Raw genomic sequence first — 56,418 nt, 5'->3', positions numbered from 1 at the left:
GACGTACAGCGAGGCCGGGCCGGTGTCGAGCTCCTTCGCCACGCGGCGCATCGTCAGGGCGTCCAGGCCGTCGCGGTCCAGGATCTCCAGGCCGGTCCGCACGATGACGTCGCGGCTGAGGGGGGCCTTGGCGGGGCGCGCGCGGCGGCTGACGGGCGGGGTGGTCATGACGGAAGGGTAGCTCGGAGCGAACGGTGTTTGACACGAACGGCGTTCGTTTCCTAGCCTGTGACACACCGGAGCGAACGCTGTTCGTGACGAACGTGAATCGCTCACGCTCGCCGACGGCTCGCTCATCATCGTCTTCCTGGCGCGGCGGTACGGCGACGGAAGTCCTCGTCGGCCCGTACGGCTCACAGGGCTTGCTCGGCTCACATGGCCAGCCCGGCTTGCTCAGCCAGCCCGGCCAGCTCGGCTTGCTCGGCCAGCCCGGCCAGCCCGGCCAGCTCGGCTTGCTCGGCTTGCTCGGCCGCTACGACTACCCGGGCCCCCTCGGCCCCCAGCCCCGGCCCAAGCCCGCGCCCACCGACACCCCGAAGGACTCGATCCCCCATGATCCTCATCACCGGCGCCCGCGGCGCGGTAGCCACCCGCCTCACCGCCCTCCTCCACGCCGACGGCCTCCCCCTCCGCCTGGCCTCCGCGCACCCCGACGACCTCATCCCACCCCCCGGCGTGCCCACCACGCGCCTGGCTCTCACCGACCCGGCCGACTTCCCCACGGCCCTGGCGGACATCAAGACCGTCTTCCTCTACGCCTCCCCCGACCGCATCACCGACTTCGTCGACCACGCCCAGCGGGCCGGGGTCGAGCACATCGTGCTGCTGTCCTCATCGAGCGTGCTGGGCCCGGCCCCCGAGGACGACCCGCTGGCAGCGTCCCATCTCACGGTGGAGAAGGCCCTGTTGGCCTCGCCGATCACGACGACGATCCTGCGCCCGGGTTCGTTCGCGTCGAACGCCGGAGCCTGGGCGTGGCCCATCAAGGCCGGCCGCCCGGTGAGCCTGCCGTTCCCGGACGCGCACAACGACCCGATCCACGAGCGGGACGTGGCGGAGGCGGCCCGCGCCGTACTCTCCCAACCCCGCCACCACGGCGGCCGGTTCACGCTCTCCGGCCCCGAGTCGCTCTCGTTCAGCGAGCAGATCGACCGACTCGCCGCGGTCACGGGCAGCCCGGCCACGATCAAGCAGGTCACCCGCGACGAGTGGAAGCGGGAAATGGCGGACTACATCCCCGCCGGGTACGCCGACGCCCTCCTGAACTGGTGGGAGTCCAACGACGGCAAGCCGGTCGCCCTGACCTCCACGGTCGAGAAACTGACGGGCAGCCCGGCGCGCCCGTTCACGACATGGGCCGCCGATCACGTCGCAGACTTTACGATCGACTGAATAGAGCGTTCTAGTCGGTTGTGGGACACGGTGGTTGGGGGGGCGGTTCGGACTACCGTAGGGAGGCATGGCGGGCAACCACATCTCCGGCGGCGAGCAGCGCGACGTCATCCAGGCGCAGTCGATCGGGTCCGTCACGTTCGGCGCGGAACGGGCGGGGACGCCGCAGCAGCGGTACCTGCAGGACCCGGACCGCTGGCCGCTCGCCCGGGAGTGGGACGCCCTGGCCGCCGGAGCACATCGGGCACGCCCCGGCGAGGACGGCAGCAAACTCCCGCCGTACGTCACGCGGGACGTCGACACCGAGCTGCGGGAGCGGATCCAGGAGGCGGCCGAGGACGGGGGCCTCGTCCTGGTGGTGGGCGACTCCACCGCTGGAAAGACCCGCGCCGCCTTCGAGGCCGTACGCGAACTGCTCCCCGAGCACCGGGTGTTGGCGCCCCCGGCGGGCGCTCCGCTCCGACCTGCCCCGGACGCCGTCGAGGCCTGCGCGCACCGGCGGTGCGTGGTGTGGCTGGACGACCTGGAGCAGTACCTCGGGCCCGACGGCCTGGAGCCCGAGCTGCTCGCGGAGTTCGTTCGCCTGCGCGTCCCCGTCGTCGCGACGATGCGACTGAAGCCGTACGAGACGTTCAGCACGAGCACCGACGACGGCACCGGCGAGCAGCGCTGGGCGGGCCTGAGTTCGCGGGTCCTGCGCACGGCGGAGGTGGTGGACCTGGACCGCCTGTGGAGTGCGGGCGAGCTGTCCCGCGCCGGGGCCTGCGAGGACGTCCGCATCGCGGACGCCGTCGCCCACCACGGGACGTACGGCATCGCCGAATACATCGCCGCCGGACCGGTGCTGCTGCGGGAATGGCGCCGCGCCCGGCGGACGGGCGGCGGCCACGCGCGCGGCGCGGCACTCGTGACGGCGGCCGTCGACCTGTCCCGGGCGGGGCTGCGCGGCCCGTACGCCCGGGGACTGCTTGTGGAGGTCCACGAGCGGTGCCTGACGGACGCGGGTGGCTCCGTGCTGCGGCCGGAAAGCCTCGACGACGCGTTCGCGTGGGCCGCCCGCGTGCGGCTCGGTGTGACGAGTCCCCTGGTGCCGGTGACCGAGGGCTGGTGGTCGGCGTTCGACTACCTCGTCGACGGCGCGGAGTCGGCCGTACCGGACTGGATCCGAGAGACGGCCCTCGCCCACGCGGCCGACGACGACGACCGCTACGCCATCGCGACCAGCGCATACCGGGCCGACGCGCTCCGTGTCGCCGAAGCCGCCGTGCGCCCCCTGGCGGACGGCGGCAATCTGACGGCCACGTTCAACCTCGCCCTGCTCTCGGCCAAGGCAGGACGTACCGAAGAAGCCGAGGCCCTGTACCGCCACGCACACGACAACGGCCAGCTCGACGCGACGAACAACCTCGCCCACCTCCTGGCCGACGGCGGCCGCACCGAAGAGGCCGAGGCGCTCTACCGCCATGCCCACGCCCACGGCCACCCCGACGGCACTTTCAACCTCGCCGTCTTCCTCGACGAACACGACCGCGCCGAAGAAGCCGAAGCCGTCTACCGCCACGCCCACACCCGTGGCCACCTCGCCGCCACGAACAACCTCGCCATCCTCCTGAAGCAGTCCGACCGCCCCGAGGAAGCCGAGACCCTCCTCCGGCACGCCCACACCCACGGCCACCTCGACGGCACCTTCAACCTCGCCGTCCTCCTCGACGAACTCGACCGCACCGAAGAAGCCGAATCCCTCTACCGCCACGCCCACGACAGGGGCCACCCCGAGGCCACGCACAACCTGGTGCTCCTGCTCGACGAATTCGGCCACACCCGGGAGGCGGAAGCCATCCGCCGCGAGGCCACACCCGACGACCTCCCGGGCTGACCCCTCACCCCACGGCCCACGGCCCCAGCCGCCCCCGGCTTCCCGGCTGGTTGAGCCACCGGCCCTGATCTCCTTGCGGAACGCGGTGGTTGGGCACGCACCCCCGACTACCGTAGGTAGGCATGACGGGCGACAACCACATCTCCGGCGGCAAGCAACGCGACGTCATCCAGGCGCAGTCGATCGGGTCCGTCACGTTCGGCGCGGAACGGGCGGGGACGCCGCACCAGCCGTACTTGCAGGACCCCGACCGCTGGCCGCTCGCCCGCGACTGGGACGCCCTGGCCGCCGGGGCGCATCGGGCGCGGCCCGGGGAGGACGGCAGCAAGTTGCCGCCGTACGTCGAGCGGGACGTAGACGAGGAGTTGCGGGAGCGGGTCCGGGAGGCGGCCGAGGAGGGCGGGCTCGTGCTGGTCGTGGGCGACTCCACGGCGGGGAAGACGCGGGCGGCGTTCGAGGCGGTACGGGAACTGCTGGGCGGGTACCGGGTGTTGGCGCCCCCGGTGGGCGCGAGGCTGCGGCCCGCGCCATCGGCCGTGGAGGGCCTGCGGTGTGTGGTGTGGCTGGACGACCTGGAGCAGTACCTCGGGCCGGAGGGCCTTGAGCCCGAGGTCCTTGCGGAGTTCGTACGGCTGCGGGTGCCGGTCGTGGCGACGATGCGGCTGAAGCCGTACGAGACGTTCAGCGCGGGCGACGACGACGGTGTCGGGGGCGTCGCGCAGAGCTGGGCGGGGCTCGGGGCGCGGGTGCTGCGGATGGCGGAGGTCGTGGACCTGGACCGCCTGTGGAGTGAGGGGGAGCTGTCGCGCGCCGGGGAATGTGACGACTCACGGATCGCGGATGCCGTAGCGCACCACGGTACGTACGGCATCGCCGAGTACATGGCCGCCGGGCCAGTGCTGTTGCGAGAGTGGCAGCGCGCTCGGCGGGCGTGCGGCCACGCGCGGGGGGCGGCACTCGTGACGGCGGCTGCCGATCTGGCGCGGGCGGGATTGCGGGGGCCGTACTCGCGGGGGCTGCTGGTGGAGGTGCACGAGCGGTGCCTGACGGACGCGGGCGGCTCGGTGCTGCGGCCGGAGGGGCTTGAGGAGGCGTTCGCGTGGGCTTCGCGGGTGCGGCTGGGGGTGACGAGTCCGCTGGTTCCGGTGACCGAGGGGTGGTGGTCGGCGTTCGACTACCTCGTGGACGGGGCGGAGTCGGCGGTGCCGGACTGGGTACGGGAGACGGCGCTGGCCCAGGCGGCCGACGATGACGACCGCGCCGCCATCGCGACCAGCGCATACAGGGCCGACGCCCTCCATGTCGCCGAAGCCGCCGTGCGCCCCCTGGCGGACGGCGGCAACCTGACAGCCACGTTCAACCTCGCCCTGCTCTCGGCCAAGGCAGGACGTACCGAGGAAGCCGAGACCCTCTACCGCCACGCCCACGACAGAGGCGACCTCAGCGCCACGAACAACCTCGCCAACCTCCTGGCCAACGTCGGCCGCCCCGAGGAAGCCGAGGCCCTCTACCGCCACGCCCACGACAACGGCTACCTCGACGCCACGTTCAACCTCGCCATCCCCCTAGAGCAGTCCGGCCGCCCTGAGGAAGCCGAGGCCCTCTACCGCCACGCCCACGACAACGGCCACCTCAGCGCCACGTTCAACCTCGCCCACCTCCTGACCGAGACCGGCCACACCGAAGAAGCCGAAACCCTCTACCGCCACGCCCACGACAACGGCCAGCTCAACGCCACGAACAACCTCGCCGCCCTCCTAGAGCAGGCAGGCCACACCGACGAGGCAGAGGCCCTCTACCGCCACGCCCACAACAGAGGCCACGCCAACGCCACGTACAACCTCGCCCACCTCCTGGACCAGACCGGCCACACCGAAGAAGCCGAAACCCTCTACCGCCACGCCCACAACAGAGGCCACCTCAACGCCACGTACAACCTCGCCCACCTCCTGGACCAGACCGGCCACACCGAAGAAGCCGAAACCCTCTACCGCCACGCCCACAACAGAGGCCACGCCGACGCCACGTACAACCTCGCCCACCTCCTGGACCAGACCGGCCGCGCCGAAGAAGCCCAAGCCCTCCGCCGCCAAGCAGCCGACAGCACCCCGGACTGACCCCTCACCCGACGGCCCCGACAGCCCCGGCCGCCCCCGCAGTCACCCCCGCCACCCGCTCCCGCCACGGCATCCCCCGCGCAACCCCCGCCCGCCCGGCAGCCGCAGCCCCACCCACCCGGCACCGCCCGCACTCCCGCTCCTCCCCCACCCGCCGAAACACGTGCTCATCCCCGGGCCCCTCACACGTCACCAGCGCCCCAACCCCGGCCCCAACTCCCGCTTCGGCCCCGACCACCGGCACCACCTCCGCCACAGCCGGAAGCTTCTGGACCAACCGATGCCGTACGAAGCCAGCGGCCGACCGCACGCCCTCCACCGGTAACCCGGCCGTCAGCGCCAGCCGCAGCTCCGCCGCCGACACACCCCGGCGCAACCACTCAGCCGCCGCGTCCGCGAGCCCTCTGGCCTCCCGCACCCCCAGCAGCAGCTCCCGGCTGACGTGCCGCAGCGACAGCAACACCCGCTCCGCCTCGGCGACTTCCGGCTCCGCTTCCGGTGGGAGGTGGGAAAGATCTTCCCCCACGTTCTTGTCCGGGTTAGAGCCACCGACCTCCCGACCCCTCGGCCGACCGACCGTCCGTCGCTGCGTACTCGGCGGCACCGATGGAACTGGGGGCACCAGCGGCACTGGGGGCTCCGGCGGCTCGGGGCAACCTCCCTCCCGAACCGCCCCCGCCCCCTCACGCGTGAGGGTGACGTTCGCCAGCAACTGGTCCGTGATCCAGCGCCCCCGCTCCCCCTGCCACCGCCACTCGTGCAAGAAGCCGCTGTCGGCGAGTAGTTGCTTGGCCCGCTGGTAGGCCCGCCCCGTGATCCCGAGGCGGGCCGCGTGCTCGCTCAGGGACTTGGTCGACGCGTCCGCGTCCGGGAGCCCCTGTACGTACAGGAGCAGGATCTTCGCGTCGCTGTTCAGGCACGGATGCCGTACGACGTCGTGCGAAGCCTTCGTGTAGCGCCGCGCAGGCGCGATAGCATGCCGAAGCATCCCGGTGGACCTCTATTCCACTCGGTGGGTGTAGGTCCTCGGGTGGTGTTGCTAGCACCTCCGAGGACCGCTCCATGCGCGCAACCGCACAGAGCGTGATTGCGCGGTCACCGTACCGTAGTCAAGACCCGCTCCACCATTTGTCGCAGCAACTCCCCCTCCACGAACGGCGCTTCCCAGGTCGGCAGCGAGCGCCAGTCGAGCGGGAAGGTGTTGCCGTCCAGGGCGGGTACGCCGATGAAGGCGACGCCCCGGCCGTCGCGGCCCAGGGCCCGGACCCCACCGCGCCAGACGTGCAGGGCGGCCGTGCCCGCGCGGAGGACGAAGTACATGTTCCGGGCGCCTGCCGCCTCGCGGATGATCGGGCCCGCGCTGAAGTCGGTGAACTGGATGAGTTCGTACGCGACTTGGTCGCCCAGCGCGCCGGGGATCCGGATCGCGTCGAAGTGGATGCCGGTGTGGCGCAGGGCGTGGCCGTGGATCGGAATCCAGGGGTGGATGAGGGCGGGGGGGATTTTCCAGGTTCATGGAGCACATGCTTACGGTCGCTCACATACTGTGACCAGGGCCTGGTGAAGGCTGTGCTGTGCTGTGCACCTGGGGAGGACGCTGTGCACTCCACCGAGCGGGGCTCGGAGTCATTCGGCGTGATGCTGAGGTTCTTCCGCGAGCGGGCCGGGCTGACGCAAGAGAGGCTTGGCAACCACGTCAAATACTCCAAGTCGCAAGTGGCGATGGTGGAGCGAGGAGAGCGCCCGCCCAAGGGGCAACTGGTCGTCATCGCGGACGACGTGTTGAGTGCACAAGGTGCACTTTTGCTTCTGGCGGAGAAGGAGTTCAAGAACAACGGCCTTCGGCCGTGGACCGAGGATTACCTGGCCGAGGAGCAGAAGGCCGTGTCGATCCTCTCGTACCAGAACCATGTGATCCCCGGACTGCTTCAGACCGAGGCGTACGCGCGTGCGGTCTACAACTGCAACTACTGTCCTGCGCTCGACGATGATGAGATCGAGGCTCGCGTAGCTGCGCGACTCGCGCGTCGGCAGCTCTTCCAGCGAAAGCCCCTACCGGTCCTCAGCTTCATCGTCGAACAGAGCGCCCTGACCCGGCCGCTCGGTGGTGAACCGGTCCTCAAGGAGCAGCTGCACCACATGCTCGATATCGGACGGCTCCGCCACGTTCAGATCCAGGTCATGCCTCACAACAGGGAGACCCACGCATCGCTCATGGGGCCGATGATCCTGCTGGAGACTGCTGAGCGCTCTCAGGTGGCGTACATCGAGGGTCACAAGGGTGGCTACTTCGTAAGCGAGCAACCTGACTTGGGCAACCTGATGGGCAAGTATGGCATTCTGCGGGCACAGGCACTGGCCCCCGAGAATTCGGCGAAGCTGATCGAAAAGGCGGCACGGGAGCTATGAGCGAGGGCCCCTCCTGGACCAAGTCCTCCTACAGCGGCGACGATGGCGAATGCCTGGAGATGGCCCCCAGCCCCACCCCAGACGGAACCGCCGAGGCCGTCCACATACGCGACTCCAAGAACCCAACCGGTCCGATCCTCCACCTCCACCCCGCCACCTGGACCGCCTTCCTCGCCGCACAGCCACCTCTGGGTAGCCGTACGTAGCCAATGGGCTGATGTTCGGGTCGGCCATCCCTCGAAACGGTCAGCTCCAACTGGGCGAAGGCCCCTGCGGCTGCCCGTACGACAACGGTCGGCCCATGTGCGCATCGAGCAGGACGCGGTCGCCTACGGGGTGGTCCAGATGTACCGTCACCCGCCTCTTCTTCGCCTGCTTGGTGCAGTCGCCGTCGTCCGGGTTCTTGACGGAAGCCGACAGCACTACGCTGCCGCGCGTTTCCAGCACATCCACCTGGGGCCCGTCGTCGCAGGCGCCATGAAGGGCGATCACAGTCACCGTGCGGCCGTCTGCTGCGATCTGGAGCAGTTGGTCGAGCGGGCTGCCAGGGAGGTCACGGGCTGGTTTGACCGGCGGCGTGGGAAGTTTCGACGGGATGGCGGCGGCCCTCTTGAGAGGGGCGGCATAGCCTTCCAGGGTGAAGAGCCAGGCAGGGACCTTCGCCGGCCCACGGCTGGTTGGCAGGGTCATTTGGCCCAGTTTCGCCCCGGTCACGGTGAGGTGTGGCCCGTCGACGCGGGCGCGAGCCAGAGCTTTGTACGCCTTGTCCGCCTCCGCCAAAGGACGTGTGAGCGAACGGCCGTTCGCCCAAGTCACCCGACCGCCCCTCGGCGCCGTGGCAGGCAACTCGCCTCGCAGAACGAAGGTCTCGTTTCGATAGGCCAGCTGATCGGCTCGGCCGCGCAGGCCGCCCTTCGGCAGTTGGACTGCCTCCCCCATGGGGTAGTAGCCGTGCCGCCACGCCCCGGCGGCTTTCGACCCGTCCCAGGCCGCGGCGACCTGCCGGGCACGGTCCCCGACGTGCGTCCCGCCGTCGGTCCCCTCCTTCTTCTCGCTGCCGCAACCGGAGAGGGTGCCCGCCACAGTGACGGACCAGACCACCAAGGCAAGCAGGCCAGTGGTGCGCGACGCCCTGATAAGCATTTCGACCTCCGGGAACAACGACGGTTCGACGACGGTGCCACCCCTCGGACGTAGTTGGCCCTGGATAGGTTCACCGGCTGCGACAGCAGTGGAGGAAAGGCCTCAGTAGACGTGGAGGCCGCGCTCGTTCAACACCAGTTGCACCTTCGTGGAGATGGTGCGGCGATCGTCCTGCCCGTCGGAGTCCCCACAGGGCTCGTCGACGTAGTTGCCACCGGAAACGATGCCCAAGGCGGTCTTGCCGTGCAGGAGAGGGCCTCCGCTGTCGCCACGCTTGGCGCAGTGGCTGGACTCGTACATGTTGTACATCGTGGTTCCGTCGTCGTAAGTGACGGTGACACTGGTCTTGGTTATGTGGCCGACCTTGTCCTGACTGGTGCGGCCGGTCCGGTCCGCGTCTTCGTTCTCAGCCGCGAACCGGGAGTTGTCGATCTGCTTGTAGACGCCACCCCAGTACCTGACGGTCCCATGTGTGGTGAGATTCGCGTTGTCCTTCTTGATGGTCGCCCAGTCGGCTCCGCGATTGGCATCGCCGCCCTTGGCCCTGTACGCGGTCTGCGTGCCGATGCGGGTGTTGTCGTGGTCGACGCGCCAAACGTTACCGGTACCAGGTACGCAGTGCCCAGCCGTGAGCGTGTACACCTTCCCCGATGAGTTCTTGGTATTGAACGCGGCACTGCAAATAGAGCCGTTGGAGGTGATCCCATTGGCGCCGCGGAGGGTGGTGGCGGTCTCCATCTTGCCGTTGAGCCTGTCGATGCGCACTGCACCGGGGTGCGCCTCCGCGACCTGTTCGATGCGGGCCCGGTCGGCGACAGAGACACCGTCGAAGATTTCGACAGACACCTGGTTGGTGCTCGCCTCGACACCCCAGGCCGTGTTGGGAATTCCCGCCAACTCATCGAGCTCGCCCTGGATGGAGGCGAGTTCGGCTGCACTACGGAGCACGAGCCTAGGAACGCCACCCGCATCCCGGATGGTTCGCGCGGCGGCCGAGTCGGTGACCGCGACAACGAGGTGCCCGTCCTTGTAGTACGTGCCTCCGGTCCGGTCGTCACCGAGCTGCGACGCCAACTCTGCCGCCCGTGTGGGGTCAGTGAGCGGCGCCGGATTCTCGTCGGCGACGGCCGAAGTGGTCGTACTCGCGGCGAGGGTACCGGTGAGGAGCGCCGCTGCGATGAAGGCGGACTTTCCGCCGGTGCGATGACGCTTGGTGACGCGGGAAGGGAACGGTCTGTCTAACTGCACATGCTCTCCTTCGAGTTCCTGGCTTTCGTGGTGCAGGACTCACGTGAGGGGTCTGTGCGTCCCCCGTGCGTGCAGGGAAGAGACTCGCGGCATGCGATAAACATGTGATTGATGCGCAGGTCATGAACTTGCCGTGAAGAATGCGCACGGTGTCGAAGTGCATGCCGGTGGGGATTTTCAGGGTTCATGGGGCAAATGCTTACGGGCGCTCACATACTGTGACCAGGGCCTGGTGAAGGCCGTGCGATGTTGTGCACCTGGGGAGGACGCTGTGCACTCCGGTGAACGAGGTTCGGGGAACCTCAAGATGTTCGGCGCGTTGCTGCGCTTCTTCCGCGAGCGGGCCGGGATGACGCAGGACGGCCTCGGGGCGTACGTGAAGTACTCCAAGTCCCAAGTGGCCATGGTGGAGCGGGGCGAGCGGCCGCCGAAAGGGCAGTTCGTGGAGATCGCGGACGACGTCCTGGGTGCACACGGTGCACTTTTGGCTGCGGGCGTGAGCCTGAGGGCCAGCCGTTTCCCCGCCTGGTTCGCGGAATACGCCGACGAGGAGGCGAAGGCCGTCGGCATCTACATGTACGCCAACCACGTGATCTCGGGGCTTCTCCAGACGGAGGACTACGCGCGTGCGATCTTCGGCACCCACTGCCCGCCGTTGGAGGACGACGAGATCGAAGCGCGTGTCGCGGCTCGGCTGGAGCGTCAGCAGGTTCTGTGGCGCAAGCCCGCACCGATCGTCGGTTTCGTGCTGGAGGAGATCACGCTCACCCGGCCACTCGGCGGCCGACAGGCCCTCAAAGGGCAGTTGGAGAATCTGTTGGGTGTCAGCCGCAGGCGCAATGTCGAGATCCAGGTGATGCCGCACAAACGGCAGGAACACGCCGGGCTGGACGGGCCGATGATTCTTCTGGAGACCGCCGAGCGCAACCAGCTCGCATACGTCGAGGGACCGAGTGGCGGGTACTTCGTCAGCGAACACCCTGAGCTCGGCAACTTGTTCGCACGCTATGGCATTCTGCGAGCTCAGGCTCTCAGCCCCGAAGAGTCCGCCAAATTCATCGAGCAGGTGGCAAAGGCCCTATGAGCACAGACCTGAACTGGTTCAAGAGCAGCTACAGCGGCAGCCAAGGGGGAGAGTGCTTGGAGGTGGCCCTCAGCTGGGCCAAGTCTTCCTACAGCAGCGAACAGGGCGGCGAGTGTGTGGAGGTGGCCAGAGCAACCGCCAAGATCCACATACGCGACTCCAAGAACCCAACCGGTCCGATCCTCCACCTCCACCCCGCCACCTGGACCGCCTTCCTCGCCGCACACTCACCTTTGGGTAGCCGCGCGTAGCCGATCGGCTGATGCTCGGCCGGAGCGGCGCTCATAGCGTCGAAGCATGACGTCCGACACCGCTGCCGCCGAGGCACCCCGACCAGTGGCCCCCCGCCCGACAGGGGTCCGCGCAACCGAGCGAGCCCTCGCCCCAGACCTGGCCCGGGGCCTGATGCTCCTGTTCATCGCGATGTCGAACACCGCGTTCCACCTGTGGAATTCGGAGTACGGGCCGTCGGGGTGGCAGCCGGTGAACGGGGGCTGGCTGGACCACACGGTGCAGTTCGCGATGATCGTGGGCCTGGACCTCCGGATCTATCCGCTGTTCGCGTTCCTGTTCGGCTACGGAATGATGCAGCTGTACCTGCGCCAGACGGCGAGCGGCACGTCCGGGCGGAAGGCGGCCGCGCTATTGCGCAAGCGGAGCCTGTGCATGGTGGTCATAGGGTTCGCGCACGCGGCGTTGCTGATGGCGGGCGACATCGTCGGGTACTACGGGCTGGTGAGCCTGGTCCTCGGCTGGCTGTTCCTGCGGCGCGGGGACCGGGCGCTGAAGTGGTGGATCTGGATATTCGCGACGGCGCTGGTCGTGCTGACGATGGAGTCTGTCGTGACGGCGGCGTTCCAGGGCGAGTTGGGCTCGCTGGGGGACGCGGGGGCCGACCCGGGCAGCGAGGCGTACGGGGCGGACGAGGAGAGCTGGTTCGCGGCGGCGGGCACGCGCATGACGACCAGCCTGTTCCTGATGGGAGTGGCCGCACCGCTCGTGCTGGTGACGGGCGGCGGCGTGATCTTCCTGCTGGGCTTCTGGGCGGCACGGCGCCGCATCCTGGAGGAGCCGGGCAAGCACCTGAGGCTGCTGCGGGGCACGGCGATAGTGGGGATCACGGTCGGCTGGCTGGGAGCGCTGCCCGCGGCACTCGCACACGTCGGCGCGCTGGACGTACCGGCGGACGCGGAGAGCGAGACGGGCGCGCTGATGGCGCTGCGGGACGTCACGGGCAACGCGGCGGGTCTCGGGTACGTGGCGCTGGTGGCCCTGTTCGTCCACTGGTGGACACGGCGGCAGCAGCGGCAGCGGGGGGAGAAGTCGGTCAGGGCGACCACAACGGCCACGGCTGCCACGGCTGCCACGGCTGGCGCGACTGGCGCGACTGGCGCGACTGGCGCGACTGGCGCGACTGGCGCGACTGGCGCGACCACCAAAGCCATCACAGCGATCTCAGCGGTCGGCAAGCGCTCCCTCTCCTGCTACCTCACCCACTCCCTCCTCTTCGCCCCGCTCCTCGCCGCCTGGGGCCTGGGCCTCGGCGAGCACCTGACCAGCGCGACCATGGTGCTCTTCGCCATCGGCGTGTGGCTGGTGACGGTCGCGGGAGCGTACGCCCTGGAGATACGAGGAAAGCGCGGCCCGGCCGAGACACTGCTGCGGCGCCTGATGTACGGGAAACGGATGTGAGCATTCCCGCCCGGCTGCGCTTATCATCTGGCTGGATTTGATCTTTTGGCGGCTATTCCGGGCATCCGGACCTCCGGTTCGCCCGGTCCGCCATGGGAAGTGGGGGGACCACATGCGCCGCAGAGCGCTCACCGCGGCCGCCGTCTGCGCGGCCGCCCTCGTCGGAACGACAGGACTGGCACCCGCCGCCCTGGCCGCACCGACGGCGGACACATCAAGCAAGCAGGCGGGCACCGCAGCCAAGCAGGGAGACACGGCAGACGCCAACGCCGACTTCAACGGCGACGGTTACCAGGACCTCGCCATCGGCGCCCACACCGCCACCGTGGGCGACATCAAGCGCGCGGGCGTCGTCACCGTGGCGTACGGCTCGGCGACGGGCCTGAAGTACGAGACGGCGGGCATTCTCAGCCAGGCCACGCCGGGCGTGCCGGGCGAGCCGGTCGCGGACGGCAAGTGGCGCGAGGTCAGCGCCGCGGGCGACCTGGACGGCGACGGGTACGACGACCTGGTCGTGCACTACCTCCAGAAGAACATGGTGCTGTGGGGGAGCAAGGACGGCATCACCGGCGAGGGCACCGAACTGCCGCCCGGCAACTACACCTCGGCCTCGCCGAAGCTGCTCGGCGGCGGCGCGGGCGTGGGTGACGTCAACGGCGACGGCGTCGACGACTTCGTGAGCCGCGCCGCCGACGGCCACTCCTACGGCGTCACGGCCCTGCTCGGCCCGCTGAACCGCACCACGGGCAAGCCGGCCGGGGTGTGGCACCGCGCCGTGGACAAGCTGGACAAGCTCGTCATCGGCACGGTGTACGTGGGCGACCTCACCGGCGACGGCATCGACGACGTCGTGGCCAGCGGTGGCGTCGTCCTCGGCAGCGGCAAGCCGGGCGGGTTCGTGCTGAAGGGCTCCGCCGACGGCTGGGTCAAGGGCAGCGAGTTCGGCGGCCCGTACCTGCACGAGGACTCCCTGCCCTCCGCGTTCGGCGACCTGAACAAGGACGGCTACCAGGACCTCGTCACGGGCTACCCCCGCCAGAACAAGGTGTACGTGACGTACGGCGGCAAGAACGGCGTCAGCACCACCACGGAGTCGCGCGCGTACACGCAGGCCAGCGCGGGCGTCCCCGGCGCCGAGGAGGCGGGCGACAAGTTCGGCTCGTCCGTCGCCGTCGGCGACACCGACAAGGACGGCTACGCGGACCTGGTCGTCGGCGCCTCGTACGAGACCGGCTCCGACGCCGCCGCCACCGGCTCGGGCGCGATCACCGTGCTGCGCGGCAGCGCCGAGGGCATCACCGGCACCGGCGCCACGTCGTTCACGCAGAACTCCCGTGGCATACCGAGCACTTCGGAGAAGGACGACCACTTCGGAGCCTCCGTCGCGCTGGTCGACTCGGGCACGGACGGCGCCAAGGAGCTGTACGTCGGCGGCAACGGCGAGGACGGCTTCAAGGGCCGCGTCTGGAAGCTGGCGACCGGCGCCTCCGGAGTCACCGGCGAAGGCGCCACCAGCTTCCACCTGGGCACGGTCGGCGGCCCCGCGACCGGCGGCAACTTCGGCTACCGGATGGCGGGCTGACCATGACCAGCAGAAGCAAGAGACCCGACAGAACCAGCAGACCCAGCAGACCCAACAGAACCAGCAGAACCAGCAGACCCAGCACAAACGGCGGTTCGGGCAGCTCCGCCCTCCTGGGCGGCGCGCTCATCTCCGCCCTCGCCCTCGGCGTCGCCGCGCCGAACTCCCAGGCGGCCACACCCACCGCGCCCACCACCGTCACCAAGGCACCCACGCCCGCGAACGTCCCGACCGGCCTCGGCCCCTGGACGGCGCCCAAGGAACTGCCCGGCGTCAGCGGGGTCGTCGACCTGAAGGCGACCTCGGGCGGTACGGTCGCCGGGCTCTTCACGCAGGACGGCAAGACCGTGCTCGCGGTGCGGCCCGCGGGCAGCACCACCTGGGGGCCGACCACGCCCGCGCCGGGCGCCACGCTCCAGCGCACCGACGACGGCGCGGTCTCGCTCCTGACGTGGGCGGACGCGGGCGACGGCGGCAGCCGCACCCTGAAGCTGTCCCGGCTCGCCCCGGACGGCAAGGCCTTCGGCGCCGCCGAGGACGTCACCACCGGCACGCTCGCGGGCGACTGGGCGCACAAGAGCACGCAGTTGACCACGTTCGCCGCCAACGCCAAGGGCCACCAGGCCCTCGCGTGGATGGACGCCGACCACCGCCTCACGGTCGTCGACCGCACCGGCCCCGACGCCGAGTGGTCCGCGCCGAAGACCCTCGACCAGCTCCCCGACCCCATCGTCCGCGACGACAACGTCTACACCTACGTCCTGTGGGACCTGCGCGTAGCCGTCGACCCCACGGGCACCGTCGGCGTGATCTGGGGTGGCAACAGCTACTACACCGGCGACGGCGTCGACCCGGACCCGTCGGCGTACCAGTGGCACTACAAGTACCTGGAGAAGCCCGCGGCCGACGGCTCCTCCTGGAGCGCGCCGCGCGACCTCCCGCAGCTCGGCGAGAAGCCGAAGCAGATCGCGCTCGCCGCCCACCCCCAGGGCGGCTTCCACCTGCTCGCGGGCGGCGGCTACGCCCGCAAGACGGCCGGGGCGGCCGAGTGGGGCGCGGTCGAGCGGGCGGGGGTGGGCGCGCGGACGTACGCGCCCGCCGAACTGCTCACGGCCCCGAACGGCGACGTCACGGCGGTCGGCTTCATCGGCGGAGGCACCCCGGGCATCGCCACCCGCCCCGCCGACAAGGGCAGTTGGGGCGCGACCCGCAAGCTCGCCGCGTACGTCGACCCCGAGTCACTGAGCGCGGCGGCCACGGCGGACGGCACCGTCGTCGTCACGTACACCCAGAAGCGCTTCGAACTCAGCCGCACCGTCCGCGAGGACTTCGTCGCGCAGACCGTCGAGGGCGGCGACCTGTCCAAGCCGCGCACCCTCAGCGCGCAGACGAAGGACAGCGTGAGCACCGGCCTCGTGGCCGCCGACGACAAGGGCCGCCCGGTGGCGGTGTGGACGCACGCGACCGCCGACGGCAAGCGCGCCACGTACACGGCGACCACGGGCACCCGCGCGAAGCCGCAGTGGCACGACTACGCCGACGACTCCCGAGGGGACGTCGTCGGCCTGTCGCTCAGCGACTCGATGAAGCTGTACACGGGCGACGCCACCAACCCCACGGAGACGTTCTACGCCTCCCCGTGGAGCGACAAGACGCGCGTCGTGGCGTTCGGCGACGCCGACGGGGACCGCTGCAACGACCTGATCGTGCGCCTTCCCGACGGCGAGGCCCGCCTCTACACCCCGGTGTGCGGCGGCCTGCCCACACCGGACTCGCCGCACCGGCGGCTCGCCCGGGACTGGAGCAAGTACGACACGCTCCTCGCCGGCGGCGACCAGACCGGCGACGGCCGCCCGGACCTGCTGGCCCGCGACAAGGCCACCGGGGACGTGTACCTGTACGCCCACGACGGCACCGCCGGTACCGGGGCCTTCAAGCCCCGCGTCAAGATCCGCTCCGCCTGGACCGGCTACACCCGGGTCATCGGCGCGGGCGACCTGAACGGCGACGGCCTCGGGGACGTGCTCGCCCTCGACAGGTCCGGCACCCTGTGGCGCTACGACGGCCTGCGCACCGGCAAGCTCAAGGACCGCGTCCGCGTGTTCAAGGACTGGGGCGCCACGTACAAGGACGTCATCGGCGCCGGTGACGTCAACGGCGACGGCAAGCACGACCTGCTCGCCCGCGACACCGGCGGCCGCCTGTGGCTCAACGCGGGCAAGGGCAACGGGACGTTCAGCAACCGGGTCGCGTCCGGCGAAGCGCCGTACTGGAAGCAGTGGGCTTCCCTGGGCTAGCCCAGGGCGACCCCCGGCGGTCGCCGCACCCCGCGGCGACCGCCTCAGCCGACCGCCGTCCTGACGAGCTCGCCGATGCGCGCCTCGTCGGCGGCGGTCAGCGTCGTCAGGGCGAACACCGTCGGCCACATGGTCCCGTCGTCGAGCCCCTTCGCCTCATCGCTGAAGCCGAGCGTGGCGTACCGCGACTTGAACTTCTGCGCGGCCTGGAAGAAACACAGGACCTTGCCGTTCCTGGCGTACGCGGGCATCCCGTACCAGAGCTTCGGCGTCAGTTCCGGCGCGCTCGCCTTCACGATCTCGTGGATCCGCGCAGCGAGCACCCGGTCCGACTCCGGCATCTCGGCGATCTTCGCGAGCACGTCGGCCTCCGGATCCGCCTTCGCCGAGCCGCGCCGCGAGGAGGCCTTCAACTCCTTGGCGCGCTCCTTCATGGCGCTCCGCTCCTCCTCGGTGAACCCCTCGTGCTTCTCGCCCTGCTCGACGGCGGCGCTCTCGGTGGTCTTCTTGGCGGTAGCCATGACAGTTCCTCTCAACAGGACTTACGGACGAAGGGCTTGGGGACGAAGGGCTCACGGGCGAAGGGCATACGGGCGAAGGGCTTGGGGACGTACGACGTCAGGCGAGCCAGTGGCCGTCGCGCATGAGGTCCCGGCCCTGGATCTCGTTCGCCTCGCGCCAGGCCTGGACGCGCCGGGGCCGGATGCGGAAGTACTGGTAGGGCTCGTCGAGCGTGCGCGGGTCGAAGCCGGTCTGCTCGGCGAACGTGTCGCCCGTGCCGGGGGCGAGGTCGGCGAGGTCGACCGGTTCGGCGGTGCCCTGGACGGCGACCACGTCACGGGTCGGCCCGAGGCCGAGGCGCAAGCTGCCGTCGGCCAGCAGATTGCGGCCGGTGATCGAGGCGCGCGGCGTGGAGATGAGGAAGGCGGTCCCGTCCCAGTGGTACGAGAGCGGGATGAGGTGGGCGCCCGCGGGGCCGGACGTGGCGACCCAGACGTCGATGTCGCCCTCAAGGCGCGCGCGGGTGTCCCGCAGCCTCTCCGCGAGCGGGCGCGGCCCGGCGGGCGTCAGGTCGGCCTGTTCCTTCGCGGCGGTGCGGGCCTCGGCCCAGGCGGGACTGCACATGCGACGGCCCCCTCAGCCCTGGACCTGCTGGATGCGGATGAGGTTGCCCGCGGGGTCGCGGAAGGCGCAGTCGCGGACGCCGTAGGGCTGGTCGGTGGGCTCCTGGACGACCTCGGCGTCGGCGGCCACGACCTTCTCGAAGGTGCCGTCGAGGTCGCGGGTGGCCAGCAGGATCCAGCCGTACGTGCCCTTGGCCATCATCTCGGCGATGACGCGGCGCTCGTCCTCGGTGACGCCGGGGTCGACGGCGGGCGGCGCGAGCAGGATGGACGTGCCGGGCTGGCCGACGGGGCCGACGGTGATCCAGCGCATGGTGCCCTCGCCGACGTCGGTGCGGACCTCGAAGCCGAGGGCGTCGCGGTAGAAGGCGACGGAGGCGTCCGGGTCGGTGTGCGGAAGGGCCGTGGTGTGAATGGTGATGTCCATGGCTGATATTTAACTGCGGCCCGATGACCGGCGCTTCTCGATTCCTGACCGGTCACCGGACCCTCCGCTACCGGTTACCGGCCCCTTCGCTCAGGCAGCACCCGTGAGCCGGTCGGCGAGTCCGCGCCCTGGAGGACGATCTGCGTGCGGTCGTCCCCCCGGAGGCGTTCCGCCGGGACACGGCGGGGTGGCTGGGCGGGGCGTGACCGAGCGTCGCACAGCCGTACGTGACCTCGACGCCGTGCGTATCGCTGTACTGCGCGGCCGCAGGCAATCGATCGGCGGCCGGGGCGGAGCGCCACAGTGACTGTTCTTGAAGACAGGACCGAGATGGCCGAGATCACCAACGAGCAAGTCCTGGACGCGATGTTCGAGGCGCTTGAGCGGGAGCCCTTCCTCGAGGGATACAAGATCGAGATCGTCGAGGGGGCCGTCTACATGCCGCCGCAGCGGGCCAACCACTGGGACATCATCGCAGGCATCTACGACCAGCTGAGGACCAAGTACCCGCGTCGGCGCCTACTGTCCGATGTGCGCATCGACTACCCCGGGGATCTCAACGCCTTCTGCAGTGATTTGGCATTGGTCGCCGAGGGCGCCAAGGGGACGAAGCAGGGCGGCTTCCTGTGCGAGGACGTCGAATTCGTCGCCGAGGTGATCACCCGAGGCACCGCACAGAACGACTACGGCACCAAGAAGGCCGCGTACGCCACAGCTGAAGTCGCCGCCTACCTCATCGTCGACCCTTACCAGGGCAAGGCCCACGTCTACACCCAGCCGAAGGGCGGGGACTACGTCACCGAGACCGTCGTCGCCTTCGGCGGGGACGTCGACCTCACCGCCACCCCCCTCGGCATCACCCTCAACACCACCGACTTCTCCCGCGACTGAACCATCCCCCTCCCCCCTTGACCCCTTGCCTAGAGCGCACTCCACCCCGTTGCCTTGACTCCCATGAAGTACACGCAGCTGGGACGCACCGGACTCAAGGTCAGCCGCCTCACTCTCGGCACGATGAACTTCGGGCCGCAGACGGGGGAGGCGGAGAGTCACGCCATCATGGATGCCGCGCTCGGCGCGGGCATCAACTTCTTCGACACCGCCAACACCTACGGCTGGCACGAGAACAAGGGCCGCACCGAGGAAATCATCGGCACCTGGTTCGCGCAGGGCGGCGACCGCCGCGACAAGGTCGTCCTCGCCACGAAGGTGTACGGGAACATGACGCCCGACGGCGTCGCCCCCTGGCCGAACCACGACAAGCTCTCGGCGGTCAACATCCGCCGCTCCGTGGAGGCCTCCCTCAAGCGCCTGCAGACCGACTACATCGACATCTACCAGTTCCACCACATCGACCGGAACACCCCGTTCGAGGAGATCTGGCAGGCCGTCGACGTCCTCGTCCAGCAGGGCAAGATCCTGTACGCGGGCTCCAGCAACTTCCCCGGCTACAAGATCGCCCAGGCGAACGAGCTGGCCGCCCGCCGCGGCAGCCTCGGCCTGGTCACCGAGCAGTGCCTCTACAACCTCGCCGAGCGCCGCGCCGAGATGGAGGTCCTGCCCGCCGCCCGGGACTACGGCCTCGGCGTCATCCCCTGGTCCCCGCTGCACGGCGGACTGCTCGGCGGCGTCCTGAAGAAGGAGGTCGAGGGCGGCCGCCGCGCCTCGGGCCGGGCCGCGTCCGCGCTCACCGACCCGGCGACGCGCGCGCAGGTCCAGGCGTACGAGGACCTGCTCGACAAGCACGGCCTCGAACCCGGCGAGGTCGCCCTGGCCTGGCTGCTCACCCGCCCGGGGGTCACCGGACCGATCGTGGGCCCGCGCACCGCGGACCAGCTCGACTCGGCCGTGCGCGCCGTCGAGCTGAAGCTGAGCAAGGACGTACTGCTGTCGCTCGACGAGATCTTCCCGGGCCCGGGCCCGTCCCCGGAGGCCTTCGCCTGGTGAGGGACCCCGGCACCCGCTGAGGAGACCCCGCGGCGGCCTCGGCCATGGCTCCCGCCATGGGCTGTGAGCCACTGGCCCGCTAGGAGCTACTGGCCGAGCGCCGCCGCGAGGGCCACCACGACGAACATCAGCACGAGCACACCGGCCATGATCCGGTTCCTGGTCTTGGGGTTCACGCCTTCGAGGTTAACCGGCCGCGTCCGCGCTCTTCGCGGCGCCTCCCAGTGGCCACCGTCCCACCGCCTCGTACCGGGGCCGCTCCCCCGGCACACCGCTCGTCGGCAGATTGCTGCGGACGAGCACCAGCTCGGCCACGGTCCAGGGCGTGCCCTCGAACGCGGCGAGCTCCTCGACGTACGGCCGGAAGTCCGCCTCGCCGCGCGAGCGCGCGAGCGTCAGGTGCGGACGGTAGGCGCGGTGCTCCGCCACCGTGAGGCCGGACTTCCGCGCGGCCGCGTCCGCCCGCCCGGCCAGGATCTTCAGCTCGGCCACCGCGCCGCCCGCCCCCGCCCACAGCGCCCGCCCGCCGAACTGGCCTCCGCCACCCAGCGCCAGCGGGAACGGCTCCGTGCGCCGCGCCGCGCGCTCAAGGCGCTCGCACAGACCCGGCACCGTCTCCGCGGGCACTTCCGCCATGAACGCCAGCGTGAAGTGCCAGTTCTCCCGCTCCATCCAGCGCACCGCGTCGGCGCCCGGCACCTTCCTCAACTCGGCCACGAACCCGGCCAGTTCCTCCGAAACCGGCTCCGGTGGCAGCACCGCTGCAAAAAGTCTCATGCGACTAGCCTGCCGGTATGGACGACTTGGAGCACACGAGTATCGGCAACCCCATCCGCATCCGCCCCGGCGGCCCCGCCGACATCCCCCTCTTCCTCGGCATCCTCGACAGCGCCGTCGAGCGCCTTGTCGCCCGGGGGCGCACGAAGCAGTGGGGCACCGAGCCGCTGTCGCGGAACCCGAAGGTCGTCGAGGCGATCGAGAAGTACGTGGCCACCGGCTCGCCGTGGATCGCCGAGGTCGGCGGGGAGCCCGCGGGGATGCTGATGCTCACCGACGGACCCGGCTCGTACATTCCCCCGGTCGACGAGCCCGAGCAGTACGTCCACTACCTGGCCACCGACCACCGCTTCGGCGGCCTGGGCGTGGGCCGCGCCCTCCTGGCCCACGCCGCGGCCGAGACCCGGAGGAGGGGCATCTCCCTGCTCCGGGTCGACTGCTACGCGGGCAACGAGGGCCGGCTGGTCGCGTACTACGAGAGCAACGGCTTCGTGAAGACGGAGGCCTTCACGGAGAAGGACGGCACGTGGCCGGGCCAGGTCCTGGAGATGCGCCTGTAAGCGCCCAGGTGGCGCCCCCTAAGGGGCGCGGGGAACTGCGCGACCAGCCCCCACCGGGCAGCAGCCCGAGGGGAACGCGCAGTCCCCCACAATCCGCTATGCCGCAGGCGCCAGCTCTCGCTCCCGGGCAACGAACTCCACGTGGGGGTGGCCCCGCCGCAGGTCCACCTTCAACCGGAGGTTGGCCGCGCGGGCCAGCATCAGGCCGACGCCGAGCGCGGCAACAGCCACGATCAGCCCGCCAAGCGCGAAGCTGACGCGCACGCCGTACGCGTCGGTGAGCCACCCGAACAACGGCCCGCCGAAGGGCGTACCGCCCACGAACACCATCATGAACAGGCTCATCACCCGCCCCCGCATCTCAGGGTCGGTGGCCATCTGCACGGATGAGTTGGCGGTGACGTTGACGGTGAGCCCGATGGCACCGAGCGGCAGCAACAGCGCGGCGAACACATAGGCGCTGGGCACAGCGGCGACGGCGATCAGCGAAACACCGAACAGCCCCGCGGCACCGGCCAGCATGCGCAACCGCGAGGACCGCCGCCGCGCGGCGAGCAGCGCCCCGATCAACGACCCCGCGCCCATCAACGTGGTGAACAGGGCGTACATGCCGGACCCGCCGTGGAAGACGTCGTCGGCGTACGCGCTGAGCCAGATCGGGAAGTTGAAGCCGAACGTCCCGATGAAGCCGATGAGCACGATGGGCCAGATCAGCTCGGGGTGCCGGGAGACGTAGTTCAGGCCCTCGCGGAGCTGCCCCTTACGGCCGCGCGGCGCGAGCGGGCTGCGGGTCAGCTCGGCGGTGCGGATGAGGAGGAGTCCGGTCAGGGGCGCGAGGAACGACAGGCCGTTGGCGAGGAACGCCCAGCCGGGGCCGACGGCGGCCGTGACGAGGCCCGCGACGGCCGGTCCGATGAGGCGCGCGGACTGGAAGTTCGCGGAGTTCAGCGAGACGGCGTTGCGGAGCTGGTCGGGGCCGACGAGCTCGGACACGAAGGACTGCCGGGTCGGGTTGTCGACGACGGTCACCATGCCGGTGAAGAACGCGGTGACGTACACGTGCCAGACCTGGACGTGACCGGAGAGGGTCATCGCGGCCAGGAAGAGGCCGCCCACGCCCATCGCGCCCTGGGTGACGAAGAGCAGGTTCCGCTTGGCGAACCGGTCGGCGATGACGCCGCCGTACAGGCCGAAGAGCAGCATCGGCAGGAACTGCATCGCGGTCGTGACGCCGACGGCGGCGGACGAGCCGGTGAGGCTGAGCACCAGCCAGTCCTGGGTGATGCGGGCCATCCAGGTGCCGGTGTTGGAGACGGCGGCTCCCGCAGCGAACAGCCGGTAGTTCCGGATGCGCAAGGAGCTGAACATGGACGTTTTGTGAGAGCGGACGGGCTGGTCGAGGGCGGTTGGTGCGGGGGCGGAGTCTGCTCCGGATCCCGTACTCAAAAGGATTCGCCTCCTTGGCGTCGGGTCAGAGGTGGGCCAGCTTCTCCAGGACCGGCGCGGCGGCGCGCAGCGCCTCCCACTCGTCCTCGTCGAGATCGGCCGCGAGGTTCGCGAGCCACGCGTTCCGCTTGCGGCGGCTCTCCTCGAGCATGGCCTCGGCCTGCTCCGTCTGGGTCACCACCTTCTGGCGGCGGTCGTCGGGATGCGGTTCGAGCCTGACCAGGCCCTTGGCTTCCAGGAGCGCGACGATGCGGGTCATCGACGGCGGCTGCACATGCTCCTTGCGGGCGAGTTCACCCGGTGTGGCGCTGCCACAGCGGGCGAGGGTGCCGAGCACCGACATCTCGGTGGGGCTCAGCGACTCGTCGACCCGCTGGTGCTTGAGTCGACGGGAGAGGCGCATCACGGCGGAGCGCAGCGAATTCACGGCGGCAGCGTTGTCACCATGGGAGAGGTCCGGCATGTTCTTTAGCGTAACTCATTACCCTAACTAAAGACCACTCGGTTACGCGCCGCGAAAGCCCGGGTTGCCCGTGATCTGGCACACAGAACCCTTTCGTCACCCAAATGAGTGAGCTGGATTCGGAAAGCCGGGCGTCCCCCACGAGGGGGCGGCAACGCTGTCCTCATGTCATCGACAGTGCTCAGCCTGCGGATAGACGGCGATCTGCTCGACCGGATCCGGCAGCACGCCGCGAAAAGAGGAATGAGCGTCCAGGACTATGTGGCCCGGACGCTCATCCGTGATGACTTCGACGAGCGATTCAAGTCGTCCGTCGAGGCGACGGAGAAGTTCTACGCCTAGGGGACGCACCGCCGGGGCCCCCGCCCCCGGCCCCGCCGCGCCCCGGTCTAGGTGAGCCCGAGGGCAGGCATCAGGTAGTAGAAGGCGAACACCGCGGACACCGCGTACATCGCGACCGGAACCTCGCGCCCCCGCCCGGCCGCGAGCCGCAGCACGGTGAAGGCGATGAAGCCCATGCCGATGCCGTTCGTGATCGAGTACGTGAACGGCATCATCAGCATCGTCACGAACGCCGGGATCGCGATGGTGTAGTCGGCCCAGTCGATCGCGCCGATCGAGCCGGACAGGATCAGGAAGCCGACCGCGAGCAGCGCGGGCGTGGCCGCCTGCGACGGCACCATCGTGGCGAGCGGCGTGAGGAACAGCGCGACGGCGAACAGACCGCCGGTGACGACGTTCGCGAACCCGGTCCGCGCGCCCTCGCCGACGCCCGCCGTGGACTCCACGAAGCAGGTGGTGGCCGAGGAGGACGAGGCGCCGCCCGCGGCGACCGCGATGCCGTCGACGAAGAGCACCTTGTTGATGCCGGGCATGTTGCCCTTGTCGTCGGTCAGGTGGGCCTCGTCGCCGATGCCCATGATCGTGCCCATCGCGTCGAAGAAGCACGAGAGCAGCACGGTGAAGACGAAGAGCACGCCGGTGAGGACGCCGACCTTCTCGAAGCCGCCGAACAGGCTGATCTCACCGACCAGGCCGAAGTCGGGGGTGGAGACCGGGTTGCCGGGCCACTCGGGCGTGGTCAGACCCCAGGACGGCACATCCGCGACCGCGTGGATGATCATGGCCAGAACCGTCATGACGACGATCGAGAGCAGGATCGCGCCCGGCACCTTGCGCACCAGCAGGGCGAGGGTGAGCAGCACGCCGAGGACGAAGACGAGGACCGGCCAGCCGTTGAGGTGACCGTCGCCGCCGAGCTGCAGCGGCACCGTGGTGTGCGCGGCGTCCGGGATGCGGGAGACGAAGCCCGCGTCGACGAGGCCGATCAGCATGATGAAGAGGCCGATGCCGATCGCGATGCCCTTGCGCAGGCCCAGCGGCACGGCGCTCATCACCCGCTCCCGCAGCCCGGTGGCCACGAGCAGCATCACCACGAAGCCCGCGAGGACGACCATGCCCATGGCGTCCGGCCAGGACATCCGCGGCGCGAGCTGCAGCGCGACCACGGTGTTCACGCCGAGACCGGCGGCCAGGGCGATCGGCACGTTGCCGATGACACCCATGAGCAGCGTGGTGAACGCGGCGGTCAGCACGGTGGCGGTGACCAGCTGCTTGTTGTCGAGCTGGTGGCCGTACATGTCCTTGGCGCTGCCGAGGATGATCGGGTTGAGCACGATGATGTACGCCATCGCGAAGAAGGTGGCGAAGCCGCCGCGCACCTCCCTGGCCAGGGTCGAGCCCCGCTCCGAGATCTTGAAGAAGCCGTCGAGCCCGCCCTGCGGGGACTTCGGGGGCTGTTCGGCGTCGACCGGAGCGCTGGCCGAGGGGGACATGCGGGACCTCATGACCTCTGTTGAACGGGATGGACCGGGCTTGCGCGACATTGTGTCTTCGTACGAAAGCAACTGGCCATTAAGAAGCCGTTTCAGTATGAATACATGAGCGAGAAATGGCCATCTCCGCGCGTAGAGCCAGGCGGCACAAGGGGAGCCGCAAGGGGCGTGAGCGTGCCGAGGGGGCCGGAATCGGCCCCGACTAAGCTAGGGGCCATGGCGAAGTGGACACCCAGGCACGAGGCACCGGAGCCCCTTGAGGGCCCTGTCGTCGCCACCATCACCGGCGGCACGATCCTCTGGTTCGCCCTCTTCCTCGTACAGCTCCCGTTCTACGGCTGGTTCGACGACCGCGACCTCACCTGGTGGGTGTGGACGTGCCTCGCCGGTGGCGGCCTCGGGCTGATCGGCATCTGGTACGTCCGCTCGCGCGACGCGGCGCTCAAGCGCGCCGCCGCCGAGACCACGGAGGACCCCGCCACGGCCACGGAGGCTTCGGGCGCCGCCTGAACGGAGGGTTCCGCCCCGGTGTAGTACGTCGGCAGTACGGCATGCGACCTGAGGACAAACACCGTCCTACCGAGGTCGGATCTTTCCGGTACTCAAGGGGTGAACCCCCCACTCCCCCCGTACCGTCGTCTGCATGACGCATATCGACGCGGGCGCCGAGCTGGACCCGGTCCACCCGGTGGCGCCGCCGACGGCACGGGCCACCGGCCTCACGGCGGCCGAGGTCGCCGAGCGGGTCGCCCGCGGCGAGATCAACGACGTACCCGTCCGCAGCAGCCGCTCCACCACCGAGATCGTCCGCGCCAACGTCTTCACCCGCTTCAACGCCATCATCGGCGTGCTCTGGGTGATCATGCTGTTCGTGGCACCGATCCAGGACAGCCTGTTCGGCTTCGTGATCGTCGCCAACACCGGCATCGGCATCATCCAGGAACTGCGCGCCAAGAAGACCCTCGACGGCCTCGCCGTCATCGGCGAGGCCAAGCCGACCGTGCGGCGCGACGGCGTGGCCGCGGAGATCTCCACCTCCGAGATCGTCCTCGGCGACCTGGTGGAACTCGGCCCCGGCGACAAGATCGTGGTCGACGGCGAGACGGTCGAGGTCGACGGCCTCGAAGTCGACGAGTCCCTGCTCACCGGCGAGGCCGACCCCGTCCTGAAGAAGCCCGGCGACAAGATGATGTCGGGCTCGTTCGTGGTCGCGGGCGGCGGCGCGTTCACGGCGACGAAGGTGGGCCGCGAGGCGTACGCGGCGCAGCTCGCCGAGGAGGCGAGCCGCTTCACGCTCGTCCACTCCGAGCTGCGCTCCGGCATCTCCACGATCCTCAAGTACGTGACGTGGCTGATGGTCCCGACCTCGATCGGCCTGATCATCTCCCAGCTCGTCGTGAAGGACGACAACTTCAAGGAGTCGATCGCGTACACGGTCGGCGGCATCGTCCCGATGATCCCCGAGGGCCTGGTCCTGCTGACCTCCGTGGCCTTCGCGATCGGCGTGATCCGCCTCGGCCGCAAGCAGTGCCTGGTGCAGGAACTGCCCGCCATCGAGGGCCTGGCGCGCGTGGACACCGTCTGCCTCGACAAGACGGGCACGCTCACCGAGGGCGGCATGGACGTCACCGAGCTGCGCCCGCTGAACGGCTCCGACGAACCGTACGTACGCAAGGTCCTGGGCGCCCTCGGCGAATCCGACCCGCGCCCCAACGCGTCCCTCCAGGCCATCATCGACGCCTACCCCGACAGCGACGAGTGGCGCTGCACCGAGTCGCTGCCGTTCTCCTCCGCCCGCAAGTACAGCGGCGCCAGCTTCAGCGAGGGCGACGGCGAGAACTCCACCTGGCTCCTCGGCGCCCCCGACGTGCTGCTCCCCACCGGCGACCCGACCCTCGACGAGATCGAACAGCTCAACCACCAGGGCCTGCGCGTCCTCCTCCTCGCCCGCGCCGCCGGCGACCTGGACGCCCCCGACATCGCGGCCGGCGCCCGCGCGACCGCCCTAGTCGTCCTCGAACAGCGCCTGCGCCCCGACGCCGCGGACACCCTGCGCTACTTCGAGGAGCAGAACGTCCAGGCGAAGGTCATCTCCGGCGACAACGCGGTCTCCGTCAGCGCCGTCGCGGGCAAACTGGGCCTGCCCGGCGCCGAGAACACCGTCGACGCCCGCCAACTCCCCACCGACCAGAATGAGATGGCCGAGGCCCTCGACGCCAACTCCGTCTTCGGCCGCGTCACCCCTCAGCAGAAGCGCGACATGGTCGGCGCCCTGCAGTCCAAGGGCCACACGGTCGCGATGACCGGCGACGGCGTCAACGACGTCCTGGCCCTCAAGGACGCGGACATCGGCGTCTCGATGGGCTCGGGCTCGGAGGCGACGCGGGCGGTGGCCCAGATCGTCCTCCTCAACAACAGCTTCGCGACCCTCCCGTCGGTGGTCGCGGAAGGCCGCCGCGTCATCGGCAACATCACCCGCGTGGCGACGCTGTTCCTGGTGAAGACGGTGTACTCCGTCGTCATCGCCCTGCTCGTCGTCTGCTCACAGGTGGAGTACCTCTTCCTCCCCCGCCACCTGACCCTGCTCTCCACCCTGACGATCGGCGTCCCGGCGTTCTTCCTGGCCCTGGCCCCCAACAAGGAGCGGGCGAGGCCGCACTTCGTCCGACGGGTCATGCGCTACGCCCTGCCGGGCGGCATCATCGCGGCGGTCGCCACCTTCGCCACATACCTCCTGGCCCGCCACCACTACACCGGCGAGGGCGCCCGCGAGGCCGAGACCAGCGCGGCCACCCTCGCGCTCTTCCTGGTCTCCCTCTGGGTCCTGGCGATCATCGCCCGCCCCTACACCTGGTGGCGCATCGCCCTCGTGGCCGCCATGGGCCTCGGCTTCCTGCTCGTCCTCGTCATCCCCTGGCTCCAGGACTTCTTCGCCCTGAAGCTGGTCGGCACGACGATGCCGTGGGCGGCGGTCGCGATCGCGGCGGTCGCGGCGGCGGCGATCGAATTCGCCTTCCGCTGGGTGGACCGCCGCTTCGCGGCCTAGCGGGACCTACCGCACGTCGACGAAGTCCCCGGCCGAAGCCACGGCCGGGGTCGTGGACGTCCCCGCGAAGACGTACCGGAACGTGCCGTCGGCCGAAGCCTTCACGGTGGACTTCAGGTTGCCCCTGCGGTCGGACTTCACCGTCTTGAGCGTGGTGTAGGCGCTCGCGCCCTTCTTCTTGAACTGCAGCCGCACGGACTGCTTCGTGTAGCCCGCGTACTTCTTCGTGTCCCAGTTCGCGCGGGTCAGGGCGCCGGAGACGGTGACGGCCTTGCCCTTCTTCACCGGCTCGGGGGACGCGTTGACCGTCAGCTTCGCGGCACGCTTGACGCTGACGCTCTTGTACGACTCCTTGATGACGCGGTCCTCGGCGCTCCCCTTGGCCAGCAGACCGGCCATCACCTTCCACTTGCCCGCGTTGCCGTTCGCGAGCTTGCGCGGGGATGCCTCCAGGAGGAGCTTGCACGTGCCGGTGGTCGCGTCGACCTTGGTGCACTTGGCGTCGTCCACCGGGGCCACGACGCCCGTCAGACGCCCCGGCTCGAACTCCGTGCCGCGCCACAGGATGGCGATGCCGTCCTTGATGCCCTTCGGGTCGGTGCCCGTGACGGTGATGGTGACCTTCTTCGTGGACGTGCCGACCACGATGTCCTTGCCGCCGTTGACGACGACCTTCGTGATCTTCGTGTCGCCCTGGACCGAGTCGGCGGCCTGCGCGGCCGGGACGGCGAGCGCGGAGAGGGCGAGGGCGCCGGAGACGGCGGCGATGGTGGCGGTGGCGCGGGTACGCATGGTGGTTCCTCGGGGGTGCGGAGCCCCGCGGCGCGCCTGAGTGGCGGCGCCGCGGGGCTCGGTGAGCTGAGGGCCGGTCCCGGCCCGGGGGTGTGGAGAGTCCCTGGCGGAGAGGTCCGTTACGGGCGGGTCAGCGGAGAGTCCGTTACGGAAGGGTCAGCGCAGAGTCCGTTACGGAAGGGTCAGCGGACGTCGACGGCGTCGCCGGCCGACGTCACCGCCGGGGTCGTCGGCGTACCCGCGAAGACGTAGCGGAAGGTGCCGTCGACGGAGGCCTTCACCGTGGTCTTCAGGTTGCCCTTGCTGTCCGACGTGACCGTCTTCAGCGTGGTGTAGGCGCTCGCGCCCTTCTTCTTGAACTGCAGCCGCACCGGCTGCTTCGTGTAGCCCGCGTACTTCTTCGTGTCCCAGTTCGCGCGGGTCAGGGCGCCGGAGACGGTGATCGTCCTGCCCTTCTTCACCGGCTCCGGGGAGGCGTTGACCGTCAGGCGGGACGCGCGCTTGAGGCGGATGTCCGACTTCAGGCCCGCGGGCTTGACCAGCTCGTTGTTGTTGTTGCGCACGGCGGCGTAGGCGTTCCAGCGGACCCCCGCGCCGTCGTTGACGAGCTGCGCCGGGTCCGCGGTGATGTTGACCGTGCAGGTGGAGGTGGTGTCGTCCACGCGCTCGCAGGTGGGGTTGTACTCCGCCTCGGTGGCCGGGGTGATGAGGGCGATCGGCGCTTCGAGGTCCTGGCCGAGCCAGAGGAAGCCGCTGGAGACCTTGATGCCGACCGGGTCGGTGGCCGTGATGGCGAGCGAGAACTTCTTCTTCGCGGTCGTGCCGATCACGACGTCCTTGCCGCCGTTGACGGTGACGTCCGTGACGGTGGCGTCGGCCGCGGCGGCGCGCGGCGCGGCCACGGCGCCACCGGCGTCCGCGGCGTCGGCGACGGCGGCGGACAGCTTGGGGGCGGCCGGCTCGTCACCCGCGTGGGCGGCGGGAACAGCAAGAGCGGACAGAGCCAGGGTGCCGGACAGGGCGGCCACGGTGGCACGGATACGCATGGTGTTTCCCCAGGTGGAGAAGGGAGCCTCGCGGTGCTGATGCCGTCACGCGAGACGCCGGTGATCTAGGAGTCTGTTGACTCGGCAGATGAGACCCACAACCTTGGCCAGAGGTTGTACGCGAGGTGAATCTGATGGGCGGTACGGTCCGAGGCCGAGGCCGCACCCCGACCCCGGACTTGTCCGCCCGACAGGACACCGTCCAGCCGAGCCGGCACGACACGGCACGACGCCGTCCAGCCGAGCCGACACGACCCGGCACGACACGGCACGACACGGCACGACCCGCCACCGCCACCGCCACCGCCACCGCCACCGCCACCGCCACCGCCACCGCCACCGACTAGTCGAACCAGCGATCCCGCGCCAGCTCCTCCGTCCGCGACGGATCCTCCAGCAGCGCCGCCACCTCGAACCGCCGCGGCCACTGCCGGGCCGCCCACGCGAGCCCCGCCGCCACGCCCTCCACGGTCGCCGCGTGCACGACCCCGTCGGGCGTGCGGCGCCACTCCAGGTCGACGCCGTCGGCCACCAGCTCCTCGTGCTCCCGGTACGTCTCCGGGGTCGCGGGCCCGAGCAGCACCCGCACGGGCTCCGGCACCGCGTGCTCGACCCCGCCCTCGGGATCGACGTCCGCCGCCACCAGCTCGCTCAGCCGCCGCACCTGGAACAGCTCGGCCAGGTCGGCCGCCCGGGACGGGGCGACGGGGAGCAGCGGCACGCCGACGGCGAAGGGCAGCAGGTCGGGCGCGTCGGCGACGACGGCGTCCGCGGCGTCGACGACGACGATCTCCCCCGCCTCCCCGTCCGGGCCCCCGCCCCTGACCGCCCGCACCTCGTCCGGCAGCGTCACCTGCTCCGGGTCGAGGTCCGCGAGCGCCCCGTACAGCGCGTGCAGTTGGGCCGGGGAAACGGTCCGCTCCGGATCCGCGAGCCGGTCGAGCAGCTCGGCCGCACCACCCGGCTCCGCCAGCAGCGAACCGACCGACGTACGCACGCCGAGGGCCCGCAGCACCTGCTCGTCCTCGAACCCGGAAGCGTCGGCGTCGTCGTACAGACCGTCGAGGAGCGGGTCACCGCCCGCGGCCCGCAGCCCCGCCGGGCGCCGCCCGCCGAGCACCGGGTGGCCGCGCAGCCACCAGGCGGTGTACGACCGCACGCTCTCCGTCGTACCGTCCGGAAGCAGCACCCGCACCGGCTGCGTCAACGCGTCGCGCAGCGGCGGCCGGGACAGCAGGGCGAGGGCCTGGGGCCAGGCCTCGTCGTCGACGAGGTCGAGGTCGCGCACGGCCACGATCTCCGTCGCGACCGGCGGCACCGGCGTCTCCGGCAGCCGGTCGATGATGTCCTCGCACCACACGTCGACGGCGTCGAGCAGCCCCGCATCCTCGGGCTCGGCGAAGTCCCCGTCACGGGGCTCCAGTTCGTCGGGGTCCAGGACGACATCGGTGGCCCGTACGAGCGCGAACGAGGCGAGCACCCCGCACGCGGCGAGCGGCTGCTCGCCCCAGCGCGCGGCCAGCTCCCCGTCCACCCCGGCGAGTTCGCCCTCCCGCATGACCGCCTCGAACGGGCTGCCGGGCAGCACCAGCTCCCCGGCGGGCGCCAGTTCGCCGTCCTCGTCGGGCAGGGCGAGCGCCCCGAGCCAGGGCTCGTCACCGGGCCCGAGATCGGCGTCCCGGACGAGCGTGAGCACCAGGTCGGCCAACTCCTCGGCGTCCAGGGCACCGTCCCCGTCGAGGCCGTCGCCGTACCAGCCGTCGTCGTCGAGCGACGCGGCGACGGCCGCCCGCACCTGCGGGGTCGTCAGGACCGCGCGGGGCGTGGCGGGCAGGGCGCCCAGCTTCTCCAGGAGCGGATGGACGGCGTCGGCGTGCGCGACCTTCAGACCGAGCCGGGCGAGCGCGGCGGAGCCGCCCTCGTCGGCGGTGGCGGTGCCCGGGGCGGGCAGCAGGACCTGGCGGGGGCCGATGGTGGTGCGGCCGTCCGCGAGGGGCACGGGCAGGCCCGAGAGCCGGTCGGGGTCGACCCCGGCGAGGGTGTCGTACAACCGCCGCCACCACGACGGCTCCCGCTCGAGACCGGCGAGCCGGTCGACCGCCTCGGTCAGCGGGACCCGGGCGACGCCGAGGGTACGGAGCTCACCGCGCCGCTCAAGACCGGCGGGCAGCAGGCTGGGCAGGACTTCGGCGAGGACGCGGACGGTGTCGGCCCCGGCGCCTTCCACGACCTCCGCGTCACGGGGCCGCAGGACCTCGGGGGTGTCGGAGGCCCCGCCGTCCAGCCACTCGTCACCGCCGGTGTCGCCGTCGGTCCGCGTGGGCGGAACAGCGGGCGGCAGGAAAGCAGTACGCGGCAGCCGGTCCAGCACGGCACCCCGCAGCGCCCCGTCCAGCTCGCTCTGGCCGAGCGGCCCCGGCACCAGACCGATGACGCCCTCGGTCACCGGCCGCCAGTCGGCGAGGAGTTCGGCGTACGCGTCCGCCGCGCGCTCCACGAGGAAGTCGGTGAGCGGCCCCGGCGCGGCGTGCCGACGGCTGGTGTCCAACGGGAAGGAGGCGATGAGCAGGGCGGGCACGCCGAGGGGCTCGTCGCTGGGGGTGGGCGCGTGCACGACGGCACTGGTACGGGGCCGCTCCGGGGCGCCGTCCGGGCCCACGGGCACGGCCCACGTCAGATGCCAGTACGGGCGCTGCCGCTCCTCGACGGGCCGGTCCGCGAGGAGTTCGGCGGCGAGGGTGCCGTGGTCGCTGACGGTACGCCAGCGGGTCGTGCCGTCGCGGCTGTCCGCGACGACGGTGTACGGGCCGTCGGCCGCGCGGCGCAGGGTGCGGGCCGGGGCGCCCGGCGTACTGACGGTGACCTCGTCGAGGCCCGGCAGGGCGAGCAGCAGCGCGTCGTCGATGCCGTCGAGGAGACGGGCCACCAGGTCCTCCGCGGCGGCGTCCCGGAGCGGCAGGATGACGACGGTGTCGTACCCGTCCGGGGCGGTGCCCTCCGCGGGCAGCGGGAGCCGGAGCAGGGGGACATGGCCCTCGCGGCGCCGGATCTCGTCCCCGAGGCCGGGGCTGAACCTGGCGGTCTCGGCGGCCAGTTCGCGGGCCTCCGCGAGGGAGAACCGGACGCCGCCGGTGCGGCCGACGACGGCGGGGGCGTCGGAGACGGCCAGCACGGCCGCGAAGCCCACACCGAAGCGGCCGGTCGTCCGGGGCGGGGTGCGGGGGTTGTCGGTAAGGCCGGTGGCTTGGCTGGCCTGGTCGGCCCCGGCGGTCCGGTCGGCCGCCGCGGCCCGGCGGTCCAGGCGGTTGTCACGGTCCTCGCGCTTCGCCGAGGCCCGCAGGGTGGACAGGGACTCGACACCCGTCGCGTCCAAGGGGGCGCCCGTGTTCGCCGCGGCGAGGACTCCGTCCTGGAGGGTGAGGGCCAGGCGGCCCGGTACGCCCGCCCGGGCGGCGGCGTCCGAGGCGTTCTGGGCGAGTTCCACGACCAGGCGGTCGCGGTAGCCGCCCAGGGCCACGTCCTCCTCGGCGTTCGCGTCCTCGCGGAACCGGGCCGGGCTCGCCGCCCAGGCCTCCAGGACAGAGCGGCGCAGGCGGGCGGTGCCGAACGGGTCGGTGCCCTCGCCGGCCGGCCGCACGGTCTTGCTCACGTGGTCGCTCTCCCTCTGCCTGCTGGCCTGCGGCTGCTGGCGGCTGTGGTCGTGATGGTGGGTCGGGGGGCGACGGTATCGCGTCCTGCCGGGGGGTGGATTTCGGGTGGCCGCGTCCACGGTTCCCGGGGCCGGGGTGGTCCCCGGCCTCGACCCCGGCTCCCGCCGCGCTGCGCGCGCCGTCGGCTGTCTCGGCCTCCGCCTGCGGCCCGGCGGCCGCCTTCCGCCGCGCTGCGCGCGCCGTGCGTCCCACCCGCCCACCCGTTCACCCCGAACATCGGGCTCGGGAGCTGCGCGTGCGGCCCGGTGGATGGTTGCACCACGCTGCGCGGCGGGTCTCCCACCCCGCCCACCCGTCTACTCGGAACCGGACGGTTGCGGCACGGGGCTCTCCCCGAGGCAACCGTCAGGTTCGGGGAAACGGGTGGGCGGGGTGGGGCAAGCACCGCGCACAGTGCGGCGGAACCCACCGCCGGGCCGCACGCGAAGCCCCAGGAAGCCGACTCTGGGGGTGAACGGTGGGCGGGTGGGACGCACCGCGCGCGGAGTGCGGTGGAAGCAGCCCGCCCGGCCGCACACCGAACTCCCGAGCCCGAGGTTCGGGCGGACGGGCGGACGGGCGGACGGGCAGACGGACGGACGGGCAGGCGGACGGGCAGCCGGGCGGACGGGCAGGACTGAAGCGGCGCGCGCCGCTCGGTGGGGAGCCGCCGCCGGACCGCGGCCGAATCTCCCGGACAGGGGCCGCCGGGCCGAGGCCGGGCCTCCCGGGCGAGAGCCGCCGCCCGGATCACAACCGAGCCTCCCGGACGAGGAGACCGCCGGACCACAACCAACGCCCGGACAAGGAGACCGCCGGACCACAACCAACGCCCGGACGAGGCCCCGGCCAGGCCGCACGCGAGGCTCCCGGACGGGGGCTGCCGGAGCGCCCGCGCGCCCAGGCGCACCCGGGTCCCAGGAACCGTAGGGGCTAGCTGTGGCCCAAGTCCTCGCCGGCGCCCACCGGCAGCACCGAACCGGAATCCGGCGCGGGCCGCAGCGGCAGCACGTCGACCCTGGTCTCGTCGAGGACGGGCGGGGCCGGACGAGGCGGCTTCGGCATGACGGCGGCTTCGGAGTGCCCCCCGCAGCCGTACGAGAGGGAGACGACCCGCCCGTCGGCGGGCCCGAACTCATTGGCGCACACCCCGAACGCCTGCCCGAGCGACCCCCCGATCGGCACGAGGAAGCCACAGCTGACGCAGGGCGCGGGCGCGGCCTGCGCCATGGCGGTCTTGGGGCCGTACGACTCCTCCCACCGGTCGGCCGCGGTGTGCAGGCCGTACCGGGAGAGGACGCGGGCGCGCCGCAGCCCCAGCTCGTCGGCGATCGACGCGAGCGACCCGCGGGCGGGTGTGACGGTGAGGTCGGCGGGCGACCCGGCGGTGACCTCGGCGTCCTCGGCCTCGACGCGCTCGGCCATGTCCTCGGAGAGGACGGAGTTGGGCGGCGGCTCGTCCTCGCCGGAGTAACCGGGCTCTAGCCGCAGATCCTCCGCGTCGGTGGGCAGGAGGTCGCCCGGCCCCATGTCGCCGGGGCGCAGCCGCTCGCTCCAGGGCACCCACTCGGGGGCGAGGAGGGCGTCGGGTCCCGGCAGCAGGACGGTCTCGTCGAGGGTGACGACCTTCGCGCGGGAGGCGCGGGCGACGGTCACCGCCCAGCGCCAGCCCCGGTAGCCCAGTTCCTTGCACTCGAAGAGGTGCGTGACGACGCGGTCGCCCTCGACGACGACCTCGACGTGCTCACCGACCACCCCGGGGGCGGCGGCCTCCTCGGCGGCGGCACGGGCCAGGCCGATCGCCTCGGCGCAGAGACGGTCGGGGGTACGCGGGGTGCGCTGGGTACGGCTTCGCGTTGTCGCTGCGCTCACAGGTATCGCTTCTCTCCTACGCCGTCTCACGAGTGCGCCACTCTTACGCGGCGGCACGGACGGAGCGGACCAGGGGGCCGCGTCGACGTCCGCGCCCGACGTCACCGGGCGCACCTACGCCATCCATTCTGCGGGATGGCCGGCAGGCGCGCGGCCGAGGACTGCTGCCGCAGGCGCGTTACGCACGCTACCTTCTCCTGGCCCCTGGGCCCACACCGGCGTACCGGGCGCCTGCTCGGGGGTGGTCCCCCGTGCCCCCGTTTTCCGGGCCTCCGGCCCTGGTCCTCAAGCGCCGGACGGGCTCTTTTCCCACCCGCCCGCCCTTACTGTGCCTACGGCCCCGGCCCCCGCACTCTCCAGCCGACCACAGCACCCTTTCAGCCCGCCCCGGAGCTCCCTTCAGCCCGCCCCGGAGCGCCCTTCGGCCCGCGTCGGCGAAGTCTTCAGCCCGTCCGGCGCTTGAGGACGAGGCCGCAGGCCGATCGGCGGCGCCCCGTCCCACCCGAACGGGACCCCCACCCCGGGGCCCGAGGCCCAGCGCACGAGTGGTTATCCCGCTACTCCACCCCCGGACGGGGCACTATGACTGGGTGACTGGCGTCAGGTCGTCGTCTCAGAGAGCGGGCGCACCGGGTGCGACAACCCGAGCGGCCCGAGCGCTCGGCCGCGCCCTGCACCTCCCCTTCACCGGCACGGCGAAGGGCATCCGCAAGGCCACCCACGCCCACGGAGCGGGCGAGTCGGGCCTGGGCAAACTGATCGAGCTGCACGCGGTGAACGGCGCGGGCGACGTGATGATCACGATCGCCCTCGCGTCGACGGTGTTCTTCTCGGTGCCGACGGACGAGGCGAGGGGCCGGGTCGCGCTGTACCTGGCGATCACGATGGCCCCCTTCACCCTCCTGGCCCCGGTCATCGGCCCCCTCCTGGACCGCCTCCCGCACGGCCGCCGCGCGGCGATGGCGGGCGCGATGCTGGCGCGGGCGCTGCTGGCCCTGACCCTGTCGGGCGCGGTGGTGACGGGCGGCCTGGAGCTGTATCCGGCGGCCCTGGGCGTCCTGGTCGCGTCGAAGGCGTACGGAGTCGTCCGCAGCGCCGTCGTCCCCCGCCTCCTGCCACCGGCCTTCTCCCTGGTGAAGGCGAACTCCCGGGTGACCCTCAGCGGCCTCCTGGCCACGGGTGTGGCGGCCCCGATCGGCGCGGGCCTGCAGGCGCTGGGCCCGCGCTGGCCGCTGTACGGCGCGTTCGTCCTGTTCGTCGCGGGCACGGTGCTCTCGTTCACGCTGCCCCACAAGGTGGACTCGGCGAAGGGCGAGCGCAAGGCGCTGCTGGTCGCCGACGAGGAGCATCTGCATCTGGCCCGGGACCGCGAGGACCCGTCCCGAAGACGGCGCCGCGGCCTGCGTACGGTCGGCCCGTCGGTGACGCACGGCCTGGTGGTGAACGCCGCCCAGCGCGGGCTCTCCGGCTTCCTCATCTTCTTCCTCGCGTTCCTGCTGCGCGAGCATCCCCTGGCCGGGCAGAGCGCGGCGGTGTCGCTGGGCATCGTGGGCGTATCGGCGGGCGCGGGCAACGCGCTCGGCACGGCGGTCGGGGCGTGGCTGAAGGCCCGGGCGCCGGAGCTGATCATCGTGACGGTGGTGGCGGTCGTCCTCGGCGTCGCGGTGTGCGCGGCGCTGTTCGTGAGTCCGGTGAGCATCGCGGCGCTCGCGGCGGTGGCGGGCTTCGCGCAGGCCCTGTCGAAGCTGTCGCTCGACGCGATGATCCAACGGGACGTACCGGAGGAGGTGCGGACGTCCGCGTTCGCGCGGTCCGAGACGTTGCTGCAGATGGCGTGGGTGGTGGGCGGCGGCATCGGCATCGCGCTGCCGCTCAACGGCACGCTGGGCCTGTGGGTCGCGGCGGCGATCGTCGCGGTGGGCTGGGTGCCGACGGTGAAGGGCCTGCTGGCGGCGGCACGCAGGGGCGGGGCCCGCCGTCCCCGGGTCGCCTGACCCCACGGCGACCCCGCCGTCCGGCCCACCCGTACCCCACCCCACCTGGCGGCACGCCGCACCCACCTCGCAGCGGTCACCCCGGCGCCCGATAGCCTTCCGCCATGACCTCCCTGGTACCCCGCTCGGCGCGTCGCCGCCGCACCGTCGCCGCTCTCGGCGCCGCCTCCGCCGGACTTCTCGTCCTGTCGGCCTGTGACAAGCCGACGCCGCTGGCCACCGTGACGGTCGGCAGCGACTCCGTGCACTCCGAGGCGTCCTGCTACAACGACGGCAAGGAACTGACGGAGTCCGAGGTGCAGGACTGCCTGAAGGACAAGACGGACATCAAGTCCATCACCGTCGACCCCGACGAGAAGGTCCGCTTCGGCGTCGACCCGGAGATCGCCGACAAGGGCTGGACGCTGCTGATGAACGGCCGTCCGCTGACCGAGGCCAGCAAGAAGACGTACGTCGTCATCCCGGGCAGCGTGTTCTTCAACCAGCAGTACGGCGGCAGCGGCAACTCGACCACGGTCAGCCTGCTCCAGGGCGGCAAGGCCGAGGGCGGCGCCAAGGCCACCGGCCTGTGGTCGTTCAAGTTCAAGAAGGACTCGGACGCCTGACCGGGACCGCACCACGGACCCGGCCCCCCGGTCCGCGCGTCCTGATCGCCACCGCGGTCCCCGCCGAGCGGGACGCGGTGGCGTCCGGCCTGTCCGAACCGTCTGCCCCCTCTGAACCCTCGGAACCCTCTGAACCGTTCGGCCCGCCCGTCGTCGACCTCCTCGTCGCCGGGGTCGGGCCCGCCGCCGCTGCCGCCGCCACCGGCCGTGCGCTCGCCCTCGCCGCCGCGGCCGACACCCCGTACGACCTGGTCGTCTCCGCCGGTATCGGCGGTGGCTTCCAGCCCGGCGCCCCCGTCGGCTCCCTCGTCCTCGCCGACGCCGTCACCGCCGCCGACCTCGGCGCCGAGACGCCCGACGGGTTCCTGCCCGTCACCGAACTCGGCTTCGGCCGGGTCACCCACGTACCCCCGCCCGCGCTCGTGAGCGCCCTGGCCGCCGCCACCGGCGCCGCCGTCGGAACCGTCCTGACCGTCTCCACCGTCACCGGCTCCGCCGCCCGCGCCGACGCGCTGCGCGACCGCCACCCCGGTGTCCTCGCCGAGGCGATGGAGGGCTTCGGGGTCGCCGAGGCCGCCGCCCTGTACGGGCTGCCCGTCCTTGAGGTCCGCGCCGTGTCCAATCCGGTCGGCCCGCGCGACCGTGGCGCCTGGCGGATCGGGGCCGCGTTGACCGCGCTGACCGGCGCGTTCGGGAAGTTCACGCCCGTACTCGGGAAGTTCACGCCCGTACTGGAGAGTTGGAACAGGCATGACTGACGCCCCGCCCCGGTCCCTGAAGATCGCGTACTCGCCCTGCCCGAACGACACCTTCGTCTTCGACGCGTGGGCGCACGGACGGGTGCCCGGCGCCCCCGAACTCGACGTCACCTTCGCCGACATCGACATCACCAACGGCATGGCCGAGCGGGGCTCCGCCGAGTTCGACGTCCTGAAGGTGTCGTACGCCGTACTGCCCTACGTCCTCGACGAGTACGCGCTGCTGCCCTGCGGCGGGGCGCTCGGGCGGGGGTGCGGGCCGCTCGTCCTCACCCGGGAGGCGGGGGCCGACCTGGTCGGCAAGACCGTCGCCGTGCCGAGCGAGAAGTCGACCGCCTATCTCCTCTTCCGGCTCTGGGCCGCGGACGTCCTGCCCGGTGGGGTCGGGGAGATCGTCGTCCTGCCCTTCCACCAGATCATGCCCGCGGTGCGGGACGGGAAGGTGGACGCGGGGCTGGTGATCCATGAGGCGCGGTTCACGTATCAGGACTACGGGCTGCACAAGCTTGCGGATATGGGGGAGCACTGGGAGGCGGTCACGGGGCTGCCCATTCCGCTCGGCGCGATCATCGCCCGGCGGGCCCTCGGGGACGACGTCCTGCGGGAACTGGCCGCCGCCGCCCGCGCGTCCGTGCGCATGGCCTGGGACGATCCCGAGGCGTCGCGGCCCTATGTCCGCGAGCACGCCCAGGAGATGGATCCCGCCGTCGCCGATCAGCACATCGGTCTTTACGTCAACGAATTCACCGCCGACCTGGGCGAGGACGGTTACGCCGCGGTCCGTGGCCTCCTCACCCGAGCCGCCGCCGAGGGGCTGGTCCCCGCGCTGCGGCCGGGGGCGCTGGCCTTTCCGTGACGGGTGGGTGGGGCCCTGCCGGGGGCTCCCCAAGCCCGCCCCTTCCCGAAACTTGGGCTCCGCCCCAGACCCCGCTCCTCGCCGGAGGGGCTGAAATACAACGGCAGCACATGATCTAGCCCGTCGTGGGGTCCCCCCTGCCCCTCAAGAGCTTGGGGGAGATTGAGGACGAGGCACGAAGCGCCGACAGCGCGGGTCCAGGGGGCGGCAGCCCCCGGTTTCGGGAAGGGGCGGGGTCGGGGAACTACACGTCCAGCTGGTCCGCCACCGCGCGCAGGAGCCCCGCGATCTTCGCGCCCGAGGCCTTGTCCGGGTAGCGCCCCTTTTCCAGCATCGGCGTGATGTTTTCCAGCAGAGTCGTCAAATCCTGGACGATGGAAGCCAGTTCGTCCGGCTTGCGCCGCTGCGCCGCGGCGACGGACGGCGTCGGGTCGAGCAGCGTCACGGAAAGAGCCTGGTCCCCCCGCTGCCCGGCGACCACGCCGAATTCCACGCGCTGGCCGGGCTTGAGGGTGTCGACGCCGGCGGGCAGTACGGAGGAATGCACGAAGACGTCGCCGCCGTCGTCGCGGGAGAGAAAGCCAAAGCCCTTCTCGCTGTTGAACCACTTGACCTTGCCGGTAGGCACGTGAAGTCCTCGTCCTCGTACTCGTCGTCGTACTCGTGTGTGCCGCGAAGCGTTCCGGCGGACGGGTCGGTCCGGCCCGCCGGGCGTAAACGGCTCTGGATAGCAGTACAGCGGGTCGCCCCGACCCGCCGGAACCAAGACTATGGGTCCCCGGGCCGGTGACAAGACGTCCCCGGTTTCTTCCTACGCGCTGGGAACTACCCTGGTCCGGTGCGTGACAAAACCCAAGCGAATTCCACCGGACCCGGCGACGGCCTCGTGCGGATTGGCGCGATCGTTTTCTTCGTCGGCGCCGTGGCCACATTGGTCACGGTGGCACCGCTGTTCCTCGGCGGCGACACTTTCCCACCCATCGCGTACGCGGTGTGCATGCTGATGGGGTTGGGCTTCCTCATCGCGGGCGCGGGCGTGCTGCGCGGTATCGCGGTGCAGCGGCGTCAGGCCAGGTCGGCGACGGAGCCGTCGGCCCGGTAGGCGGCCAGCCAGGCGGGGAAGCCGGTCAGGTCGTCGAGTACGACGTCCGCGCCCGCCGCGCGCAGTTCCGCTGCGTCACACGGCCCGGTCGCCACCGCTACGGAAAGCGCGCCCGCCGTACGCGCACCGCGTACGTCACCGGTGTGGTCGCCGACGTACACCGAAGCACCGTGCTCGGTCAGCGCCTCCGCCTTCCGCTCCGCCCACAGGTCGCCGATCACCGCGTCCACGTCGATGGCGAGGTGCTTCAGGTGGAGCTTCGCGTTCGGCTCGAACTTGGCGGTCACGACGAGCGCGCGCCCGCCCGCCGCGTGCACCGCGTCGACGGCCTCGCGTGCTCCGGGCAGCGCGGGCGTCGCGGTGATCGCGTATGTGGGATACATCTCACGGTAGAGCGTGGCCATGGCCGCGACACGATCGGCCGGAAACCAGTGCTTCAACTCCTCCTCAAGAGGCGGTCCGAGCCGGGTGATCGTCAGGTCCGCGTCGATGTACGTACCCGTCCGCGCGGAAAGCTCCTGGTAACAGGCGTGGATGCCGGGCCGCGAGTCGATCAGCGTCATGTCGAGGTCGAAGCCGACCGTGAGGGGGGCGGTGGTCCGGTCGGTCCCTGCGATCCGTGAGGTCATGCGCCCATTGTGCCGAGCGCCGCGGACCCCGGGCAGGGACCCCGCCCCGCATAGACTTAGCCAAGCCTTACCCAGACCAGACCGGCCCCTGCGAAACGAGCCCCAGCCGATGCGTGTGTCCGTCAGACGCGCTGTCGCGATGACGGCGGCCGTCCTGGCCCTGCTCCTCGCAGTCCTGTTCAGCCTCGCCGTCGGCGCCCGCGCGATCGCGCCCGCCGCCGTCCTCGACGCCCTCCTGCACGGCGGGCACAGCGACGCCGCCGAGGTCGTCCGGGAGCTGCGGGTGCCCCGCACCGTCATCGGCGTGATGGTCGGCGCCGCCCTCGCCGTCGCCGGTACCGCGCTGCAGGGCATCACCCGCAACCCCATCGCCGACCCCGGCATCCTCGGCATCAGCCAGGGCGCCTCCGTCGGCGTCGTCCTCGCCATCGCCTACGCGGGCGTCCACACCCTCACCGGCTACGTCTGGTACGCCTTCGCGGGCGCCGGGATCGCCTCCGTCGCCGTGTACGCCATCGCCAGCAGCGGGCGCGGCGGCGCCACCCCGGTCAAGCTCGCCCTCGGCGGCGCCGCCATCAACGCCCTGCTCGTCTCCGTCACCACCGCCGTCCTCACCACCAAGGCCTCCGCCCTGGACGAGTTCCGCTTCTGGCAGGTCGGCTCGCTGTCCGGCCGCGACGCCGAGATCGCCGCCCAGATCTGGCCCTTCCTGCTCGTCGGGCTGCTCCTCGTCCTCTCCGTCGCCCGCGGCCTCGACGCCCTGGCCCTCGGTGAGGACGTGGCCAAGGGCCTCGGTCAGAAGGTCGCGACGGTACGCGTCGTGGGCGGCCTCGGCGCCACGGTCCTCACCGCCGTCGGCGTCGCCGCCGCGGGCCCCATCGCCTTCATCGGCCTCGCGGTCCCGCACATCGCCCGCGCCGTCGTCGGCAGCGACCACCGCTGGGTCCTCCCCCTGGCAGCCCTCCTGGGCCCCATCATGCTCCTGGTCTCCGACACGATCGGCCGCGTCGTCTTCCCCCCGAGCGAGGTCCCGGCGGGCGTGATGACCGCCCTCATCGGGGTGCCGTTCCTGGTGACCCTGGTCCGCCGAAAGGCGGTGGCGGCATGAAGACGAGCGACGACGCGCCGATCGACGTCTCGAAGCGCTGTGCCCACGGTGCCGGGCAACCGTCACGCGTACGTCCCCCCGGCCATGTCGTGCTCCGGTTCCGGAGGGCGACCTTCCTCCTGCACAGCCGCTCCGCCGTCGTCACAGCCGCGCTCGCCGCGACCCTCGCGGCAGCCAGTCTCGCCTACCTCTGCGTCGGCGAGACCTTCGTACACCCCGCGGAAGCCCTGAAGGTCGTCTTCGGCCGCCCCTCCCCCGACGAGCTGGTCGTGGGCACCCTCCGCGAACCCCGGATGACGGTGGGCCTCCTGGTGGGCGCCGCCTTCGGAACAGCGGGCGCCCTCATCCAGACGGTCGCCCGAAACCCCCTGGCCAGCCCGGACATCATCGGCATCAGCCAGGGCGCGGCCGCGGTGACGGTAGGAGCGATGACGTTCGGCGTGACGTCGTACACGCTCCTGCCCTACCTCTCCGTGGCGGGCGGCATCCTCGCCGCCCTCCTCGTCTACGTCTTCGCCTGGCGGGGCGGCCTGCACGCCACCCGCTTCGTCCTCATCGGCATCGGCTTCGCCATCGCCCTCCGCTCCGTCACGACGCTGTTCATGACGAAGGGCGACTACCTGGTCGCGCAGCAGGCGCAGATCTGGATGACGGGTTCGCTGAACGGCCGCGGCTGGCCCGAGGCCGACCCCCTCGCCCTGACCCTCCTCGTCCTGCTCCCGTTCGTGGCCTGGGCGGCCCGCGCCCAGCGGACCGCGGCGATGGACGACGACACGGCGACGGCCCTGGGCGTACGCCTGGGCCGCGTCCGCTTCGGCCTGATCCTGCTGGGCGTGGTGCTTGCCTCCGTGGCGACGGGCGCCGCGGGCCCGGTCGACTTCGTGGCCCTCCTCGCCCCGCAGATCGCCCGCCGCCTCACCCGCACCGCCCAGATCCCGCTCCTGAGTTCGGCCCTGCTGGGCGCGCTCATCGTCGTCCTGGCCGACCTGCTCGCCCGGAAGCTGTTCGCGCCGACCGAGCTGCCGGTGGGCGTCCTGACGGCGGCCGTCGGCGCCCCGTACCTGATCTGGCTGATCATCCGCAGCCGCACCGTCCGCAATGGAGGCACCGCGTGACCGCCCCCGCCCCCGCCACCACGGCGGCCGCCCGCCTCACCGCCAGCGAGCTGACCCTCGCGTACGAGGACCGCACGGTCGTGCACGAGCTGGACCTCGCGATCCCCGACGGCGAGGTCACCGTCATCGTCGGCCCGAACGCCTGCGGCAAGTCGACGACACTGCGGGCGCTCGGACGGCTCCTGAAGCCCAAGGGCGGGTCCGTGCTGCTCGACGGCGAGGCCCTGGCGAAGCTGCCGACGCGGCGCGTCGCCCAGCAGATCGGGCTGCTCCCGCAGACACCGGTGGCCCCCGAGGCGATCACCGTCGGCGACCTGGTCGCGCGCGGCCGCCAGCCGCACCAGCGCTGGTGGCAGCAGTGGTCCGACGCCGACGAGACCGCCGTGACCGAGGCGATGGCGCGCACGGACGTGGCGGAGCTCGCCGAGCGGTCCGTGGACGAGCTGTCGGGCGGGCAGCGGCAGCGCGTGTGGATCGCGATGGCGCTGGCGCAGGAGACGGAGCTGCTGCTCCTGGACGAGCCGACGACGTATCTGGACATCTCCCACCAGGTCGAGGTCCTCGATCTGGTACGCCAGTTGAACCATGACCGGGGCCGGACGGTCGTGGTCGTGCTGCACGACCTGAACCAGGCCGCCCGGTACGCCGACCACCTCGTCGCCATGAAGGCGGGCCGCCTGGTCGCCCGGGGAACGCCCGCGGAGGTCGTCACCGAGGAGCTCGTACGCGAGGTCTTCGGCCTGGACTGCGTGGTCATCCCCGACCCGGTGACGGGCTCGCCGCTGGTGGTGCCGGGCACGCCCTGGCAGCCGTCGGCCCCGGGGAAGTCCGCGCCCCCCGCCGGTCCTTCGGCCCCCGCAGACTCCTCGGCTCCCACCGGCCCTTCGGCTCCCGCAGACGCCTCGGCTCCCGCAGACAAGAAACCACCCCTCGACGAAAGGCCCACGTCATGACTGGTTTCCCCCGCCGCACCGGTTCCGCACGCCGTCGCGCCCTCACCGCGGGCGCCCTCGCCCTCACCGGCGCCCTCGCCCTCACCGCCTGCGGCTCCGACTCCGACGGCTCCGGCTCGGACGCGGGCTCCGGCAAGACGCACACGGTCAAGACCGCCATGGGCGACGTGAAGGTGCCGGTCGAGCCGAAGCGGGTCGTCGTACTCGACACCGCCGAACTGGACTCCGCGATCACCCTCGGTGTGAAGCCGATCGGCGCCACGCACGTCGAGGCGTCCGGCGGGTTCCCGAAGTACCTGCCGAAGGACGAGGTCGCGGGCATCAAGGACGTCGGGGAGATGCTGAACCCGAACCTGGAGGTCATCGCCGGGCTCAAGCCCGACCTGATCCTCACGTCCAAGATCCGGCACGGGGCGAAGTACGACCAGCTCAAGAAGATCGCGCCGACCGTGATGACGGAGACCACCGGCTACCCCTGGAAGGAGAACTTCCAGACCCACGCCGCCGCGCTCGGCAAGGAGCCCGAGGCGAAGAAGGCCGTCGCCGACTACACCGCCCACGCCAAGAAGGTCACGACGGCCGTCGGCGGCCCCGCGAAGGCCAAGGCGACCGAGGTCAACATCGTCCGCTTCGTGGAGGGCGCGGACATCCGCGTCTACGGCGAGCAGACGTACATCGCCACCCTCCTCAAGGACGTCGGCCTCGGCCGGGCGCCGCTGGCGAAGAAGGCCAAGGACGGGTTCTCGTACGACCTGAGCCCCGAGAAGATCGACATGGCGGACACGGACGTCATCTTCCGGTCCACGTACGGGGATCCGGCGAAGGCCAAGCAGACGCGGACCGTCGGCAGCGGTCTGTGGAAGAACATGAAGGCCGTGAAGTCCGGCAACGTCCACGCCGTCGACGACGAGTTGTGGATCCAGGGGATCGGGTACACGGCCGCGGCCAAGATCCTGGACGAGTTGCGGGCCGACCTGACGAAGTAGCCTCCCCGGCGCGGCTATTCCGCCGACGGCCGTTGCCGCTGCGACCTCCACACCAGGAAGAGCGCGGTGGCGACGGCCGCCCCGCGGACCACCCAGGGCCAGGTGTCGGCCACCGCCTCGTTCATGTGCCCCTTCACGATGGGCTCGCCCCACTTGCCCTGCGAGCGGCCCCACAGCCAGCCGACGCCCGCCGCGATGGCGAGGCCGGGCATGACGAACACGCCGACCTTCTTCTCGGCCGGGCTGAGCTTGGGCGCGAAGTAGGCGACGGCCCAACCGCCCGCCAGCGCGAACCAGTTGCCGATGACGGCACCGACGACGAGCGCGATGGCCGCGAGCAGCACGACCGGGTTGCTGAGGGCGCGGGCCACACCGGCCCTGGCGTTGGCCCCCTTCGCGGACGGCGCCTCCTTGGCCGGGGCCTCCTCGTCGGTGTCCTCGTCGGGGGCTGCCCCGACGGCGGGCGCGAGCAGACGCCGGAACCGGCCGCGCGGGGCGGCCTCGACGGCCTCGTCATCGTCGGCCTCGTACCCCTCTTCCTCGTAGCCCTCTTCCTCGTCGTACTCGTCCTCGGCGTCCGCCACCTCGCCCGGCCCCGGCTTCGCCGTGCTCACCGGTCGCTTCAGCATCTCCGGGATCTCCACGCCGCCGACGAAGCCGTGCACGGTGTCCTTGCCCGCCGCCGGGGTGTTGTCGACACGCCACCAGTCGGGTTCCAGGTCGGCGCCGCTGACGCCGAGTTCGTCGGTGCCCGCGAGGTGGGGCGGGGCGGGGCGGGGGTCCGGACGGGAGTCGGGGGCGGGGCGGCGCTTGGCGGGGCGGGCGGGACGGCCCTTCGTGGGGCGGTCCTTCGTGGGGCGGACGGGGCGGGCGGGGCGCTCCGGGCGCTCGGTGGCCGGACGGGCGGGGCCCTCGGCGGTCGGGCGGTCCGTGGCCGCCGGGCGGTCCGTGGCCGGGCGCAGGCGGGGGCGGGGGACGACCCGGCGCAGGCGGCTGGTCTGCGGCTCCTCGCGCTGTTCGGGGATGGCGGCGCTGATGTCGTCGGGGTGGTCGGCCGCCGCGTCGACCAGTTCGTCCGGGGTGCCGAGGCCGTCCAGGATGCGGCGGATCGCGGCGGGGCTGTCGGCCGCGCCCGCCCGGCGGCGGTCGATCTCGCCGCGCAGCCCGGAGACGAGCCGCATCCGGGTGCCGGACGGCAGTTGGCGCTGCTGGGCCACGTCGCCGACGCGGCTCAGGTAGTCGAAGACGAGCTGGTCGCTCTCGATCCCCACGAAGTTCCCTCCGGGGCTGCGGTGTTGTGGGCCCGGACCTCGACGTTACCGTGATCCGCGGCCCCCGGCGCCCCTGCCCCTGACGCGGCCGCCGCACCCCGGCTGTCCCCCTTGTGTCACAGAACATCGACAGCGCCAACCGAACAGCCGGATCCCCCTGTCTAGCAGAGCAGTTCGACAGCTCCTGATGGTTGCCGAACTGCCCACTGCCTACTGCTCGCTGCTGCTCACCACTCGCTACCCGCCGTTCGTTACCCGCCGTTCGCCGTGCGCCCCCGAACCGAGGAGACCCCCGCCATGCCCGCGACATCCCCCTCCCTGACCCGGCGACTTCGTGGCCGCGCCATGGGACTGGCCGTGGCCGCCACGGCCCTGGCCCTCGCCGCCCCCGTCGTGGCGACCGCCACGGCCGGTCAGGCCGATGCCGCGGCCGACCCGACCTCGGTCCTGAAGTTCACCTCCGCGGAGCGCAAGGACGCCCTCGCCTACTGGACGCCCGCCCGTATGAAGGCCGTCGGCAGGTCCGTGGACCTCGGCCCGACCGGACCGAAGGCCAAGCCGTGGCAGGGCCCCCGGCTGAAGACCGTGGGCCGCCTCTTCTTCGTCAACGCGAGCGGCGCCGACACCTGGTGCACGGCGACGGCCGTGAAGAGCGCCAACCGCTCCGCGGTGATGACCGCCGCCCACTGTGTGCGCCGCGGCTCCTCCCCCATGAACACCAACATCGAGATGGTGTTCGCCCCGGGCTACAAGGACGGCAAGGCGCCGTACGGCACGTACGCGGTCCGCCAGGCCGTCACCCCGCGCGCCTGGGAGACGGACTCCACCGACGACATGGCCACGCTCGTCGTCGACCCCGACAAGGCGACCGGCAAGAAGCTCACCGACGCCGTCGGCGCCCGGGCCGTCGCCTTCAACCGCCCCGTCGGCGGCACCGTCTCCGCCCTCGGCTACTCCGCGACCCGCCCGCAGCGCGGCGAATCCCTCCTCCGCTGCGTCGGCACCGCGAAGAAGGAGCACGGCACCCAGGCCATCCCCTGCGACCTCTCCGGCGGCGCCAGCGGCGGCCCCTGGTTCGCCGACTTCAACGCCACCACCGGCCGCGGCACCCTGATCTCGGTCAACAGCGCACTGGACTCGCTGCAGCCGACCAAGATGTACGGCGAGGTGTTCGGGAACCTGGCGAAGAAGGTGTACGACCGGGCGCAGAACGCCTGACGGGGCGCTGGGGGTGCCGCCGCCCGGCCCGGCCCGCCGGGTGACCCGCTACCGTGGCGAGGATGAGCACCCCGGACGCCCCCCGTTCCCTGGCGGAAGCCCTCCGGGCGAGTGACGACGCGGCCATGGTCGCGTTGTTGCGGACCCGGCCGGACCTTCTGACGCCGGTCCCGAACGACCTCACGCAGCTCGCGACGCGCGCGGGCACGCGGGCGTCCGTCGTACGCGCCCTCGAACGGCTCGACCGGTTCACACAGCAGGTCGCGGAGGCCCTGGCGGTGGCGCGCGAACCGGCCACGTACGCGGAGGTGCTGGGGCTCCTCGCGGGCGACGACGGCGAGGGGGCGGACGCGGCCGAGGTGCGGGACGCCTTCGACCACGCCCTCGCCACGCTGCGCGGACAGGCCCTCGTCTGGGGCGGCGACGACCGGCTCCGCCTGGTCCGCACCGCCCGCGAACTCCTCGCGCCCACCCCGCAGCGGCCGTCCCCGACGGGCCTCGGGCCGACCGTCGCCGAGGCGATGGCGGGGATGTCGCCGGGGCGGGTGCAGAGCCTGGTCGCGGCGGCGGGGCTCGCCGCCACGCACGACGCGGTGTCGGCCGTGGAGGCGCTGACGGGGCTGTTCACCGACCGCAAGCGGATGGCGGCGCTCCTGGACGAGGCGCCCACGGAGTCCGTGGAGATCCTGTCCCGGCTCGTCTGGGGCCCGCCGTACGGCCAGGTCACCGCCGAACCGGCGGCACACCTGCGCTGGCTGATCGACCGGGGACTGCTCCTGCCGACCGCGCCGGGCACCGTCGTCCTGCCCCGCGAGGCCGCCCTGCACCTGCGCGGCGGGCGCGCCCACCGCGTGCTGGAGGCCGCCGCGCCGCCCGTGCGGGCCGCGCGCGAACACCGTCCACAGGTTGTGGACGCGACCGCGGCGGGCCAGGCGCACATGGCGCTCGCCACCGTCGAGGAACTCCTCAAGGACTGGGACGAGGGCGGGCCCGCGGTGCTGCGCGCGGGCGGCCTCAGCGTGCGCGACCTGAAGCGGACCGCGGTGGCCCTGGACGTGCCGGAGCCGCAGGCCGCGTTCTGGGTGGAACTCGCGTACGCCGCCGGGCTCCTCGCGGCCGACGGCGAGACCGACGAGCGGTACGCGGCGACACCGGCGTACGACACCTGGCAGGAGCTGCCCGCCGCCGAACGCTGGGCCCGCCTCGCCACCGCGTGGCTCACCGCGACCCGCACGGCGGGCCTCGTCGGCGGCCGCGACAGCAAGGACCGCACCCTCTCCGCCCTCGGCCCCGGCCTCGACCGCGCCGCCGCCCCCGAGATCCGCCACCGCGTCCTCCACCTCCTCGCCGACCTCCCCGAAGGCTCCGCCCCCGCCCCGGACTCCCTCAGCGCCCGCCTCCGCTGGGAACGACCGCCCGGCGCGGGCGCCTCCGACCTGCGGTCACGCCTGGCCGGGTGGACGCTGGACGAGGCGGAACTCCTCGGGGTGACGGGGCGGGGGGCTCTGTCGTCCCATGCCCGCGCCCTGCTGGCCGGGGGCCCTGAGCAGCTTCCGCCGCCGCTCCGTGGCGGCTCTCCCGTCCACCCGCCCGCGCACCCTGGACCGCAGGGCGGGCCTGGGGCCGATGGGGCCCGGCCCGGACCGCAGGGCGGGCCGGGGGCGGGCCAGGCGGAGGCCGCGCGCCTCCTCGCCCCCCTCCTCCCCGACCCCCTCGACCACGTCCTCCTCCAAGCCGACCTCACCGCCGTCGCGCCGGGCCCGCTGCAGCGCCCCCTCGCGGACGCGCTCACCGTGCTCGCCGACGTCGAGTCGAAGGGCGGGGCGACCGTGTACCGGTTCACGCCGGGGTCCGTGCGGCGTGCGCTCGACGCCGGGCAGACCGCGTCCGACCTGCACGCCTTCCTCGCCGCGCACTCCCGTACGCCCGTCCCGCAGCCCCTCACGTACCTGATCGACGACGTCGCACGGAAACACGGCCACCTGCGCATCGGCGCCGCCTCCGCGTACGTGCGCTGCGACGACGAGGGCGTACTCAACGAGATCCTCGCCGACAAGCGCGCCCAAGGGCTGCGCCTGCGCCGCCTCGCCCCGACCGTCCTCGCCACCCAGGCCGACCCGGCCGCGCTCCTCGACGGCCTGCGCTCCCTCGGCTTCGCCCCGTCCGCCGAGAGCGCGGAGGGCGACGTCCTCATCACTCGCGCGCACAGCCACCGCACCCCGCCGCGCACCGCCCCGGAGCCGGTCCCGGACGGCCCGCCCCTGCCGGACACCACCCTCATCGACGCCGCCGTACGCGCCATCCGCGCCGGCGACCTCGCCTCCACCACCCCCCGCAAGACCACCACCCCCACCACCGGCGAACTCCCCCGCACCACCCCCGCCGAGACCCTCGCCACCATGCAGGCCGCCGTCATGACCGGCGAAGCCCTCTGGATCGGCTACGTCAACGCCGAAGGCGCCGCCAGCCAACGCGTCATCGCCCCGGTCCGCGTCGAGGGCGGCTTCGTCACGGCCTACGACCACACGGCGGACGAGGTCCGCACCTATCCCTTGCACCGGGTCACGGGGGTGGCGGAACTGGCGGACGAGTGACGGGCCCTGACCCGCACACGTCCAGGGCCATCGAAAGAGTGAACGCGTCCCTGTTCGCCGGACACGCCGGAAGCACTCGGCCGTGGCCTTCAACAGCACGACCCGGAGGCCGCCGACTACTTCTACGAGTTCCCGGACATCAACCTGCGGGGCACCGCAGCCGGAGACAAATGGAGGGAAATCTTGAGCTTCGTGAGCTACTTCCCCGGACGCGGCACGGTCCGCGAGACGGCCTACCTCGAGGGCAAGGCCGAGGGGGAGGCCAAGGGGGAGGCCAAGGGCGAGGCCAAGGCTCGCGTCTCCATGATCTTGCGCGCCCTGGAGATGCGCGGCCTCCACGTCCCCGAGGGCACCCGAGAACGCATCACCTCCTGTACCGACCCGCACACGCTCAGCCTCTGGTTCGATCAGTCACTCACCGCCACATCCGTGGAGGACGTCCTCGCCGGGCCCCCGTCCCCCTCGACGGACACCTCCGGCGCGAGCTGAGCAGCACCCATCGGCAGGCGGCCCGGGACCATGTCAGGTCCCGGGCCGTCGTGCGCGGTCAGGACGACGCGTTGCCCGTGAGGAGCAGCACCAGGAACACCGCCACGCCGAGCGCTCCCAGGATCGGCTTCGCCAGGAGGACCGCGGCGGTCGTCACGGCCGCGGTCAGCGTCACCGTCAGCGCGAGGGTGCGCTGTGGGCTTCGGGGGGCCGGGGGCGCGTACCAGTGGGGGCGGCCGGTGTGGTGGGGCGGAGTGGGGCGGGGGTTCATGGGGCCAGCCAAGCCGCCGGGCGTGGTGTGCGGCACCGTACGGGTACTCATGCGTCCGCCCCCGCACCTGCGCGTTCGTACTCAGGCGCCCCGGCAGCCGGCCCCTGCCCGCGCGGCGATGCGGCACACTGGATGTTTGGCCTAGCGAAAGGGCACCCCCTGGTGAACGGACCGCTCATCGTCCAGTCGGACAAGACTCTCCTGCTTGAGGTCGACCACGACCGGGCCGACGCCTGCCGTCGTGCGATCGCGCCGTTCGCGGAGCTGGAGCGTGCGCCCGAGCACATCCACACGTACCGCGTCACGCCGCTCGGCCTGTGGAACGCGCGGGCCGCCGGGCACGACGCCGAGCAGGTCGTGGATGCCCTGGTCGAGTTCTCGCGGTATCCGGTGCCGCACGCCCTGCTGGTGGACGTGGCCGAGACCATGGCGCGGTACGGGCGCCTCACGCTGAGCAAGCACCCCGTGCACGGGCTCGTGCTGACCTCCACCGACCGGCCGGTGCTCGAAGAGATCCTGCGGTCCAAGAAGGTGCAGCCGCTCGTCGGCACCCGGATCGACCCCGACACCGTCGCCGTGCACCCCTCCGAGCGCGGCCAGATCAAGCAGACCCTCCTCAAGCTGGGCTGGCCCGCCGAGGACCTCGCCGGGTACGTCGACGGGGAGGCCCACAAGATCGACCTGTGCGAGGACGGGTGGGCCCTGCGGCCCTACCAGCGCCAGGCCGTCGAGGGCTTCTGGCACGGCGGGAGCGGTGTGGTCGTGCTGCCCTGCGGCGCCGGCAAGACGCTCGTCGGGGCCGGTGCCATGGCCGAGGCCAAGGCCACCACCCTCATCCTCGTCACGAACACCGTGTCCGCCCGGCAGTGGAAGCACGAGCTGGTCAAGCGGACCTCTCTGACCGAGGACGAGATCGGCGAGTACAGCGGGACGAAGAAGGAGATCCGGCCCGTCACCATCGCCACCTATCAGGTGCTGACCACTCGGCGTAAGGGTGTCTATCCGCACCTGGAGCTCTTCGACTCCCGGGACTGGGGGCTCATCCTCTACGACGAGGTGCATCTGCTGCCCGCACCCGTCTTCAAGTTCACCGCCGATCTGCAGGCCCGGCGACGCCTCGGGCTGACGGCGACCCTCGTGCGGGAGGACGGGCGGGAGTCCGATGTGTTCTCGCTCATCGGGCCCAAGCGGTTCGACGCTCCGTGGAAGGAGATCGAGGCCCAGGGGTACATCGCGCCCGCCGACTGCGTCGAGGTGCGGGTCAATCTCACCGACAGCGAGCGGCTCGCCTACGCCACCGCCGAGGCCGAGGAGAAGTACCGGTTCTGCGCCACCACCGCCACCAAGCGGAAGGTCACCGAGGCGTTGGTGCGCAAGCACCAGGGGCAGCAGACACTCGTCATCGGGCAGTACATCGACCAGCTCGACGAGCTCGGTGAGCATCTGGACGCGCCCGTCATCAAGGGCGAGACCACCAACGCCCAGCGCGAGAAGCTCTTCGACGCCTTCCGGCAGGGCGAGATCTCCGTGCTCGTCGTCTCGAAGGTCGCCAACTTCTCCATCGACCTGCCCGAGGCGACCGTCGCCATTCAGGTGTCCGGGACCTTCGGGTCCCGGCAGGAGGAGGCACAGCGGCTCGGACGGGTGCTGCGGCCCAAGGCGGACGGGCACGAGGCCCGCTTCTACTCCGTCGTCGCCCGGGACACCATCGACCAGGACTTCGCCGCGCATCGGCAGCGGTTCCTGGCGGAGCAGGGGTACGCGTATCGGATCCTGGACGCGGACGCGGTGCTGGCGGAGGAGTAGGGGCTCCGCTCCGGGGCCGGGTGTCCCGTTGCCGTGGGACGGTCCGCCGCCGATCGGCCTGCGGCCTCGTCCGCAAACGCCGGACGGGCTGATGCCCGTGTGCGGGTCGCAGCAGGGTTCAGCGGCGGCGGACGCCCGCCTCCTCCGCGTACTCCCCGAGCACGGCCACGCCGAACGCCGCGGAGACGAACACCTTCGCGGCGCGCAGGGTGGCGCCGAAGCGGTGCGGGGTGTGGGTGTCGGAGAGGGCCGTCGCGCCGGGGGCGGAGCGGGGGCCGGGGAGCTTCGGGGCGGACAGGGACGCGGGGGTGAACGTTGCGCTGCTCATGTCTCCATGGTCGGTTTCGCGGGCCGCGCGCACATCGGCCTGCGGGGGTAAACGTCGGCGTCCGCCGGTAGGACTCGGGGGTCATGGGCGGCCTCCGCCGGTAGGACCTGCGGGGGTCTGCCCGTACGCCTCGGGAGGGACCCGCGGGGACGACGGCCCTCAGGGTTTTCTCGGGGGTGCGTCAGGGTTTGCCGCCCCCGGCGCCTCCCGGGCCCTCGCCCGGGCCCAGCGCCCAGCGACCCGCACCACGCACCCCGCGGAAAAACCGTTTGGCCCGCCCCACCCCCGTAACTAAGCTTTCCCCTTCCCGCCTCCCGCCCAGCGGAGCGCCGCCGCCCGGCCGGAAACCGGCGGCCCCGAGCCACGCACCGAGCACCGCACATCCCGCACCCGCCGCCGGAGGCCCCCGTGAACGCCGCGCCCTCAGACCCCCTTGCCCGCGAACAGGCGCACCTCACCGCGTCCCGGGCCGCGCTGCGCGCCATGCGCGAGGACGCGGAGTCCCTGGACATCCGGGACGTGACGGCGAACTGGGTCAACGCCGAGGTCCTGCAGGGCCAGATCGACGAGCGCATCAAGGCCCTGGCCGACCTCTCGCACACGCCGTTGTTCTTCGGCCGGCTGGACTTCCTGCACGCGCCGGGGGCGGAGCAGGCGGAAGGCAGGGACGGGGAGCGGTTCTACATCGGGCGACGGCACGTGCACGACGCCGACGGCGACCCCATGGTCATCGACTGGCGCGCACCCGTCTCGCAGCCCTTCTACCGCGCCTCGAAGAAGGACCCGCTGGACGTCGGCCTCCGGCGGCGGTTCGGATACACCGGCGGTGACCTCACGGCGTACGAGGACGAGCATCTGACGGACACCACCGAGGCCGAGCAGGTCAGCAAGCTGCTCCAGCAGGAGATCGAGCGGCCGCGCGTCGGCCCGATGCGGGACATCGTCGCGACGATCCAGCCGGAGCAGGACGAGATCGTGCGCGGCGGGTTGAGCGGGTCCGTGTGCGTGCAGGGCGGGCCCGGGACCGGGAAGACCGCCGTCGGCCTGCACCGGGTCGCCTATCTCCTCTACGCCCACCGGGAGCGGCTCGCCCGCACCGGCACCCTCGTCATCGGGCCGAACAGCTCCTTCCTCCACTACATCGAGCAAGTACTGCCCGCCCTCGGCGAGTTGGAGGTGCGGCAGGCGACGGTCGCCGACCTCGTCGCGCACGTCGAGGTACGGGGCGCCGACGACCCGGAGGCCGCGCTGATCAAGGGCGACGCGCGGATGGCGGAGGTGCTGCGGCGGGCGCTGCGCTCGCACGTCACGCTGCCGCAGGAGGCGGTCGTGGTGGTGCGGGGGTCGCGGCGGTGGCGCGTACCGGCGTACGAACTCGAAGAGATCGTGGCCGAGTTGCTGGCGCGGGACATGCGGTACGGGGCCGCGCGCGAGGCCCTGCCGCAGCGCATCGCGCACGCCGTGCTCGTGCAGATGGAGCGGTCCGGGGAGGCGCCGGACGACCGCGTGCAGGACGCGGTCGCGCGCAACGCGGCCGTGAAGGCGGCCGTCAAGGCGGTGTGGCCGCAGGTGGATCCGGCGCGGCTCGTGCTGCGGCTGCTCGGCGACGCGGAGTTCCTGGCGGAGCACGCGGCGGGGGTGCTCTCGGAGGCGGAGCAGAAGGCGGTGCTGTGGGGGAAGGCGCCGCGCACGCCGAAGAGCGCCAAGTGGTCGGCGGCGGACGCGGTGTTGATCGACGAGGCGTCGGACCTGATCGCCCGTACGCACTCGCTCGGGCATGTCGTGCTCGACGAGGCGCAGGACCTGTCCCCCATGCAGTACCGGGCCGTCGGGCGGCGCTGCACCACCGGGTCCGTGACCGTCCTCGGCGACCTCGCGCAGGGCACCACGCCGTGGGCGACGCGGAGTTGGGACGAGGCGCTGTCCCATCTGGGGAAGTCCGAGGCGGTGGTGGAGGAGCTGACGGCCGGTTTCCGTGTGCCGCGCGAGGTGATCGCGTACGCGTCGCGGCTGCTCCCGGCGATCGCGCCGGGGCTCGCGGAGGTCAGCTCGGTGCGCCAGTCGCCCGGCTCGCTCTCCGTACGCCACGTCGACGACCCCGACGCCGCCGCCCTCGCCGCCTGCACCGAGTCCCTCCGCCACGAGGGGTCCATCGGCCTCATCGCGGCCGACGCCCGCATCCCCGCCCTCGCGGCGGCCCTCGCCGACGCCGGCGTCGGCTACCTCTCCCCCGGCGAGGAGACCACCCCCGACACCCGCCTCACCCTCGTCCCCGCGTCCCTGGCCAAGGGCCTCGAATACGACTACGTGGTCCTGGACGAGCCCACGGCGGTGGTCGCCGGTGAGCCCGACGAACGCACCGGCCTGCGGCGCTTGTACGTGGCGTTGACGCGGGCGGTGTCGGGGCTGACGGTGCTGCACTCGGCGCCGCTGCCGGGGGTGTTGGCGGGGGCGGGGGCCGGGGCCTAGGG

At 71.8% G+C, this 56,418-nt stretch carries 51 protein-coding genes (1 of these 51 cut by a window edge); 31 read left to right on the top strand and 20 right to left on the bottom strand.

The window, feature by feature from the left end:
* Positions 1–168 carry the beginning of a TetR/AcrR family transcriptional regulator gene (locus tag IE274_RS14445; protein ID WP_190116117.1) on the bottom strand. 498 nt of this gene lie to the left of the window's left edge, so the window shows 168 of its 666 coding nt (coding positions 1–168); its start codon is at positions 166–168; the stop codon falls past the left edge of the window.
* A 384-nt stretch (positions 169–552) separates the two neighbouring features.
* Between IE274_RS14445 and IE274_RS14440 the strand changes: the two genes are divergently transcribed.
* The 3 genes from IE274_RS14440 (at position 553) to IE274_RS14430 (ending at position 5,385) form a co-directional block, all read left to right on the top strand.
* Positions 553–1,392 (top strand): NAD(P)H-binding protein, encoded by an 840-nt coding sequence (locus IE274_RS14440; RefSeq protein WP_190116116.1) that lies wholly within the window; start codon positions 553–555, stop codon positions 1,390–1,392.
* Between the two features lie 67 nt (positions 1,393–1,459).
* On the top strand, positions 1,460–3,268 hold the full coding sequence (locus tag IE274_RS14435) for a tetratricopeptide repeat protein (protein WP_190116115.1): 1,809 nt from the start codon (positions 1,460–1,462) through the stop codon (positions 3,266–3,268).
* Positions 3,269–3,390: 122 nt separating this feature from the next.
* On the top strand, positions 3,391–5,385 hold the full coding sequence (locus IE274_RS14430) for a tetratricopeptide repeat protein (protein ID WP_190116114.1): 1,995 nt from the start codon (positions 3,391–3,393) through the stop codon (positions 5,383–5,385).
* 1,095 nt (positions 5,386–6,480) lie between these two features.
* Here the strand turns inward: IE274_RS14430 and IE274_RS40205 are convergent.
* Entirely contained in the window at positions 6,481–6,705 is a 225-nt protein-coding gene (locus IE274_RS40205) for a hypothetical protein (RefSeq protein ID WP_307822005.1), read from the bottom strand.
* 279 nt (positions 6,706–6,984) lie between these two features.
* Between IE274_RS40205 and IE274_RS14420 the strand changes: the two genes are divergently transcribed.
* Positions 6,985–7,794 (top strand): helix-turn-helix domain-containing protein, encoded by an 810-nt coding sequence (locus IE274_RS14420; RefSeq protein ID WP_190116113.1) that lies wholly within the window; start codon positions 6,985–6,987, stop codon positions 7,792–7,794.
* Positions 7,791–8,000, top strand: a complete 210-nt coding sequence (locus IE274_RS14415) for a DUF397 domain-containing protein (RefSeq protein ID WP_190116112.1) — start codon at positions 7,791–7,793, stop codon at positions 7,998–8,000. The genes IE274_RS14420 and IE274_RS14415 overlap by 4 nt, the downstream gene beginning before the upstream one ends.
* Positions 8,001–8,040: 40 nt before the next feature.
* Here IE274_RS14415 and IE274_RS14410 read toward each other — a convergent pair whose 3' ends face one another.
* Together IE274_RS14410 and IE274_RS14405 are read right to left on the bottom strand one after the other, a co-directional pair.
* Entirely contained in the window at positions 8,041–8,937 is an 897-nt protein-coding gene (locus IE274_RS14410) for a hypothetical protein (RefSeq protein ID WP_190116482.1), read from the bottom strand.
* Positions 8,938–9,039: 102 nt separating this feature from the next.
* Positions 9,040–10,185, bottom strand: a complete 1,146-nt coding sequence (locus tag IE274_RS14405; RefSeq protein WP_190116111.1) for a S1 family peptidase — start codon at positions 10,183–10,185, stop codon at positions 9,040–9,042.
* Positions 10,186–10,456: 271 nt separating this feature from the next.
* On the opposite strand from IE274_RS14405, the gene IE274_RS14400 reads away from it, so the two are divergent.
* The 5 genes from IE274_RS14400 (at position 10,457) to IE274_RS14380 (ending at position 16,840) form a co-directional block, all read left to right on the top strand.
* A complete protein-coding gene (locus tag IE274_RS14400) occupies positions 10,457–11,269 on the top strand; it encodes a helix-turn-helix domain-containing protein (protein WP_229909541.1) in 813 nt (270 codons plus the stop codon).
* Positions 11,266–11,520 carry a DUF397 domain-containing protein gene (locus IE274_RS14395; RefSeq protein WP_190116110.1) on the top strand — a complete coding sequence of 85 codons (255 nt, stop codon included), beginning with the start codon at positions 11,266–11,268 and terminating at the stop codon, positions 11,518–11,520. The genes IE274_RS14400 and IE274_RS14395 overlap by 4 nt, the downstream gene beginning before the upstream one ends.
* A gap of 46 nt (positions 11,521–11,566) precedes the next feature.
* Entirely contained in the window at positions 11,567–12,961 is a 1,395-nt protein-coding gene (locus IE274_RS14390) for a DUF418 domain-containing protein (RefSeq protein WP_190116109.1), read from the top strand.
* Positions 12,962–13,073: 112 nt separating this feature from the next.
* Entirely contained in the window at positions 13,074–14,543 is a 1,470-nt protein-coding gene (locus tag IE274_RS14385; protein ID WP_190116108.1) for an FG-GAP and VCBS repeat-containing protein, read from the top strand.
* Positions 14,544–14,545: 2 nt separating this feature from the next.
* Positions 14,546–16,840: an FG-GAP repeat domain-containing protein gene (locus IE274_RS14380; protein ID WP_190116107.1), complete on the top strand. Its 2,295-nt coding sequence runs from the start codon at positions 14,546–14,548 to the stop codon at positions 16,838–16,840.
* A gap of 44 nt (positions 16,841–16,884) precedes the next feature.
* Here the strand turns inward: IE274_RS14380 and IE274_RS14375 are convergent, their stop codons facing one another.
* The 3 genes from IE274_RS14375 to IE274_RS14365 all read right to left on the bottom strand — a co-directional run bounded on the left by IE274_RS14375 (position 16,885) and on the right by IE274_RS14365 (position 18,391).
* On the bottom strand, positions 16,885–17,361 hold the full coding sequence (locus IE274_RS14375) for an iron chaperone (protein ID WP_190116106.1): 477 nt from the start codon (positions 17,359–17,361) through the stop codon (positions 16,885–16,887).
* 97 nt (positions 17,362–17,458) lie between these two features.
* Positions 17,459–17,911, bottom strand: a complete 453-nt coding sequence (locus IE274_RS14370) for a pyridoxamine 5'-phosphate oxidase family protein (protein WP_190116480.1) — start codon at positions 17,909–17,911, stop codon at positions 17,459–17,461.
* A gap of 66 nt (positions 17,912–17,977) precedes the next feature.
* Positions 17,978–18,391, bottom strand: a complete 414-nt coding sequence (locus IE274_RS14365; protein ID WP_190116105.1) for a VOC family protein — start codon at positions 18,389–18,391, stop codon at positions 17,978–17,980.
* Positions 18,392–18,694: 303 nt separating this feature from the next.
* Here IE274_RS14365 and IE274_RS14360 point away from each other — a divergent pair, with 303 nt between their 5' ends.
* Positions 18,695–19,282 carry a Uma2 family endonuclease gene (locus IE274_RS14360; RefSeq protein WP_229909540.1) on the top strand — a complete coding sequence of 196 codons (588 nt, stop codon included), beginning with the start codon at positions 18,695–18,697 and terminating at the stop codon, positions 19,280–19,282.
* Positions 19,283–19,345: 63 nt separating this feature from the next.
* Positions 19,346–20,338 (top strand): aldo/keto reductase, encoded by a 993-nt coding sequence (locus tag IE274_RS14355; protein WP_190116104.1) that lies wholly within the window; start codon positions 19,346–19,348, stop codon positions 20,336–20,338.
* Positions 20,339–20,524: 186 nt separating this feature from the next.
* On the opposite strand, the gene thpR is transcribed toward IE274_RS14355, so the two are convergent.
* A complete protein-coding gene (gene thpR, locus IE274_RS14350) occupies positions 20,525–21,115 on the bottom strand; it encodes an RNA 2',3'-cyclic phosphodiesterase (RefSeq protein WP_190116103.1) in 591 nt (196 codons plus the stop codon).
* Positions 21,116–21,132: 17 nt separating this feature from the next.
* Between thpR and IE274_RS14345 the strand changes: the two genes are divergently transcribed.
* Entirely contained in the window at positions 21,133–21,675 is a 543-nt protein-coding gene (locus tag IE274_RS14345) for a GNAT family N-acetyltransferase (RefSeq protein ID WP_190116102.1), read from the top strand.
* A 96-nt stretch (positions 21,676–21,771) separates the two neighbouring features.
* Here the strand turns inward: IE274_RS14345 and IE274_RS14340 are convergent, their stop codons facing one another.
* Both IE274_RS14340 and IE274_RS14335 read right to left on the bottom strand, forming a co-directional pair.
* Positions 21,772–23,121, bottom strand: a complete 1,350-nt coding sequence (locus IE274_RS14340; protein ID WP_190116101.1) for an MFS transporter — start codon at positions 23,119–23,121, stop codon at positions 21,772–21,774.
* A 25-nt stretch (positions 23,122–23,146) separates the two neighbouring features.
* Complete coding sequence (locus tag IE274_RS14335) at positions 23,147–23,584, bottom strand: MarR family winged helix-turn-helix transcriptional regulator (RefSeq protein WP_190116100.1); 438 nt, start codon at positions 23,582–23,584, stop codon at positions 23,147–23,149.
* 165 nt (positions 23,585–23,749) lie between these two features.
* Between IE274_RS14335 and IE274_RS14330 the strand changes: the two genes are divergently transcribed.
* Positions 23,750–23,926, top strand: coding sequence for a ribbon-helix-helix protein, CopG family (locus tag IE274_RS14330; RefSeq protein ID WP_190116099.1), 177 nt, complete (start codon positions 23,750–23,752; stop codon positions 23,924–23,926).
* 47 nt (positions 23,927–23,973) lie between these two features.
* Here the strand turns inward: IE274_RS14330 and IE274_RS14325 are convergent, their stop codons facing one another.
* Positions 23,974–25,419 (bottom strand): NCS2 family permease, encoded by a 1,446-nt coding sequence (locus tag IE274_RS14325; RefSeq protein ID WP_190116098.1) that lies wholly within the window; start codon positions 25,417–25,419, stop codon positions 23,974–23,976.
* A gap of 216 nt (positions 25,420–25,635) precedes the next feature.
* Here IE274_RS14325 and IE274_RS14320 point away from each other — a divergent pair, with 216 nt between their 5' ends.
* Positions 25,636–25,929 carry a DUF2530 domain-containing protein gene (locus tag IE274_RS14320; protein ID WP_190116097.1) on the top strand — a complete coding sequence of 98 codons (294 nt, stop codon included), beginning with the start codon at positions 25,636–25,638 and terminating at the stop codon, positions 25,927–25,929.
* A 133-nt stretch (positions 25,930–26,062) separates the two neighbouring features.
* Positions 26,063–28,465, top strand: coding sequence for a cation-translocating P-type ATPase (locus IE274_RS14315; protein ID WP_190116096.1), 2,403 nt, complete (start codon positions 26,063–26,065; stop codon positions 28,463–28,465).
* Between the two features lie 6 nt (positions 28,466–28,471).
* On the opposite strand, the gene IE274_RS14310 is transcribed toward IE274_RS14315, so the two are convergent.
* Both IE274_RS14310 and IE274_RS14305 read right to left on the bottom strand, forming a co-directional pair.
* Positions 28,472–29,257, bottom strand: a complete 786-nt coding sequence (locus tag IE274_RS14310) for a DUF5707 domain-containing protein (RefSeq protein WP_190116095.1) — start codon at positions 29,255–29,257, stop codon at positions 28,472–28,474.
* Between the two features lie 182 nt (positions 29,258–29,439).
* Positions 29,440–30,303 (bottom strand): calcium-binding protein, encoded by an 864-nt coding sequence (locus tag IE274_RS14305; protein WP_190116094.1) that lies wholly within the window; start codon positions 30,301–30,303, stop codon positions 29,440–29,442.
* A gap of 134 nt (positions 30,304–30,437) precedes the next feature.
* Here IE274_RS14305 and IE274_RS14300 point away from each other — a divergent pair, with 134 nt between their 5' ends.
* A complete protein-coding gene (locus IE274_RS14300; RefSeq protein ID WP_190116093.1) occupies positions 30,438–30,650 on the top strand; it encodes a hypothetical protein in 213 nt (70 codons plus the stop codon).
* Here IE274_RS14300 and IE274_RS14295 read toward each other — a convergent pair.
* Both IE274_RS14295 and IE274_RS14290 read right to left on the bottom strand, forming a co-directional pair.
* The gene (locus IE274_RS14295) at positions 30,647–33,952 is read right to left on the bottom strand and encodes a molecular chaperone Hsp90 (RefSeq protein ID WP_190116092.1); all 3,306 of its coding nucleotides are present in this window, start codon (positions 33,950–33,952) and stop codon (positions 30,647–30,649) included. The two genes, IE274_RS14300 and IE274_RS14295, sit on opposite strands and share 4 nt — an antisense overlap.
* Positions 33,953–34,925: 973 nt before the next feature.
* Positions 34,926–35,864, bottom strand: a complete 939-nt coding sequence (locus IE274_RS14290) for a DUF3027 domain-containing protein (protein ID WP_190116091.1) — start codon at positions 35,862–35,864, stop codon at positions 34,926–34,928.
* Positions 35,865–36,454: 590 nt separating this feature from the next.
* On the opposite strand from IE274_RS14290, the gene IE274_RS14285 reads away from it, so the two are divergent.
* From IE274_RS14285 to IE274_RS14270, 4 genes are all read left to right on the top strand, one after another.
* On the top strand, positions 36,455–37,858 hold the full coding sequence (locus IE274_RS14285) for an MFS transporter (protein WP_190116090.1): 1,404 nt from the start codon (positions 36,455–36,457) through the stop codon (positions 37,856–37,858).
* A gap of 104 nt (positions 37,859–37,962) precedes the next feature.
* The gene (locus tag IE274_RS14280) at positions 37,963–38,463 is read left to right on the top strand and encodes a DUF2771 domain-containing protein (protein WP_190116089.1); all 501 of its coding nucleotides are present in this window, start codon (positions 37,963–37,965) and stop codon (positions 38,461–38,463) included.
* Entirely contained in the window at positions 38,427–39,221 is a 795-nt protein-coding gene (locus IE274_RS14275; protein WP_190116088.1) for a futalosine hydrolase, read from the top strand. Before IE274_RS14280 ends, IE274_RS14275 begins: the two co-directional genes overlap by 37 nt.
* On the top strand, positions 39,214–40,077 hold the full coding sequence (locus IE274_RS14270) for a 1,4-dihydroxy-6-naphtoate synthase (RefSeq protein WP_190116087.1): 864 nt from the start codon (positions 39,214–39,216) through the stop codon (positions 40,075–40,077). The genes IE274_RS14275 and IE274_RS14270 overlap by 8 nt, the downstream gene beginning before the upstream one ends.
* Positions 40,078–40,321: 244 nt before the next feature.
* On the opposite strand, the gene IE274_RS40200 is transcribed toward IE274_RS14270, so the two are convergent.
* A complete protein-coding gene (locus IE274_RS40200) occupies positions 40,322–40,705 on the bottom strand; it encodes a cold-shock protein (protein WP_016642928.1) in 384 nt (127 codons plus the stop codon).
* 210 nt (positions 40,706–40,915) lie between these two features.
* On the opposite strand from IE274_RS40200, the gene IE274_RS14260 reads away from it, so the two are divergent.
* Entirely contained in the window at positions 40,916–41,179 is a 264-nt protein-coding gene (locus tag IE274_RS14260; protein WP_190116086.1) for a hypothetical protein, read from the top strand.
* Here IE274_RS14260 and IE274_RS14255 read toward each other — a convergent pair.
* The gene (locus IE274_RS14255) at positions 41,143–41,808 is read right to left on the bottom strand and encodes an HAD family hydrolase (protein ID WP_190116085.1); all 666 of its coding nucleotides are present in this window, start codon (positions 41,806–41,808) and stop codon (positions 41,143–41,145) included. The two genes, IE274_RS14260 and IE274_RS14255, sit on opposite strands and share 37 nt — an antisense overlap.
* Positions 41,809–41,917: 109 nt before the next feature.
* Here IE274_RS14255 and IE274_RS14250 point away from each other — a divergent pair, with 109 nt between their 5' ends.
* The 4 genes from IE274_RS14250 to IE274_RS14235 are packed head-to-tail and all read left to right on the top strand — an operon-like array spanning position 41,918 to position 45,970.
* Entirely contained in the window at positions 41,918–42,916 is a 999-nt protein-coding gene (locus IE274_RS14250) for a FecCD family ABC transporter permease (RefSeq protein WP_190116084.1), read from the top strand.
* Complete coding sequence (locus tag IE274_RS14245; protein WP_229909539.1) at positions 42,913–44,031, top strand: FecCD family ABC transporter permease; 1,119 nt, start codon at positions 42,913–42,915, stop codon at positions 44,029–44,031. Before IE274_RS14250 ends, IE274_RS14245 begins: the two co-directional genes overlap by 4 nt.
* On the top strand, positions 44,028–44,984 hold the full coding sequence (locus tag IE274_RS14240; protein ID WP_190116083.1) for an ABC transporter ATP-binding protein: 957 nt from the start codon (positions 44,028–44,030) through the stop codon (positions 44,982–44,984). Before IE274_RS14245 ends, IE274_RS14240 begins: the two co-directional genes overlap by 4 nt.
* On the top strand, positions 44,981–45,970 hold the full coding sequence (locus IE274_RS14235; protein ID WP_190116082.1) for an ABC transporter substrate-binding protein: 990 nt from the start codon (positions 44,981–44,983) through the stop codon (positions 45,968–45,970). Before IE274_RS14240 ends, IE274_RS14235 begins: the two co-directional genes overlap by 4 nt.
* Positions 45,971–45,984: 14 nt before the next feature.
* On the opposite strand, the gene IE274_RS14230 is transcribed toward IE274_RS14235, so the two are convergent.
* Positions 45,985–47,241, bottom strand: a complete 1,257-nt coding sequence (locus IE274_RS14230) for a UbiA prenyltransferase family protein (RefSeq protein ID WP_190116081.1) — start codon at positions 47,239–47,241, stop codon at positions 45,985–45,987.
* A gap of 297 nt (positions 47,242–47,538) precedes the next feature.
* On the opposite strand from IE274_RS14230, the gene IE274_RS14225 reads away from it, so the two are divergent.
* The 3 genes from IE274_RS14225 (at position 47,539) to IE274_RS14215 (ending at position 51,542) form a co-directional block, all read left to right on the top strand.
* A complete protein-coding gene (locus tag IE274_RS14225) occupies positions 47,539–48,459 on the top strand; it encodes a trypsin-like serine peptidase (protein ID WP_229909538.1) in 921 nt (306 codons plus the stop codon).
* A gap of 62 nt (positions 48,460–48,521) precedes the next feature.
* Entirely contained in the window at positions 48,522–51,053 is a 2,532-nt protein-coding gene (locus IE274_RS14220; protein ID WP_190116080.1) for a helicase-associated domain-containing protein, read from the top strand.
* Positions 51,054–51,236: 183 nt separating this feature from the next.
* Positions 51,237–51,542 carry a hypothetical protein gene (locus IE274_RS14215; RefSeq protein WP_190116079.1) on the top strand — a complete coding sequence of 102 codons (306 nt, stop codon included), beginning with the start codon at positions 51,237–51,239 and terminating at the stop codon, positions 51,540–51,542.
* Positions 51,543–51,600: 58 nt separating this feature from the next.
* On the opposite strand, the gene IE274_RS14210 is transcribed toward IE274_RS14215, so the two are convergent.
* Positions 51,601–51,813: a hypothetical protein gene (locus IE274_RS14210; RefSeq protein WP_190116078.1), complete on the bottom strand. Its 213-nt coding sequence runs from the start codon at positions 51,811–51,813 to the stop codon at positions 51,601–51,603.
* A 162-nt stretch (positions 51,814–51,975) separates the two neighbouring features.
* Here IE274_RS14210 and IE274_RS14205 point away from each other — a divergent pair, with 162 nt between their 5' ends.
* Positions 51,976–53,619 carry a DNA repair helicase XPB gene (locus IE274_RS14205; protein WP_190116077.1) on the top strand — a complete coding sequence of 548 codons (1,644 nt, stop codon included), beginning with the start codon at positions 51,976–51,978 and terminating at the stop codon, positions 53,617–53,619.
* Between the two features lie 118 nt (positions 53,620–53,737).
* Here IE274_RS14205 and IE274_RS14200 read toward each other — a convergent pair whose 3' ends face one another.
* Positions 53,738–53,947 carry a hypothetical protein gene (locus IE274_RS14200; protein ID WP_190116076.1) on the bottom strand — a complete coding sequence of 70 codons (210 nt, stop codon included), beginning with the start codon at positions 53,945–53,947 and terminating at the stop codon, positions 53,738–53,740.
* A 408-nt stretch (positions 53,948–54,355) separates the two neighbouring features.
* Between IE274_RS14200 and IE274_RS14195 the strand changes: the two genes are divergently transcribed.
* Positions 54,356–56,416 (top strand): HelD family protein, encoded by a 2,061-nt coding sequence (locus tag IE274_RS14195; RefSeq protein WP_229909537.1) that lies wholly within the window; start codon positions 54,356–54,358, stop codon positions 56,414–56,416.
* Positions 56,417–56,418 lie beyond the last annotated feature (2 nt).

Origin of the sequence: Streptomyces flavofungini (assembly GCF_014650815.1) — a bacterium.
GTDB classification, from domain to species: domain Bacteria; phylum Actinomycetota; class Actinomycetes; order Streptomycetales; family Streptomycetaceae; genus Streptomyces; species Streptomyces flavofungini.
Note: the sequence above shows the minus strand (reverse complement) of the source record. Positions and strands in the feature narration are given on the sequence as shown.

What these genes read in the sequence shown, in the direction of transcription:
- IE274_RS14440 (WP_190116116.1), top strand. Translation starts at nt 553, where the DNA reads ATGATCCTCATCACCGGCGCCCGCGGCGCGGTAGCCACCCGCCTCACC.
- IE274_RS14365 (WP_190116105.1), bottom strand. Translation starts at nt 18,391, where the DNA reads ATGGACATCACCATTCACACCACGGCCCTTCCGCACACCGACCCGGAC.
- IE274_RS14410 (WP_190116482.1), bottom strand. Translation starts at nt 8,937, where the DNA reads ATGCTTATCAGGGCGTCGCGCACCACTGGCCTGCTTGCCTTGGTGGTC.
- IE274_RS14310 (WP_190116095.1), bottom strand. Translation starts at nt 29,257, where the DNA reads ATGCGTACCCGCGCCACCGCCACCATCGCCGCCGTCTCCGGCGCCCTC.
- IE274_RS14330 (WP_190116099.1), top strand. Translation starts at nt 23,750, where the DNA reads ATGTCATCGACAGTGCTCAGCCTGCGGATAGACGGCGATCTGCTCGAC.
- IE274_RS14200 (WP_190116076.1), bottom strand. Translation starts at nt 53,947, where the DNA reads ATGAGCAGCGCAACGTTCACCCCCGCGTCCCTGTCCGCCCCGAAGCTC.
- IE274_RS40205 (WP_307822005.1), bottom strand. Translation starts at nt 6,705, where the DNA reads ATGTACTTCGTCCTCCGCGCGGGCACGGCCGCCCTGCACGTCTGGCGC.
- IE274_RS14255 (WP_190116085.1), bottom strand. Translation starts at nt 41,808, where the DNA reads ATGACCTCACGGATCGCAGGGACCGACCGGACCACCGCCCCCCTCACG.
- IE274_RS14385 (WP_190116108.1), top strand. Translation starts at nt 13,074, where the DNA reads ATGCGCCGCAGAGCGCTCACCGCGGCCGCCGTCTGCGCGGCCGCCCTC.
- IE274_RS14390 (WP_190116109.1), top strand. Translation starts at nt 11,567, where the DNA reads ATGACGTCCGACACCGCTGCCGCCGAGGCACCCCGACCAGTGGCCCCC.
- IE274_RS14235 (WP_190116082.1), top strand. Translation starts at nt 44,981, where the DNA reads ATGACTGGTTTCCCCCGCCGCACCGGTTCCGCACGCCGTCGCGCCCTC.
- thpR (WP_190116103.1), bottom strand. Translation starts at nt 21,115, where the DNA reads ATGAGACTTTTTGCAGCGGTGCTGCCACCGGAGCCGGTTTCGGAGGAA.
- IE274_RS14225 (WP_229909538.1), top strand. Translation starts at nt 47,539, where the DNA reads ATGCCCGCGACATCCCCCTCCCTGACCCGGCGACTTCGTGGCCGCGCC.
- IE274_RS14335 (WP_190116100.1), bottom strand. Translation starts at nt 23,584, where the DNA reads ATGCCGGACCTCTCCCATGGTGACAACGCTGCCGCCGTGAATTCGCTG.
- IE274_RS14210 (WP_190116078.1), bottom strand. Translation starts at nt 51,813, where the DNA reads ATGAACCCCCGCCCCACTCCGCCCCACCACACCGGCCGCCCCCACTGG.
- IE274_RS14415 (WP_190116112.1), top strand. Translation starts at nt 7,791, where the DNA reads ATGAGCGAGGGCCCCTCCTGGACCAAGTCCTCCTACAGCGGCGACGAT.
- IE274_RS14355 (WP_190116104.1), top strand. Translation starts at nt 19,346, where the DNA reads ATGAAGTACACGCAGCTGGGACGCACCGGACTCAAGGTCAGCCGCCTC.
- IE274_RS14320 (WP_190116097.1), top strand. Translation starts at nt 25,636, where the DNA reads ATGGCGAAGTGGACACCCAGGCACGAGGCACCGGAGCCCCTTGAGGGC.
- IE274_RS14315 (WP_190116096.1), top strand. Translation starts at nt 26,063, where the DNA reads ATGACGCATATCGACGCGGGCGCCGAGCTGGACCCGGTCCACCCGGTG.
- IE274_RS14245 (WP_229909539.1), top strand. Translation starts at nt 42,913, where the DNA reads ATGAAGACGAGCGACGACGCGCCGATCGACGTCTCGAAGCGCTGTGCC.
- IE274_RS14220 (WP_190116080.1), top strand. Translation starts at nt 48,522, where the DNA reads ATGAGCACCCCGGACGCCCCCCGTTCCCTGGCGGAAGCCCTCCGGGCG.
- IE274_RS14270 (WP_190116087.1), top strand. Translation starts at nt 39,214, where the DNA reads ATGACTGACGCCCCGCCCCGGTCCCTGAAGATCGCGTACTCGCCCTGC.
- IE274_RS14395 (WP_190116110.1), top strand. Translation starts at nt 11,266, where the DNA reads ATGAGCACAGACCTGAACTGGTTCAAGAGCAGCTACAGCGGCAGCCAA.
- IE274_RS14380 (WP_190116107.1), top strand. Translation starts at nt 14,546, where the DNA reads ATGACCAGCAGAAGCAAGAGACCCGACAGAACCAGCAGACCCAGCAGA.
- IE274_RS14305 (WP_190116094.1), bottom strand. Translation starts at nt 30,303, where the DNA reads ATGCGTATCCGTGCCACCGTGGCCGCCCTGTCCGGCACCCTGGCTCTG.
- IE274_RS14435 (WP_190116115.1), top strand. Translation starts at nt 1,460, where the DNA reads ATGGCGGGCAACCACATCTCCGGCGGCGAGCAGCGCGACGTCATCCAG.
- IE274_RS14325 (WP_190116098.1), bottom strand. Translation starts at nt 25,419, where the DNA reads ATGTCCCCCTCGGCCAGCGCTCCGGTCGACGCCGAACAGCCCCCGAAG.
- IE274_RS14375 (WP_190116106.1), bottom strand. Translation starts at nt 17,361, where the DNA reads ATGGCTACCGCCAAGAAGACCACCGAGAGCGCCGCCGTCGAGCAGGGC.
- IE274_RS14250 (WP_190116084.1), top strand. Translation starts at nt 41,918, where the DNA reads ATGCGTGTGTCCGTCAGACGCGCTGTCGCGATGACGGCGGCCGTCCTG.
- IE274_RS14280 (WP_190116089.1), top strand. Translation starts at nt 37,963, where the DNA reads ATGACCTCCCTGGTACCCCGCTCGGCGCGTCGCCGCCGCACCGTCGCC.
- IE274_RS14300 (WP_190116093.1), top strand. Translation starts at nt 30,438, where the DNA reads ATGGGCGGTACGGTCCGAGGCCGAGGCCGCACCCCGACCCCGGACTTG.
- IE274_RS14430 (WP_190116114.1), top strand. Translation starts at nt 3,391, where the DNA reads ATGACGGGCGACAACCACATCTCCGGCGGCAAGCAACGCGACGTCATC.
- IE274_RS14345 (WP_190116102.1), top strand. Translation starts at nt 21,133, where the DNA reads ATGGACGACTTGGAGCACACGAGTATCGGCAACCCCATCCGCATCCGC.